The following is a 53,855-nucleotide window of genomic DNA, read 5'->3' as shown; positions in this document are numbered from 1 at the left end:
ATAGAGCGTTGCCCTCCGAAGGCAAAGGTCACACGTTCGAATCGTGTCGGGTGCGCCAATTTCTTCTTATAAAATCAATGACTTACAGGCGACCCCCTCGACCGCGGCCGGTCTGGGAAATGGGAACGGCGAGCGAACAGAATCATATTCTGTGACTCGAAGTCCCGGATTATCCCCGGCTAATGTTCCACCCTTGTTCACGGAAAATGGCGAACGCCGTTCGCCTCCGAAGAGCTAGGAGCGCGACATGTCGCCCAGAAACAACCGTTCAGGCCTCCGCGACCCTGTCACTTTCTTCGAAAGCCTGCGCCCCGCCAGGCAGGCCTGCATCGATCAGCTGCGCAATCTGCGCCCATCAGGCCCCGACTATCACATGATGGCCGTGGTCATTTCGGCGGTGGATGCCGCCGCCGAGTACTTCACAAAGCAGCGCGGTTTCTACACGGTCGGCAGAAATTCAGACATGATCGCCCGCAACCTTACACCGACCATCGGCAGTTAAGGCCACATGAACGCCAGCAATAACCCCAAGCCAGATCGACGGCCTGGTGAGGAAGTTTCCGGTGCTGGTAAAGCGCCCGCCGGTATCCAGACGCGCGCCCAAGAGGCGTATTACGCCGAGTTGTTCGTGGACGCGATGGGAGATCCCGTTCACTCGCCGGGTGGATGGTGGCGACTGCAGCTTTGGAAAGGCCCCTGATCGATGTGCAATCTCTACGCCATGACCAAGAGCCAGGCGGCGATCATTGCGATCACCCGGGCCATGCTCGACAAGACCGGAAACCTGCCGATGATGCCCGGCATCTTTCCCGACCATGCGGCGCCGATCGTGCGGACCTCGGCCGAGGGCGAGCGCGAGTTGGCCACGGCGCGCTGGGGCATGCCGTCGTCCAAGCAAGCGATCTACCAGGCCGCCACCAAGCGCGCCGACAAGCTGCGCGCCAAGGGCGGCGAGGTCGACTTCGCCCAGATCCTGAAAATGGAGCCCGACAAGGGCACGACCAACGTCCGCCGCACCGAGAGCCGGCACTGGGAGCCATGGCTGGGCGTCGCCAACCGCTGCCTGGTCCCCTTCACCTCGTTCAGCGAGCCCGACCAGGTCGGCGGCACGTTGAAGCCCATCTGGTTCGCGTTCGACGAGACGCGGCCGCTAGCGTTTTTCGCCGGTGTCTGGACACCTCACGCGTGCGTGCGGATGAAAAGCAAGGGGTGGGAGGAGATCGAGGCGTTCGGATTTCTGACCACCACGGCCAACGCCGAGGTGGCGAAGTTTCATGACAAGGCGATGCCGGTCATCCTCACCGACGCGAGAGAAATGGACGTGTGGATGCGGGCGCCTTGGGCGGAGGCCCGGGCGCTGCAGCGACCCTTGCCCGACGGCGCGCTTCAGGTCGTGGCCAGGGGTGAAAAAAAGGACGGAATATCCATCTCGCCCGACGACCTGTTCGCTCGTAGCGAGAATGGAAAGGGCTAGGGGACGGTGGGCATCCCGAGCAACCGCTCACGCGTAGCGACCCGGTCAGCGATATCAACCGCTGGAATAGGCGTGGAACCCGCACGGCCTCCGAGGAGGTCTTAAGTGCTGCGGGCTATCAGCGGTATTGAACCCGTCCAGCTATACCGGCTGAATGCCGTGCTGCGCCGAGCCGAGGCCGGGACTCGAACCCGGGGCCCTCAAGCTATTGCCTGCCGCTCTACCTACTGAGCTAACCCGGAACGACGCGGTACAAACACCCTACCACACACCCCGAGCGGGGGAACTACTGCTCCCCCCTGTCCTGTCAAGCCATCGTTGGGGGCTTGCCGGGGCGATTATCTGAGGTAGATTCGAGAGCATGGAAACTCCGCACTTGGTGAGCTTGGGGGGCTTTTGTCAGGTGGCGTTTCAGCTGAAGCGCATAGGCCTCAAGGCGTGCAGCCCTTACGACAAGCTCATCACTCCGTGGGGTGCACTGATCAAGTCCCTGAAGGACAAAGCATACGCCCACGGCGTCTACGCGAGGCCGTGGAAGGGCTCGGTCCGTAGCGGCGATATCCTCTATCACCACGACTTCCCGAGCAAGGATGGGGTCTACTCCACAACCCTTATTCACCGCATCATATGCCAGGCCAAGATCGCGCGCCGCACTCGCATGATGGACGGACTGACCGGCGAAGTGATCTTCTTCCGGCTCGGCGCTACGCGACGGGCTCCGTTCACTTACGTCTACACCGAGGACGACGGCGCGCCGACGGTTGAAGATTTCGACGAGCTGTCAGCAGTCTTGGACCAGCGCTTTCCGCAGCTGCGGTGGCGTCTGGTGTACGCCTACTATGCGCACCTTTCGCCCGCCCCAGCGCAGCTGCGGGACCGGCGGATTTCAGTCCACGCGCTACGCCGCCCGCGATTGCGCGACCCGTCACAATGGCAGGGCGACAACGGCCAATGGGACGAGATATTTGACCTTGCCCTTGGCAGGCCCTCCCGCGCCTTTGCCGCCTAACCGAGTTCTGACGACAGGTAGAGATCGCCGCCGCTGAGCGTCACTGTCGCATGAGGAGGACCGTTGTGGCCGAGATAAAGAAACGCGACAGCGCGATCGAGTGGCTCCGCGTGGCAAGTGCGGCAGGCATCGTTTGGTATCATGCCAACGTCACCGGCTCGTATTGGGGGTATGCAGGCCTCATCGTGTTCCTAATCATGTCGATGATGTTCGACGCCGGGCAGAACATCCATCGTCAGACGATCATTGGCTTCGTCCTGGTCGCGGGGGTCTTGTCGTTGCCTTTGTCGCTCCGTCAGAAGGCTCCCGAAGCTAGAGCGATTTTCGGTGCAATGCTGGGCGTTTACCTAGTGCATCCTTTGGTGCTTGCGATCCTGCGCCCCCTCACGGAGCGGATCGAGTTTGCCGGAGTGATCCTCGCCTTTGCGATATAGACAGCGGGCGTCCTGATCGCCCAGTGGATCCCGCCCTGGCCATTGTCGTTGGTGTTGGGTACGCCGATGCCCGCCGGTCAAGGCCGAACGCTTTTCTGTACTAGCCTTGCCGCATGACCACCACGCCACTGCTCTAAACCGGTCAGTCCTCGGGCATTTAAACTCAAGATATACGGCCCCGCTGGAACGACGCAGCCCCATCAGGATGGCCGATCCGGCGGGGCAATGGAATCCAGCCTAGAACGCAAAAAGCCCGCCGCATCCCGGAGGACACGGCGGGCTCATGATGTCGCTCCAGCCTCTCGGCGAGCGTTCAGGGCGCGGGTTCCGGCGCCCTGGTGGTCTTGGTCCAAAGTGCGGCCTGGGCGACGTACCAGTCGCGCCAGGCGGTCACCTCCGCAACGGCAGTGTGGAAGGCGGCGGCGTTCGATACATCGTTCCGTGCAAGTTCAGAGAGGACCAGACCGGAATCGGCGTCGACAGATCCACCGGCGCCGGCGGGAACGGGATCGACACCAGCGCCGGCCGCATTGCGCAGGCGGACATAGCCAGCAGGGATGATGCAGCGGCGATCAGCTTGAGAGGTGACATAGGTCGGTACCTTCTGCTGCAGTTGGTAGGTAAGAGCGACGTTGCGGTTCAGGGCCGCGTTCAGGGCCTGCTGGGCTTGCGAGCTGATGGCGGCGCTGGCCTTGGCCACCCTTGCCGCCTCTCGGGTCGCCACGGCCACGCGCTTGACCTCTGCGGCCTTTTCACGATCGACGCCTGACGACACTCCGCCCTGATAGACCAGAGCGCCGATGATCATCAGACCCGAGGCGAAGAACAGCGCGTGGCCGAGCGGGGTTTTCAGGAAGCGCCAGACGGCGACGAGGGTGGCGATCATGACCAGGACCCCTTGAGCATGGCGGCCGACAGGCGGGTGGCACGCTCACCGACCTGATCGTTCCACCTGCCCTCATGCAGCAGATCGTTGGCAGCGGCGGCATAGGCTCCGGCCTGAATGTGAGCGAGGGTCGCCGGCCACTTGAGCAGGCCCGGAACGCCGAGGTTGAAGGCGAGGTTCAGGATAACGTCGGCGCGGACGGAATCAAGGCGCGCGACCCACGGCAGGGCCGCGATCAGATCGTGCCAATGGGTTTCGATATCGGCCGACAGAACCGCCTCGGCCTTGGCCAGGGTCCACACCTCGCCCGGTTGCACGTCATGGGCGTGGCCGTAACCGTTGGTCCATGGCTTGCCGGTGAAGGCCTGCCAATTCGGAACCGATCGGTATTGCTCCGCCTTCAGACCGCGCCGCCTGCATTCTTTGGCCAAAGGGCTCAGCGGGTCCGGGTAGGCGACGAGGCGCAGGCCTTCGTCCAGCTTCAGGCGACCCACGCCGGCGGGGGTCATGGCTTCGCCTCATCGCTCGGCGGCTTTCCGCTTTCGACGGGCGGCGGAGGCGAGGCGCTGCGCGACCACCACTTACCCCCCGCATCGGTAGGCGCCTGACCCAGGATCGCGCCGACAGCCGCCGTCACGGTGGCGACCTGCAGGCCTGCGAAACCGATGAAATAGGTCTGCCAGTCGCCCGGAGTGTGGCAGAGCGGCGCAACCTTGATGGTCGAGAACACCGCGACCCATTGACCAACGAAGAAGACGGCAAAGCCCATGATCCGCCCGGGCGCGAAGCTTTCGCCGTCCGGGCCGGTCAGGAAGCTTTTGAGGATGGAGCCAAGGCCCCCGAAGAACGCCATCATGACGGCTCCTGCGCGTTTGGTTTGCGGCGGCGCGGGCGGCGCTGCGCGGGCTGATCTGCGGTCAGTGTGGTGGTCCTGCCACCCTCCATGACGATGAAGGGGCGGGCGGTGCGGCGGGGCGGCATGGCGATGCCCGATCGTGCAAGGTGTTGCTCCAAGCTCTCGATCATCTGGTGGAGCTGAGCGTTCTCGCCCCTGCATTCCACGTTCTCACGCTCCAGGGCCTCAACCCTGATCATCAACTCATTCACACGCTGCTGCAGCCCGTCCCGGTCCCACTGAAGCCGCTGCATGAAGGCGTCAGCCTGGGCGTTGAGCGCGATCTGAAAGGCCGCCTGCGCCGTCGTCATGTCGGCCGGCGCCTTGGTCTTACTGGTCAGCCAGGTGAAGAGCCCCGTAGCCGCGCCGCCAAGACATACGGACGCGACCGCGACAATGCCTGTGGTTAGATCCACTGCACACTCCTACCCTCCCGGCCACACGGGCCTGGTCGCCGTGAATTGATGTTGGGAATTGCCGTTCGCTCGCCGATCAGTCAGAGATTTTATCAATGATTTCGGGAGCGCCTTATGGCTGAAAAACGAAGCGATATGAGCGCTGAATACTACTCGCACAAGAGGACGACGCTGTTGTGTTCGAGCGTATTATTTGTATTGGCCTTACCGGGGGTCAGCATAGACAATTTTAAGTACGCGGATTTTATGCTCAAGGGCTTAAAGCCTGGGTTCGTCCTGCTGGCGCTGTCTGGTGTAGCTGTCTATTACTTCTGCAACTTCATGATCCTTTGGATGCATGAGGCGATAGCATATCTGCGTGAAGAACGGACTGGCCAGCGCGATCTAGTCGAAAAAATTCAAAACGAAGTTGCACAACTAAAAGCGTTCGCCCAGGAGCTTGTTGAGAGAGCGGCTAAGGCCTCCGATGCTGTCGATTGGGCACGCTCCGCGATGACCTCCACCTCGCAAGACCAGCAAGTATCTGCCGATGACATTAGGTGGAGTATGTCGTTCGAGCCCACTGAAGAAGAGAAGCAAAGTTCGTTTGGAGGATTGATGCTAGTGATAGGCTCTGCCACCAAGCGGGCACCGGCGGCTGCTGCGGCGATAGCTGACTACAAAGATCTCCTCATGGAGAATGCCAAGGATGGAGCCATGAGGTTATTCGCTCTCATCTACGCCAAAAGATACCGCCCGGCAGTCAATCGGATTTTGGGATCCGAGGAACTCGTGATGCTCGGACAAGAAGCCGGCGATAACTTCACCAAAGCCAATATCGCACTCGAAGCCGCGACGCGGGAAATCGCCAAGTTTCGCAATGATATTGCGTTTGGGAACTGGATTACGCGGCTTCGGATATTCGCGATCGATCTCGCCGCTCCGGTTACATTGTTCGTCGTAGCAATGGCGCACGCGCTGGGCGCGCGCTGGCCCGTCTGGTGGGATCTACCCCACCAACTCGCAGCCGCCGGTATCCTTCGCTAGTAGCCATCGACCGTCCGGCCCCCCTGGACAACCGTGGAGCCGATGACGGGCGTGTTGCGCAGATGCAGCTTGGCCGAGCCCTGGACAACGGCGCCATAGCCCGTTGCGCCCGCGACGATCGAACCGGTGTCGATCCAGGCCTCGGCGGTGTCCTCGACCTTAAATTCTGTCGGCTGATTGCCGCCGTTCGCGCCGCCGACGCCGTCGGTATTCATCCGGTCGCCCAGGCTGCCGGTCGCGTCTGGACAGGCCATGTAGGTCTTGGTCGCGCCGATGAAATGCGCCGTCACGCCCCGCGTGCCGCGTCCACGCCCGCAAAGCCAGATGGACTTAAGGTTCTGGTCGTGGGCCGTCGCCCAGTTGGTGGAGACGTTCGCGCCCAGCGCGCCGGTGTTGTAGGCGACGGGGTTGATGAACAGGGCGGAATAGTTGGCGTTCAACACGTTGTGCAGGTTGAAAGCGTCGGGCGCGGCGGCCCCGGCGTAGCAGTTGGCGCAGAAGACCAGGCCGTTGACACCCTCGACCGCGAAAGCTCCCACGGAAGCGCCGGACGAGCCTGCGTAACCCGCGTACATGAAGGACGTGTTCTCGGCCCCCACGACCACGCGAGCGCCGCCAGCGCCGCCCGTGAAGTTGACCCGGAAGCCAGCGGCATCGCCGCCCTCGATCACCCAGCAGTCGGCCGAGGTGTCGGCGAACAGGCCGACGTTGATCTGGGTCGGGCCGTCCACGTAGAGGTTCTTGATCGGAACCAGGATGCGCGTGTTGGTGAAGGTCTGCGTCAGGCCGTCCTTGCGATTGACGTAGACCGAACCGCTGACCTGGGCCCAAGAGTCCGACCGCGCATCGACAGCCGCCGCCGTGGCGAGCTTCGTCAGCTCGACGTCATTGCCCCAGCGGTCCTGCTCCCAGAGGTTCTCGGCCCGAGCCACAGTGGAGGCCAGGACAGCGACGAAGCTGTTGCTGCCTGAGGCCGACCAGGTCAGCGCCGGCTGTCGTGCGGTCGCGTAACTGCACCCCAGACCGCCATAGCTTACATAGGCGACGTTGATCCCGGTGACGGTCGTGACCGTGACTCCTTTGAATATTATGGGACGACGTGGCCGTCGGGCCTGGTTGCCGGTAGGGAGCTGCGCCGGCGGGCTATACGCCCGACAGCGGCCGCTATTGGCCGGCGATGATCCGGAGCTGACGGATGATCGAGTTGGCGATCATGTTGCCCTCGGTGATGTTGCCGACGGCGTTGAGGTGCTGACCGTCTGAACCGAGGTTGACGTCATTATTGCCCGTCCCCACCGGAGCCGTCTGACGGCCAATCCCGGTGTTCCAGGCTTCGCCCGCCGGGGAGCTGTCGATATAGGCCCATTTGCCGGGGCGCGGCATGGCCGCCACCGCCGCCAGATATCCGTTTCGCACGGCGGTGTAGCGAGCCGCCGGAGTCTGGACGACGGCCGTGAATTGCGGCGGCGCGACGATGATGATGGCGTTCGGCTGCTTGGCCGCGAGCGCGGTCAGAAAGGTCGTAGCCGCCGTCGTTACCGCCGCGTCCGACGAGGGCGCATCGTTGATGCTCCCCCACACGAAGATGAGGTCGACGAGGCCGATGGTAGCCTGGTCGAAATCGCCGTTGTTGAGGCGCTGGATGAAAGAGCGCTGGGTCGGGGTGCCGACGGCGACATAGCCGGTGCCGCCGACGCCGTTGATCAGGGCGCCGGGCGAGCCTAGGCGCTCGACGATGATGTCGGAAACGCCGGTTTTCAGGTTGCCGCTGGTGTTTCCACGCGTCCAGCTGTCGCCGATCAGCAGAAGCTTGGGATTCTCAGCGCGATCGGCCTTCCACAGGGTGTCCGTGACGCGGAAATTATAGCCGCGCACCAAGACCGCATCGCCGAAATAGGTCTCGACGATCCGTGGCGCGCGAGAGCCGAAGTCGACCTTGATATAGCTGTTGGTCCCGTTGAGCGTGGTGTCGACGCTCATGGTCTGACGGACGCCGGTGTTGAGGTCCGTCCAGATCAGAAAAAAGCCGCCGCCGCCGCCCGTTCCGTAGGCGGCGACGTCGAAGTCCTGGCCATCGAAACCGATGATGTGGCCATAGCCCTGGGAGCCGGCGCGCGCGGTGTCACTCGATCCTTGGTTACTGACGTGGTTGCCCGTGTAGGCGCTGAAGCGCGTCACGAAGGCGTTCGTGCCGAATGCTGTAAGCACGCTGGTGTTGTTCGCGAAGTGGGTGTGGCTTGTCGCGCTGTTGCCGTTGATGGTCGAGACGGCGCCCGCCGTCCCCACCGTGACGGTCGGCTGCACGGCCGCGACGGTAGGAATCCGGCCGTTGTTCGCCGCCCGCAGGATGCGCTGGGCGATCTGGGCGGCGTCCGCCTTCATGGTGGCTGACAGGTCGGTCTTGGCCTGAACCGCTAGGCCACGGGCGACCGGATCGACTTGAGCAAGGGCCGGCTGCGCGCAGAGCAACAGCACGCCCAGGGCGGCGAGAACCGCCGCCTTGATGCGAGCGGCAATCATTGGGCGAACCGATAGTTGACCGTGCCCGAGGTGTACAAGGTGCAGATCAGGCGATAGGTCACGCCGGTCTGCGTCTCATACAGGCTCTCGTTGGCCACGGTCGTAAAGCTGAAGAGCTGGGCGCCGGTCGCGGTGATCGGCAAATAGGTCGTGCCGCCGTCGATCGACCGGGCCAGGTAAACCGTGGCGTTGAGGGCCGAGCCGGGCGCCGTTCCGCCCGTGGCATAGACCGTCAGGTTGAACGGCCGGCCGGCGGCGGGCGTGAACACCGCGCCGTTGCCGGTGGCGGTGAACGCACCGGTGACGGGGGCCACGCCGCTGACATCCAGGTCCGGCTTGGCCGATTGGGCGCACAGCTTTTGCAGGATTTCGAACTGCGCATTGGCCAGCGTGCCCGCGACGTTGGGTGTGGTCGAGGTAGTGCAGTCGACCGCCATGGCCGGGGCGGCGAAGGCCAGGCCCGCCATCATGGCGAGCGCCAGCATCCCGCGCTTGAGCAGGTGCGTCATAAGGTGTTCTCCAGTGGCGTCGTTTACGACTAGGCGGCGGGGGTCAGCATCTTGCCGATCTGGTCGGCGACATTGCGCAGGTCGGATAGGGTCTTGGGCAGCCCGCCGGGATAGAGGCCCGCGCCGGCGTCGATCAGATCGACCACGTCGGAGAGCTTGAGAGCGATCTCGCCCTCGGTTTCGATCTGGGCGCCACGGATCGTCGCCAACGCGTCATTGATTTGAGCTTGTGTCGTCATGAGGAGTCTCCGTTTCAAGAAAATAGGTGTTGAGCGCAGAGGAAGCCTGGCGTCACCCAGAACCGCCCGAAGTGTTGACCGCGTAACCGCCATTAAGTTCAGTGATGTCGAGAAGCCGTTCGCCGACAGAGGCGGTCGCGTTTACCTGGATCAGGTCGAGACGATAGATGTGAGAGCCGGCTGTTGGGGTATGACGGTAGCTGACGCGCGTCCATTTACTGATAGTATTGAAGACCTTGGCAAACCGCTTGATCAACACGCCGTCGTAATAAATTCCGGCATCAATAAACGTGGTCGACTGGGAATTCCCTTGAAGTTGGACCTCAATCAACAACTCGCCGCCACTGAACGTTTGATCGAGCGCAACCATTGTTGTATTCGCCGAGGCCAGATTGTGGGTCGTTTCCGTGGGGCTGAGATCACCACCTGGACAAGCCCTGTACCGCCGGCTCACCTGCACCGCGCCGGGTGCGAGCTTGAGCGGACCCACAGTGAGGTTCTCGATCTGCGCTCCGCCGATCACGGCGTTAGAGATCCGCGCCACACCGCCTTCAACGGTAATCACCGGGCCGCTGACGCCGCCAAGCTGAATGGTCTTGGCGCGCAGGTTAAGCAGGCTCAGATCCGACGCCGCGACCATCTCGATGTAGGCTTCTGACGACCCGGCCGCCGCCGTGAATTTTGCATAGGCGACGAGTTTACCGGACAGGTCGGAGAGGACCGTGGCTTGACTGGTGATGGAGGCCGTGTGCCCCCCTACCGTCGCCGTGAGGCTGGTGATCGACGAGGCCAGCGCTGCATCATCCGTGGCTCGCGTGGCCGCTTCCGATGAGATCGCGCCCGTGTTGCCGCTCACCGTCGAGGTCAGCGAGGTGATGCTTGCCGCCAATGCAGCGTCGACGCCGACCAGGGTGGTAAAGTTGCTACTAATCGCAGCGGTGTTGCTGCCCACCGTTGCCGTTAGGTTGGTGATCAGAACACCTAAGGCGGCGTCATTTGTCGCCCTGGTTGCGCTCTCTGCTGAAATCGCCGCGGTGTTTGTCCCAACAGTCGCCGTCAGGCTCGTGATGCTCGCCGCCAGCGCGGCGTCCCCGCTGGCTTGGGTGACCAGGTTCGCGCTGATGTTCGCCGTGTTTGTCCCTACGGTCGCCGTCAGTGTGGTCAGCGAGGCCGAAAGGGCGGTGTCATCTGCCGCCCGGGTGACTTCTTCGGTCGCAATCCGCGCGGTGGCCGTTACAAGCCGATCGCCAAGACCGGTGGCGGTGGCGTCGTCGGTATAGCTGGCGCTGGGATTGGTCGAGACCTTGAACGTCCGGTAGACCACCTCCTTGTAGCCAGCCCCGCCCACATTAGAGACGTCAAATTGCACCCGCGCCTTCGCGGTCCCGGCGGGCGCTGTCTGAAGCGTAGTGCGGAAATCTTGCCAGCCCAGCGCCGTCCCGCTGCCCAGCCCGTTGTTCCACGGTATGTCAAAACAGATGTTGCCCTTGAACAGGCCAGCCGCGTCGTAGCACTTGATGAAGGCTTCGATGTAGCCGGAGCCAAACGCTCCCCCCCCTAACAATCGTCGCCCCGCCAGGGATACAGGCGTGGCACCATCCAGCGGAAAGAAGTCACTGACCCCGGAGGCCGTCGTGACGACGGTGTTCGGAAAGTACAGATCCGCCCCGAATCCCTCTCCGGCCCCGGTAAGATCCATGCGCCGGAAACCGCCGGCCAGGGTCCAACCTTCGGCTAGCAACGCACTGGCGCCAGCAATGGCAAGGGTTGGATTTGGCAGGATATTAGGCGCGAATCGGGCCGTCGCTTCCAGCAGGTTAGTCCGTGCAGCGATGGCCGTATCGGCGCTGCTCAGGGTGGCGATCGAGGAGTCGGCCAAAGCCTTGTTCGCGCCGACTGTGCTGGTCAGCGATGTGAGGCTGGCCGCCAGACTGATGTCGGCATTGGTCAGGACGAGGATGGACGCGTCAGCGCTGCTCTTGTTCGTTCCGACCGTTGAGGTGAGGCTTGCCAGGCTCGCGGTCAGCGCGCCTTCCGTGCCCGTCGCTCGGGTGATCTCGGCGGCGATGTTGGCCAGCGCCGCCGTTGCGTCAGCCTGCGCGCTAGCGACGGCTCCACTAACACCCGCCGAGGCATCGGCGACGATCTCGCCATAGGCGCGACCGCTCAGGGTTCCAGCGTCCACGCCGCCAACGGTCACCTCGCCGAGGCCGGTGTTGCCGCCGGGGTTCTCGACCCCCTTGGCGGTGATGTAGCGCAGGCGGACCTGGTAGCGTGCGCCGGGCTTGACCCCGGTGACCACTATGGTTTTCGAGGACGCGGGGAACGACTGCGATTGCCATGCGCCATAGACGCCGGCCGAGATCACCTCGCGGTAATCCACGACCACCGTCACGGCGTCATACAACTCGGCCTCGCCCTGGATGACGATGCCCGGCAGGGCGCCGTCAGGGCCTGCCGTCTGGCCCCCGACGATAGCCCAGGCTCCGCTCGCCGGCGGCGGAACGATGTTGCCATCCAGCCCGGTCAGTGCCGGCGTGTCGGGCGCCGTCGCGGTCTGGCCCAGGGCGAAGGCGTGTTTGCCGTCGGTTTCGGTCCGGCAGATGAAGGTCACCGTCATGGTGGCCGGGTCGCGCTTGCGCTGGAGGATCAGCAGCTTGCGCGCGTTCAGGCCCCACTCCGGCTCGTCGGCGGTAAAGCAATCGCCGGGGCGCAGCCACATGGTCCACGGTTTGGCCGGGATGACGATCGGCGTCAGTTCGCGGCTGTCTTCGATCCGGTAGCGGGCGAGTTGCGCCACCTGCACCGGGCTTTGCACCAGGGGCAAAGGCATCTCGATCGACCGCGAGCCTTTGTCCGGCGCCAGATAGGCCCCCACCTGCACCGGCTCGTCGAACGGCACGACAGACCAGTTCAGCGTCTCCTCGGTGTAGGAGGGCCAGATGGTGTTGATCCGGTCTTCGATCGCCGTGGTGGCCGCGACGCTGACATCGCCGATGACGTCGGCCTTGCGGATCGTCGCCAGGCTGATCTTCGGCGCATTGATCATGCAGCCGATCTTGTGGCCCAGCAGAATCGGCTCCCCGCCCCCGGCCTCCAGGAACGCCTTCAGAACCTCCCACTTGTCATCGGTGCTGCTGACCTGGCCGCCCAGGGTCCAGCCATTGGCCTGGGCGATGTTGGCGGCGTCGACGAAATTGGCTACCTCGACCATCGACAGCGGCGCGCCCAGGCCATGGCTCTTGACCAGCGGCAGGTCGCTCCGCGCCGGGTCACCCGTCCAGCGGCCCAGGCACCACATAAGCCCATGCAGGTATGGGTTGGCGCTCCATTCCCAAGTGGCCTGGGCGGCCAAGTGGGCGGCCTTGCTCGACGGGTCGGCATAGCGATGCGAACCAGAGCCGCCCGGATATGTGCTGTCTTTGCGCGGGTCATAGACCTTGACCCAGCGCGCCACCATCTTGGGTCCCGGAACGCCGGCCGAGTACTTGGCCGTATCCCATTCCAGAGCCCACAGGCTGGCGGCGAAGCCGGGCAATTCCTGGGAGGCGCCCCACTCGCTGGGCATGCCGCCATGGTTGGCCGGAGTGTCCTTGGAGCCGGTCGCGCTCCAGTGCAGATAGGGCGCAGTGGTGGCCCCGAGCTGCGTCTTCAGCCACATGCGGTTCTGGTAGTAGCCGGTCGCGCCCTCGCCGCTGTCGGCGGTGAACGAGGTGGCCACGTCATTGACCAGATAGCTCTCGATCGCGTCGATCGGGCCGGCGCCGGTGTAGACCGTGACGAAATTCTTGAACTTGTTGCTGCCACCGGCCGAGCGCTGAAACACCTGGTTGCCAGCGATGGCGCAGCGGCCGACCGCGTAGGGGATGCCCGCGCGCGCATCGGCCTTCCACGATGTCTCCTGGCCGGTGGACGTGATCTTTTGCTTGGGCGTAAGGCTGTTTGCAACCAGAGCGGCGTCCGCTGAAAAGGCCGCCTGGATGAGCGCGGGGTTGCCGGTCAACACCGCCGCCGCCGTTAAGACGGACGCAGCCAGAACCTTTTTGCTTAGGATGGGGACGACGAATTTTGCCCACTTCCGCAGGGCCTTCGACATCAGACAGCCCTCCACGCGAGAGCAAACTCGGTCGGCTTCAACAGTTCGCAGCAGGCGCTGTCTTCATGAAAGCCGAGGTAGCGCCCATCTCCGACATAGATCACCGGAGCTGAAAGCAACTCGGAGCTTCCCAGGGTGAGAATATCGCCCACCAAAGCCGAGGCTGGCGAGATGCGCAGGAGGCCAAGGGCGTCCAGATAGGCTTCAAGGCTGTCGCAGTTGCGTTGCTTCAGCCATTTGAGCGCGCCGGGATAGGTGGAATAGGCGCCGATCTTCGGAACCTCGACTTTGCGACCAAGCTTGCGCAGATGCAGACCAAGCATGCGCCCGCAATCGACGGTCGATAGCTTATAGGTCTTGCCCAGGAACCGATCGAGCGTGGCCTGTGTCGCAGTAACGCGCAGCACGTAGTCAGGGACGCTCATCGCAAGTTCACCGGCAGGCGCGTGCTGATCGTCGGCACGTAGACAATCGGCGAGCGCGGCGCGTCCGAACCCCAGGCGTCGGTCTGTTCGACGCTGGTGATGAACTGCAAACCGCGTTTGCCGGGGAAGGCCGATTGTAGCCAGCCGTCGTTCAAGCGCGCGCCCTCGTCGGGCTCCAGGAACTTCATCAGCGCCGAGTTGGTGGTCATCGACAGCACGCGGCTGTTCTTGCCCACCCCCTGGGTCGGCACGCTGGTGTCGCCGTCGTACCAGAGATCCACGTCGATCACGGCGCCGGTCGCGCGGTCGACGCTGCCGACCCAGATACGGATTCGCGAGCGCTGCGCCGCCGGCGCAGCCAGAGCCGCCATGGCCGCATTGGTCTTCGGCAACAAGTTTAGGGAAGCGGCAGGGGCTTCGGTGGCGATACCGTCGGTGATCTCGGTAATGCCGCCCATCACACCGAACACGGCGTCGCGCCCGGTGAAGGTGGCCGTCGCGCCATCGACGGTGAACGACACGAAGCCGGCCCCGTCCAGATTGCGCACCGGCCCGCTGGGCAGGTCGATCTGAATGGCGCAGAACATCACGACCGACGACCGTTGAAGGTCGGCGGTGAAGGCCGATGACAAGGTCATAGGGGGCTACTCGGTTTCTCGAACGGTGAAGGAAAGGCCGACGTGGGTGGCGACGTCGATCGACCACGGCAGGCCGTCGCTCTGAACGAAGCCTTCGAGCATCGGCTGCGCCAGCTCGACCACGGCGTTGTCGGTCGGCGAGACGCGGAGCATGGGCTCGATAGACAGCGTGACCGCGCCGCCGCCGTTGGCCACCGCGTCAGTGGTGATCTGGTGGACGTAGCGCCGCCCGGCCACGACGACCGAGAAGAACCATCCCTCTTTCACGGCCTTGGCGGGAGGCAGGCCGTCGATCGCCAGCACCGTGCCGGCCTGGCCAGCACCATTGACGCGAGGCGCGCCCTCGGCGCCGATCGTAACGCCGGCTTGTGGAAACGGCATCAGCAGCGACGATTTCTTGGCCTGGGTCAGGCGCGAGATAAACACCCGCGCCACTTCGGCTTCCATGGGCGGCATCTGCACCGCAATTTCGTATCGGTCCCCGAGGCGGCCCACATACTGGCTTGGTCCACCCAGGCCAGGCTCCAGCACCGCGCCGAAGTCGAGCAGGGCCGGATTCGCCGAGGCCCAGCTGGGCGTGTCGGGAAGGGTCACGGCCATCAACGGCGACCCGAGCCAAGGGTGGTGCGTCGACGCGTGGCCATGTTGGTCTCCGCCAAGGTGGCCCCGCCCTCGGCGGCGGCCAGGCTGTATTGCTCGACCATCGGCTGGGCAGCGCTCTGCACCGCCACGTCGAAATAGCGCGAGGGGGTCACCGACAGCGCGACCTTCGCCTGGCCCGAACCCAGGCCGCTCAGGGCGTGAGCGGGCGTGATCTGCGAGCCGCGAGGCACGTTCAGCAGTTCGGCGCCGCGCTCACCCACCAAGGTGAGCCCGCCCCGCCAGTTGGTGGTGCCGTTGGCGTTCTGACCGACGCCGAACACCGTCGCGGCGGCCGAGGCGATGGACGAAAGCCAACCGCCCTTGCCGCTGCTGCCGGCGTTGGCCAGGACGTTCCCCAGGGCCTTGCCGACACCCTCGACGAAGCTCTGTTCAAACTGCGACGCCAGCCACTGCATCAGGCCCTTGCCGCCGCCGTGGATGGCCGCGTAGAGGCCGCCGCCAATGGCATATTGGAAGCCCTCGGCGAGCTGGGTTTTCGCCCGTGTCAGCGCGTCGAGATGGCCCGCCAGGCCGCCGTCGGATACCGACTCCGTGACGCCCGCCTTGATCTCCTTCAGGGGAACCACGTCCTCGACACTAACCGTCTTGATCGGATCGAGGTTGCTCACCCAATCGGCCGTGCCCCACATCTCCTCGGGGCTTGGGCCAGCTACGCGGCCGTCGGCTTTGGCGCGGGCGGCAGCCAAATCGGAAGCCGACGGCGCGGAAGCGCTCTTCGCCGATCCACTGCCGCCGCCACCACCATAGTCACCCACTGCGCCGGCGGGCGCAGCCGCCGCCCTCTCCGCAGTCTTCCGGCGCATGGCGGCGCGGTTGTTGTTGCGCATCGCCTCTTCAAGCTGAGAAATTTCGCCGCGCAGATAGTCAGCCATCCCGCTGTCGCCAGCGCCGTGAATGACCTGCTGTCGAAGCTTTTCGCGCTTCTCGCTGATCTGCTTTTCCAGGGTCGCCGTGGACCGGTCGCCCAGCTTGTTGAAGCGGTCGATCAAATGATCGAGCCACTTAATGCCATCGACAGCGGCTTCCTTCATGGCCACCAGCGCGGGCGTGAAGCTGGCGCCAAGGCCGCGCCCCGCCGCCCTGGCCTGTTCGTCGGCAACCCGAAGGCGCTCGTTCATATCAGCAAGCCGCCCGATGACGCCGTTGCTCAATACAAAGCCAAGACCCTCGGCCCTGTTCATCAAGCCTTGGATTCCCGCCGCGCCTTCCTTCATCATCGGCAGCAAGGCCTCGATGCCGAATTTCTTCGCGAACTGCAGCTGCTCGGTCACAGTGCCTAGCTTGCTGATCTTATCAGCCAGGACCGGCAGCGCATCCTCGGCCGATCGGAAGCTTTGAATCTGCGCCTGTGTGATACCCAAGGCCTCCATAGCCTTGCGAAGCTTTCCGTCACCAACCCTCGTTTGCAGAGCGCCGATCGCCGCCGACAAGCCCAGTAAAGCGTCTCCAGCCGCCTCCAAGGGAACGTCGGAGGCCTCGGCGGCGTAGTTGAACTTCTGCAGATACTCGGCCGACACGCCCAGCTTGTAGGACTGAGCGGCGATGTCATCGGCATACTGAGCCGCCTCGGCCGCCAGCTTCATACCGGTGCTGAATGCCGCCACGGCCGCCGTGCCGATCGCGGCGCCCGAGGCCACCGCCGCGAACTTGGCGGAAAACCCGCCCAGGGCGTTTTGCAGGCCCGACGCGGCCTTCCGGCCCTTCTCGGCGCCCGCCTCAAACTGAGCGGTATCCATGCCCAGAACGACGCGCAGGGCGCCGATCACTGCGCTCATTCCCATGGGAACTCCTTAGATCAGGGCTGGGCTTGGATGGCCGCCGTCCAGGCCATGGCGTGAGAGATCTGCTCAGCCATCGTCTGGACCTTGGGGCCGCCGCCGCTGGACTTGGACATCAGGTCCGCCAGCTCGGGCACGGGTTTGATGTAGGGGATGACCGCCGTATGCCAGGCTTGCCAGGCGCGGCCGTCGTGCTCGCGGTCGCGACGCCGGCCGATGGCCGTGAACACGATTTCCAGGCGACGCGGAGTCTGGCGCCAGAAGCTGTCCGGATCGAGGTCCGCCTCGACCCATTGGGCGAAGAGGGTGTCCCAATCCCAGCCTAGGCCGTCTTCCGCGCCGCCTTCGGAGGGCGGGCGGGGTCAGCCGTGGGAAAGGCGATCAGCAGCGCCTGGGCTAGCTTGGAACCAGCAGCCGACAGACCGAAGTGATCCAGCAGCAGGCCGGCGTCGGCCTGGGTCAGGTCCGGGTGGTTGTCGCGCAGGAAGGCGCAGAACCCGGCGCGGATGGTGGTGATGTTAGCCTGTCCGCCCGACATCAGCAGCGCCACCTGTTCGGCGTCGGGCACCAGGGCTTCCAACTCGCACAGCGCGTTGACCGAGGCGCACAGCCGCCAGGTCTGGCCATCGGCCTCGAACGTCAGCACGCCGTTGGCGGGCGTGCTGACGCGGGCCGGTCGTTTGACCGCGTCCATGCTAGGCGATCACATTGGCGGTAGCGGCGCTGGTCGCGCTCGCCGCGCCGGCCGCGTTGGTGGCGGTGACAGCCACGGTGATCGCCGCGCCGACATCGCCGCCCACCGGGATGTAGGTTTCGTTTGTGGCGCCGGCAATGTTCGCGCCCGCCTTCTTCCATTGGAAGGTGAAGACGGCCGGGCCGCTCCAGACGCCCACCAGGGCGCGCAGGGTCTGGCCGACCTGGGCCGCGCCGCTGACGGCCGGCAGGACCGAGTTGGCCACCACGGCGGCCGGAACGGTGAGATAGGCGCCGGTCGCCTTGAACGTGACCTCGGCGGTCATCTTGTCTTCGGTCGGGGCGGTCGGCGCGTAGCCGGTCAGGATGCCCTCGAACGTCCAGGACACGCCGTTGGGCCAGGTGATCCGGCAACTGACTTTCTTGCGGGCGGTCCGCACGGCCTGAATCTTGGCGTCGCCCACGCCGCCGGGCACGAAGTTGATGTTGAACTTGCAATCGCCGGGGTCATTGAGCCCGATGATATATTCCTTGGTCGCGTTGGGGCTCTTGTTGTGGGTGGCGTCGACGATCGCGATGCTGTCGGACGGCGGACTGAGGTTGGTGACCTCCGCCACCTCGACATAGCCGCCCGAGGTCGGAATGTCGTCGATGGCGAACGTGGTGTTGTAGCCGATCATCGCGGCGGTGGCGGCCATGGTGGTTCTCCGGTTCTGAGGGGGTTAGGCCGCGTTGGCCCAGACGATGAAGTCGGTCGATACGCCGTGGATTTTCTCGGGCGCATCGTTGGTGAAGGTGTCGTGGGCGTTCTGCTGAAACACGCCATGGATGGCCCAGCCGCCGACGGCGCGACGCCAGCCCGACAGCCGGGCGTTCGCGGCGCGCGCCACGGCCTTGGCCTGGGCATAGGTCGCGCCATAGGCGTCGAGCTGGATGCGGGCCTGGGTCAGCCCCGTCGGCCCGCTGTTGGAATAGTCCGGCAGGTCGCTGACCAGGTTGAAGACCAGGGCGGGCAACAGCGCGCCCTGGGTGCGAACGCCCGGGGTCAGCCGATCGCCGATCAGCGCGACCAGGGAGGGGCTCGCCAGCAGATAGGCGATGAGGGTTTCTTCCATCGCCTATCCCTTGAGCTTGGCGGCGTCGCGCGCGGCCTTGCGGGCGATGCGGGTGACGGCCTTTTCTATCTGTGCGGCGAGCGCGACACGCACACGCTCCAGCAGGTCGCGCCACCCGGCGTCCCAGGTCTGTCGTAGCGTCGGGCGCGGGGCCTGGTGAGCGTTGCCGAATTCGTCCTGCGTGGCCTGGGCCAAGGCGCCGGGACCCATGTAGGCCTCGACGTAGGACTTCCCCTCGGCGTTGCGATTGAGCGCCGCCTGGCGTCGTGACAGTTTGGTCCCGGCCATGGCGCTGTCGCGCAGCGTGCCGCTCAGCACCGCGCCGACCGACTCCAGCCGGGTGGCATAGTCTTGAGCCATGGGCTTAAGCGCTTCGACAGCCGCGCGACGCATCGCGTTCTTGGCGGTCGCCTTGGGCAGTTCGCCCAGGGCGTTGTCGAGATCGCGAAACCCTTCCGCCTCGACCTTGAACGACACCTTCACGCCGCCCGCTCCGCCCGCGCCGTGGCGCTGATCTCCAGCCCCTCGCGCCGACCGATTTCCTTGACGGCGACGATGTCGAAGGAACGGTTGTCAAAGTTCAGGCGGTCGGCGGGGCTCAGGCTGGCAACCAGGCCAGACCAGCGAATTTGGAAGCGCGCGGTGATCGTCGCGGCGGTTTCATTGGCCCGAAACCTCTCACCGTCCTTGACGGGCTCGTAGCTGGCCCAGACCGTCGTCAAATCGGGCCAGGTCTCGACGTCAGCGTTAAAGGGGTCTTTGGTCAGTACGCGAGGCTGAAGCGTGATGCGTCGATCCAGATCACCGGCTTTCACGTCAAACCCTCCAGTTTTTGAACGGCTTGAGTAGGCGGCCAGCAGCCGATGACATGGTTAGGTCCAGCACCGGCTCGCGGTTGGAATAGGCTTCGCCAATCAGCAGCAGAACCGCGCCGACGATTGCGGGTGGCGTCGCCTCATAGCCGGCGACCCATTGGACGCGAACGGCGTTCGCCTCCTCCCTGTACCTTGGCCACACGACGTCGCTGTCTGGCGTCAGACAGTCCCCTACCAAGCGATAGTTCGCGTCGGGCCAAGTCTGATCAACTCCGGCTTGGTCCAGATACTTGACGCTCACGATCGACCGCGCTGGTCCAAGCGGCAGCGCTAACGAAGGGTTCGCCGGGAACGCAGGGCCGCGCCACTCCAGCGTTTGACTTCCTATGGCGCGGCCTAACCAACCTTCAGGCCCGTCGATGTGATCGGTGGTGGAGGCAATGTAGGCCTGGACTAGGACGTCTTCGTCGCCGCCATCAATCCGCAGGTGCTGTTTGGCGAGCGCGAGACTGACCAGCGGCGCCGGCGGCGTGATGACGACGACGGACACGGTTAGCCCTCGCCTTGTTCGGCCAGCGCCTTCTCGACGGCTTCGGCACCCGTCAAAGTTGGGTCGTTGAAGTCGATGCGGTTGCTGCCGCCCGGCAAGCCCTTGCGAGGCTCATCGTCGACAGCGGGGTGCTTGGTGTCGATCCGATCCGCGATGGTCGGCTCGATCAGTGCACCGGAGGCCGCCGTGTCCGTGGCGGGCTTCAGGGCGTCGGCCGTCGACACGGGGGCCGTGGTGCGATTGGTCATGGCTGCTTCCTTTTTTGATCCCGGCTTGCCGGGACGGACGAATATCCGTCCGGGAAAGCCGGGCCAGCGCGAGGCTGGCCCGGTTCCGATTAGGCCGAGACCTTGAGAGCGCGCATGGACTGCACGTTCTTCACGCCGCCACCGACGCGCTTGGTGACGTAGAACATCACGTACGGCTTGTTGGTGTAGGGGTCGCGCAGCACGCGGATGCCGATCCGGTCGATGACCAGATAGGTCTCCTTCATGTCGCCGTAGAGCGCGGCGACGGCGGCGGCGGCCACGTTGGGCATGTCGGGCGTATCGACGATCGCCTCGCCCAACAGGGTCGCCGGTTGGCCGGCCTGGAAGGACGGTTGCCACAGGTAGTTGCCTTGACCGTCCTTGAGCAGGCGAGCCTTCGAAGCCGTCTGCCGGTTCATGTAGAATTTGGCGTTCGCGGCGAACGCGGCCGGCAGATCATAGATGATGGTCTGCAGACCATCGCCGGTGAGCGCGGCGGCGGCGCCCGAGTTGGTGACCTCGATCGCGCCCCAGGGGTGCTTGGCCGCGTTGGCCGCTCCGGTGACGTAGGTCAGGATGCCGAACGGCTTGTTGACGCCGTCGCCCGACAGGAAAGCGATACCTTCCTGGCGCGCGAACTCCGTCTCGATTTCGTTCTGCAGCCAGGTCTCGATGTCGACTTCGCTGTCGTCCAGCAGTTGCTGCGAAGCGGCGGCGTTCGAGTAGATCTCGCCCGGCACGAAATCTAGGGCCGACAGCTGAGGCGTGCTGGTGGCCGGCCGCGCGGCGGTTTCACCGACCCAGCCCGAACCCACGGCGCGGTCGTTGAACAGCTTCTTGAAACCAGCCTTCGAGATCACCTGCACCGTCGCGTTGTCACGGATCGGCGAGATCAGTTTCAGCTTATCGGTGATGGTGCGGTCCCATTCGATCGGCGCCGTATAGCCGCCGTCCGGATCGCTGCCCCGCGTCATGGCGGCGCTGATGTCGCCACGGCGGACGTGGGCGTTGAACGACTCCGCGTATTCGATCTGCTCGGGCGTACGCAGGTCGCTGCCGGCGCCGGCACGCTGGGCGGCCATCTTGATGTTCAGGTCGTCGATAGCCTTCTGGAAATCGGCGACGGAGGCGTCGATCTTCTGGACCTTTTCGTCCAGCACGGCGTCGGCCTTGCCCTTCAACTTCTCGTCGTTGGCCGCCTTGAAAGCGTCGAACGCGGCCTGAAGCTGGCCGATCATGGCCTTGGGGTCGTTGACATCGGCGCGGACGCGCTGAGCGATGATCGCGCGCGGGAAGGCGTGCGCCATCACGCCGGCCCCGATGGCCGGTTTGGCATTGCGGATTTGCATTTGATTTGCCCTTTAGGCTTGGAGGGAAGCAATGAGCCCGGCGAGGCCGGACCAGTCGTCGTCGCCAGCGCCGGGCGTGGCGGTGTCCCCATCGGTGGGGTTCAAGACAGCGCCAGGCGTGCCTTTGATCTTGTTGATGCGCGCTCGCGCCTCGCTGCGGGTCGCGCCAGCGCAGACCAGTTGAAGCTCCAGGGCGCGCAGTTCGTTGACTTCCCGGTCTCGCGATTGGGTGCCCGAATCCAGCTTCATGCTATCGGCGCTCAGCAGTGCATCGGCGAAGCCGCGTTCGATGGCCAGCGAGCCCGACATGAACGTTTCGGCATCCATCCACTTGCTGACATCGGCGGTCTTCTGCTCCGAGCGCAGCGCGTAGACATCGGCCATGGCCTTGTCGAACGGCTCCAGGAAGTCAGCCGTCTCGCGCATGTCATGGCGGTTGCCCATCGCCAGGACCCAGCAATTATGGATCATGAGGAAGGAAGCGGCGCCGATTTCGACGCTATCGCCCGCCATCGCGATGACGGATGCCGCTGAGGCGGCCATGCCCATGACCTTGATTGTGATCAACTGAGGGTGTTCCCGCAGCACGTTGTAGATTGCGATGCCCTCGAACATATCGCCGCCAGGCGAATTCATCTGGACCTCGACAGGCCGGTCGCCGATGGCGCGCAGCTGGGCGGCGACCTTCTTGGCTGTCACGCCGCCACCCGACCAGAAATCCTGACCGATCACGTCGAACATGGTGATGACGTTGTCGCCCCCCGCGACGGCCCGAATTCCGGCCGCGTCCTGAGCCCATTTGTCGAACACTTGTGGCTTAGTGAACGCTTGGACGTCGTGCCTCGCCGGCACAGGCATCGCGCCAGGGCGAGCCTTGGCGCGGGGCTTCGTCAGCATGCCGCGCGGCGCGATCGGAAACGCGGTCGGAAGCGCCGGGCGGGATTGAGCGGGCCGGGCGACAGGAGCCGGCTTAGGGCTTGGCTGGGTCAATCGGACCTCCATCACTGGCGGGCTTGGCGGCGATCCCCATGCCCAGTTCGTTGCTCATGGGGTTGTCGTCGGCGGTGAGGTCCGAGAGGTCGCGGACTTCGTTCTGCTGCATCCAGGCCCGGCCACCGCCAGCGCCCAAGGCCTTGCTGAAGAATTCCGACTGATCCTTCATCGAGCCGCGCAGCAGAGCGGCCGGATTGAACTTCACGGCCAGTTCGTCCTTCTCGCCGTCAACTAACAGTGACCGCTCGGCTGCCTGCTGCCAGGCCTCGAACCATGGGCCTAGCGCGTAGCGAACGAAGAACTGGCCCAGGACGTCGATGCCCGATCCCCAGCTGGTCTCGTCAACCATCAAGAGCGGGCGGGGAACACCTGTCACACGGGCGATTTCCTCGACCTGCATCTTGCGATTCTCGATGTGCTGGGAGTCTCGCGCAGAACTGCCACCTGAAAGGAATTCCATCCCCTCTTCCAGGATCAGATTCTTACCCGCGTTATCGACGCCTTCCTTTTCAGCCAGGCTGCCCTTGAGGCGATCATACGCAGGGGCCGAAATCGAGCCGGGATGGCGCAGAATGTTGCCGACGAAGGCGCCGTTCTGATAGAGGCGGCCAAGTGCTCGCTCAGCGGCGAGAGCCGTACCGATGGCTTCTGCCGCTTGCTCGACAAGGCTGATACCGTTGATGCCGTCCAAGGAAAGACCACGAAGGTGGAAGATTTCCTCGGGCGCATAGATCACGCCGCCGCCCTTGGGCGGCTGGTAATGATAGCGCAGCGACCAGTCATCGTTTTGGGTGACGGTCATCCACAGCGGGTTGAGCGGCACGAGGCGCTTGATGACGTCCTTGCGCAGTCGGACGTCGCGCGAGCGAATGATGAGCGCGTAGGCATTCTTGTGCAGCAAGGCCATTAGCTGCATGTGCGATCGGAAATCGAAGGCGGTTTGCCAGTTGTTCGGCTCTCGGTGCAGGACCCGATAAAGCGGGTGGTCGGTGGCCTTGGCCTTGTCGGCCTCCCGGATTAGTTGGAAAGGCAACATCCCGATGCTGTTCGAGATGAGGCTCACTGCCCGAAACATTGTGGGATTGCGCAAGGCAGTTCGCGTGTTCACGGCCACGCCCGACGACGTCAAGCCGCCTTCGCGCATGAATGCGATAAGGCGAGGATCATCCAGCGTCATGCCGGCCCAGCCTACTGTTCCGCCACCCGAGGCGCGAACGGCGTTCGCCGCCCCAGGCTCGGGCGCGCTCAGCACTAGTGGGTGGTAGCCAGACACGGCCATCCGTCCTCCTCAGACCAGCAACAGGCCGCGCTCTTCGTAGACAGAGGGGGCAGTGGTTTCGTTCGCGAAGGCCAAGCCAACGACCATGACGTCGGCGACGATGCCGTCGATTTTCTCGCTGGATTTCTTCTTGGCCGGCATGAAGTTGAGGTTTTCGTCGAACCTCACGACGGCATTGCCTGCCATCCATCGCTGAACTGGATGACCGCCGTGGTCGAGCTGCCCCGAGTAGACCAGACGCTCGAAGTGCTTGCTGGGCTCGCCTAGCGTCTGGACGCCCTGGCGCATCTTGATTAGCAGGGCCGGGTCTACGCCGCCTGGGTCCTGCAAATCGCTGATCAGCTTGGTCGCATTCCACGGATCATACCCGAGGCCAAGAACCTCGAACATTTCTAGGCCTTCAAGCACAGCCCGCAGCACATAGTTCTGATCGACGAAGTCGCCCGGAGTCGTCTCCATTGCGCCCTCGGCGACATACTTGTCATAGTCGACACGGTCGTTTTTCACCCGTTCGGCCATGGTGTCCGCAGGAACCCAGAACCGCGACACGAGCCGCCATTTCGGGTCCTCTTCGGTCGGCTCGAAAAGCCACACCAACGCTGTGACATCCTTAGTCGAAGAGATGTCGAAGGCGCCCCAGCAGCGGCGGCCCCTTAGCCGTTCAGCGTCCGTCTTCCACGACAGCGCGTCGTCCGTACAGGCGTCCCACTTGTTTAGGTTCAGCCACCGGACATGAGCGTCGATCCACTGGTTGAGGTGGAAGCACCGGAAGTAGGCTTCCTGGCGCGGGTTATCGACCGCCAGGGCCGCCTCGCGGCGCAGGTACTGCAGGGTGGGCGAGAGGCCCAGCGAAGGATTGGCCAGACGCCAGACCTTCTCGTCGCGGAAGTCGGCATTGGCCGGCGCGGCGAAGATCACGACCAAGGTGGCCGGGTCGGATATCCGGCCTTCCAGGATGGCCCGGCTTTCCTCCCAGACCTGCATGCCGACCTTGTTGGACTTCTTGCCGGTCGTGGACGCGTACAACTCGATCGGCTGGAGTCGGCCGCCAGTGCCCTGGCGAAGGTGGTTGCTGATCTCCAGCGACTTCCATTCGTGGATTTCGTCGCCGACGATGACGGTCGGGCCTTTGCCGTGCTTGCCGTCCTCGGCGCCGCTCAGCAGGTTGATCGCGGCGCGCAGCTCCTTGAACCAGATCGACTTCTTGTACGAGATCGCCTGCGACTTCAGGTCGTCGCTGTTGGCGATCATCGTTTTCATCTTGTCGAAAACGATGCGGGCCTGGCCCTCGTCGCGGGCAAAGACGTAGCCCTCGCCACCGACCAGACCATCTAGGGTGAAGAACAGCAGGGTGAGCGCGGCCAGGAACTCGGTCTTCCCGTTCTTGCGCGGAACCCACAGCACCAGGCGGCGGAAGATGCGGACGTGCTCGACGGTCGGCTTGTGGGTCCGAGGGTCTAGAACCTCGGTAGGAGCCATCCATCCGACCAGCAGGCGGACGATGATTTCCTGCCACGGCAGCAGCTTGAACTCGATGCCGGCGAACCGGTCGGTGGTCAGCGTGGCCCAGGTCGCCCATTCGGCAACGATGCCATCCGCCAGCTGGTGGTCGAACCACGCGCCGGGCACGGCCGCCGCGCGATGCCAGGCCAGAACCGCCCACTGATAGGTCTCGTCGTCCTCGATCGCGCGCAGCCATTCCGGCAGCGGATGCAGGCCCTCGGGATGCGCGGTCGCCATGGCGGCGGCCGAGGCCTCGCCACGCGGCACGGCCATGTCAGTTCGGCAGGCTGGCGGGCGGCGTGGATCGCAGGCGAGCGGCAGAGCCGACCACGGTCGGGGCGGTCTCGACGGGCGCGCGGTCGCGAACGGCGTTCGCGCGCACACCGTCCTGGCCATCGAACAGGCCGGGGTTCGTCTGCACCGCGACGGCCTGATCTTTGAACAGCGCGTAGAGGTCGTGAGGCGTCAGGCCGAATTCTTCGGACAGCCGCATGACGTTGTCGAAGGCCCGCTCGCGACGGTCAACTACCGGCCGCTTGCGCTCCATGTAGCCGCCGGCCACGGTCTTGACCCGCTGGGTATAGCCGTGCTCGGCGATATCGACCTCGGCGCCCAGCCACTCGGCCATGTAGACGCACAGCTGCACGAAGATCAGCCGGCTCTCCTTCGGCAGGCGGTGCGTCTTATGCAGCTCGGGCGCCAGTTCGCGCCACACGACCAGGGCCGGGGCGAACATCGGATCGGACAGAACCGGCGGGCTCATGACGTCCGACGACGGCGCCGACGACAGCAGCTCAGCGATGCGCTCCGCCTCGACGGCGCGAGCCTTCATCTTGCCGGTGCGCTTGCCGGGGTTTCCCTTGGCGGCCTGCAGCTCGGGAGGATCAGGACGACGACCCATCGGACCCTCCCTAAAAAAACATCTGGCGAAAAATAACGCGGCGAAAACTTTGTCTTTACCCCGCCGGTCTTCTCCGATGAGGCGGCCAACTTTAGACCCCCCCCCCACCCCTTGGGGTCGGTCAGAGGTCGAGGCCGAGGCGGCGGCCCATGGTGACCAGGGCGTCCAGGCCGAGGCGTTCGAGGGATTGCTTGCGGCCTGAGTGGCACTCAACGCAGAGCGAGACCCAGCGGCTGGTGTTCCAGAACACGGCGCTGTCGCCGTCGTGCGGTATCCAGTGGTCAACGACGCGGGCGGCGACGATGACGCCGTCATGCTCGTGCCATCGGCAGAGCGGTGAGCGGTCGAGGTGGGTCTGGCGGGCCTTGCCCCATCGGGCGTTGTAGCCGCGAGACGAGGCCGAGCCGCGACGGGCGTCGGCCTGCTGGTTGCGCTCGGCGAGCGGTCGCGCGTTGCCGGGTCGGAAGGTGGCGGGGCGCTTGGCCATCGTCGCTCCCGATGTGCAGAGCCCGCCGCGGCGTGAACCGGGCGGGCTTGCGGTGTCAGATTGTGAGGAGGCCTAGAACGGCTACCGCACTCCTGCTCACTTCAAGAGGAGCGGAGTGACGACTTGTCGGGACCAGCGGCCCAGAAGCTCTACGAATATCACCGCCCGATTCTCGTCAAGCAATTCCTCGAACACCACGTCAATGTCGCAGGTCGTGCCGACGAGGCGCAGCGCTTGGCCTTGCTTCCAATTGGCCTTGACCGAGGCGCGTGTGGCGATGCGGATGAAGCCCGCCTCCTCACGGTCAGCGATCGATTGCACCTGACGATCGGGCACCGACACCGGCTTGTCGCCGATCATCATGACCGAGCGGACACCGACCGTGGAACTGATCGACCGCCACTGGTCGAGGGTCGGCTCGAAGCGCACGAACAGGATGCCGGGCAGGAAGGCCCGGATGATGCGGCGCTTAGGCCGCCGAGGGGTGGCCGGGTCTTCGCTCAAGGCCATGGGCAGATAGACCTCGAAGCCCTGCTGCACCAGGTTCCGTTTGGCCTCGCGCTCGCCATGCGGCTTGGCCTGCACCACGCGCCAGCGCCGCGCCGGGGTCACTTCCTGCGCGCTCGACACCACCACTTCCGTCTTCAACATCGCGCCCATCAGCCTTGCCCTTCCACTCGCACGCCCAAAGTCTTCAACACGTCGCCCGCCTCGGATCGCAGCTTCTTGCCGCGCTCCTTGAACCGGGGATCGATCACCCTCGTCGCCTCGTCCCAGCCACACGGATCTAGCCAGCTGACCACCCAGCCCTCGCCTTTGGCGGCCATCACGGCGGCACGGACCTTGGCGCAGGCGAACGCCGTTCGCGCCCTCGCCAAGCCCTTGGCGGCGCTGGCCTTACCGACGAAGGTTTCCCAGCGCCCGGAGCTGATCAGGTTGTGCGGGGCCATGGCGTCACCGCTCGCGCCCCAAGCCTTGGGCGTGGCGAGATAGGCGGCCCAGGCCGGGGCGATGGCGGCCAGATCGACGCCGCGTTTTACCTCGCTCCGGATGGCGGCCTCGATCTCGCGAACACTGGTGCGGACCAACAGCCCGGTCGGGCAGGCCGCCAGCACCGCCTTCGCCTCGCCTTCAGGCGATCGCGCGCCCACAGGGTGAGCGTTAGCGAACCCTGTCCTCGTATGGCTCTCATTGGGGGTGCAAACAGTTGCACCCATACGGGTGCAAACCGCGTCATCGGCTTCGCCGCTATGGGTGCAAACAGTTGCACCCATAGAACGGGCCTTTTTGGCAGGGCGAGCCGCGACTTCTGCTCGCTCCCGGCGCCCATCCTTGCGGCGAGCAAGCACCTTCGCCACGACGTCGTAATCGACCATCAACTCATAGATCGGCACGTCGCGCGTCCCGCGTCGGTACGTGCGCTCGGTCAAACGTAGATACACCGCTGGCGCAGGCTTTCCGGCCGCCTCACGGGCCTTCCGCTCTTGATCGGTCTCAACCCCGCGCAAGGCCAGCAGACGGGTCTGCACCGTCCGCTCGCTGCACTTCACGCGCTTGGCCAGGTCAGGCACGGTCATCCAGGCGCAATCGTCGTCATCGGAGATCGCGGCCAGCTTGGCCAGGATCGAGCCCGACGTTGGGTCTAGCCGCTTGGGCGCGTCCGGTATCGGCCACTCCTCGTCGGCCCAGATACAGGCGGCGTCGCTCATGCCGCCACCCGCTTGGGCTGCTGCTCGATGGCCATGCGGCGTTCGATGTCGAGCACGAAGCGTGCCTCGCGCTCGATCAGGATGGCGCTGAAGCCATCGCGATAGGCCGCCGCGCCGGTCGTGCCCGAACCGGCGAACGGATCGAGCACCACGCCGCCGGGCGGGATGATCATGCGGCAGAACCACTGCATAAGTTTGATGGGCTTGACGGTCGGGTGCTTCGATCCGCAGCGGTCAGCCTTGGTCGCCTTGGCGCAGTAGAAGAACCGGGCCGCCGAGCCCGAATCGCCCCGCGCCGTGTGAGGGGCCGGCGGGGCCATGTCGCCATAGGCGTGCTTGCTCGGCTTGGCCCGCCCGGTGGCCTTCAGGTCGCCGCGCTGACCACCGGCTTGAGGGAACGCGGCCACCACTTGGGCCGAACCGTCGTGCACGACATTGGCCGGCCATCGGCCTAGGCTTGTCATCGCCCCGGATGACGTTGACCCGGTCGGTTTCCCCGACATGGAGTTTGCGAGCGTGACCGTCTCCGCGCGCACCATTAGAGCGCGCGGGCCACTGCCTACCCGGCACCGGTCGATGTTCAGCGCCCCCACGCCATAGCGAGCGATGTTCTCCGCCACCGACCCGATCAACGGCTTGCGGGCCAGCACCCACGGCTCGCAGGCGGGCTTAAGGCCCGTCCCCCACTTTTCGCCGTCGATGTCGTGGTTGTGCGACTTGGGAAAGCCGGTGCCGTACAGCCAGGTGAGCATATCCCGGATCTCGAATCCGGCGTCCTCAATGGCCACCGCCAGGCGGTGATAGGTCCGCGTACCGGCGGCGACGATGATATGCCCGCCGGGCTTGAGCACGCGCCACACCTCGGCCCAGAACGCCGGGTCATGGGCCGTCTCGCCCGTGTCCCAGCCCTGGCCCATGAAGCCCGCCGAAGCGCGCCGATAGACGCCGCTCGCGCCGCCGCTAGTGGCGGGCGCGGCGTTGGGCGAGCCGAAACGCTTGTTGATCGACACCAGGGCATAGGGGGCGTCGCTGACACAGCCGTCTATCGACTCGTCAGCCAGCCCTTGAAGCACGACGCGACTGTCTCCGTGGAGAATGGTGATCACGCCGAGGCCCCAGCCAAGGCCATGCGCCGGGCATGGGCCGCGACGCCGGCCTTGCGGGCGCGGTCGAGGGCCTGGGCGTCGGGCCGGGGCGGCGGGGCGGTGCTGAGAAGGCGCTCCCATCGGGTGATGCCGGCCGCGTGCCCACTGGGCAGGCGCGTGACCCGGCCGGCGGCCACGGCCTCGGCGATCAGGTCGGCATCCGATATCACCTGCCCCGCCCGCTCCTCGCGCCTCTCCCGCCTTGACTGCCGGCCGAGGCCCTGGGCGGCCGAGCGCTCGGCCTGGCGCACGCCGGCCGGTCTCAGCGCGGCCAGCCCCAGCTGATGCGCCTTGCGCGACACGTCATGAGGCCGGGCGCCGACGGCCCGAGCGATGGTGCTCGCGCTGGCCAACTCGTCGACGTAAAGGCGCCGCAACACGGCCAGGCGCTCGGCAGTCCAGATAAACTGGCCCAGTTCGGCGCGCGCCAGCAAACCCTTGGCGGCCATGTCGCGCGTCTTGTCGGTCGATCGCCGCGCCTGCTGTTCAGGCGTCAACCGCGCCCAGAGACCCAAGCGGGTGACCTTGCGGGAGATCGTGCGGCGTTCGACCTTCCAGGCCGCCGCGATCTCGACCGACGTCATGTCGTCTTCGACATAGGCCTTGATCAAGGCCGCGTCCTGTTGCGGCGTGAAACGGGGGCTGTAAGCCCTCATGCCGACACCCGCGCGCTCAGCTTGGCGCGCAGCTGCGCGGCCTCGCGCTCCACCGCCTCGGCCCGCTCAGCCAGGGCCAGGCCTTCGTCGGCCAGAAACCGCGCCCGCGACTCCAGCGCCTTCAGCGCGTCCCAGATTTCGCCGTCGGTTTCACAGGCGTCGGGGCCATAGGCGCGGTCGCGCTCCTCGGCCACCCAGGCGCGCGGCACACTGAGGCGTTCGGCCAGGGCCTTGTCGCTGCCGGCCTTGGCATAGCAGCCGCGATCGACCAGATACTCGCCGTCCAACGCTTCCATGATCTTGCGCCGATCCTCGCGGGTTGGCTGGCGCGGAGGATCGGCGGCAACCGGTGCTGGCTTAACGACCGCCAACGGGGAGCGGCCGGCGACCGGCGGGATGTTGGGCGGCATGACGGCCTCTTCGGATGGAGGATTGGAAACGGCGGACTTGGGCGCGGCCGGCTTAACCCCGGCGATCCGGCAGAAAGCGGCGCGCTTCTGGGCTGGCGAAAGAGCGGGCTTGGGCGCGCCAACGGCGGCGTCAGCCCTGGGCTTGGGGCCATTGCAGCGCGGGCACAGGTGGCCGGCGGGCCGGGCGGCTATGTGCCAGCCCTTGCCGCGAAACTTGGACGCCATCACGCTGGCGGGCGTCGGCCGATGGGCCGGGTCATGCACCGCGCAGGTGTGCGGGCACTTGCCGCAGGCGGCGATCTGCACGCGCTGATGTCGGCCGGAACCGGCGTCCCAGACCGTGGTGATCTTGAAATGATCGTCGCCCCCGCGCATGGCTCAGGCGTCTCCGCCCGAGCGATGTCGCCAGGCGCGCGCGCCGTCGGCCTGCTGATCATCGATCAACCGTTCCAGCGACTCGATGCTGCCTTGCACGCCAATGGCGATGGCGACCCGGCGGCGCGGAATGCTCGCGTCCAGCAGGGCGTTGAACTGGATCACGAAGGCGTCGGCCATGGCCTGGGCCGTGGCGCCGTCCACCGGAAAGCCGGCCCGGCGCAAGGTGGCCAGGGTGTGGCGCAGGTCCAGCGGCACGGGCGAGCGTTCGCCGTCGCGCACGATGATCTGGGTCAGGCTCACGGCCAGCGCGCCCAAGAACTCGCGCCAGCGATTGCGGCCGTCGGCGGCCTCGCGTGCCGACACCCCACCCCACTTGCGGCTGGGCGTGTAGCTGGGCGAGGCGCGCTCAATCACGGCCGCCTCCCGACCGGATCGCCGGGCCATAGTTCGTCACGCGCGGCCAGCTCAGGCGCAGGGCCTCGGCGCGCTCCAGGCGGTCGGGGCGCGGATCGCCCATAAGGAATGCGGTCAGCACCCGACGGGGCGGCCGACGGTCATTGTCGTTTCGGCGCATCGAAAAGGCGACGCCGCCGCCCTCGAAATTGGGCAGGGTTCCGCCACTCATTGGCCACCCGCCGGCGTCTGGATAATCGCCTCGAGCAGGCGATACAGCTCGGCGGCGGCGTCGATCGCCTCGCGCACCTGGGGTAGGGCGGCCGTGGCCTCGGCCACCGTGATCGTGCCATCGGCCAGAGCCTCGAAGACACTGGCCATGGCCTCGCCGACCTCGCGGCCAAACCGCCCGGCCTGGGCGCCCACGCAGCCGCCGCCTTCGCCTAGCGGCGGCAGGAACACCCCGCCAGCCAACAGGGCCAGGTCCTCGGCCATGGCCGTCACCCGCCCGGCCATGGCGCGGGTCAGCAACCGCGCCTCATCGTAGAACAGCCGGGTTTCGTGGCTGGGCTCGGCGTCGGGTCCCGCCGCCTCGTACAGACGCTTGGACGTGCGGCCCGGCAGCACATCGGCCACGGCCTTGACGCCGCCGGCTTGGGCAAAGGCCGTCGACAGCACGTCCTCCAGCGAGCCGGGGCGCCGGGGTTTGTAACCGATACTGGCGCGGCTCATCGGCGGGCCTCCGGAATTGAGCGTTGAGGATTCCGGGTGACGCCATCACCTGGCGCGGCCACGTTGCCGTCGCCCTTGACGGGGCCGGGAGACAGGCGATGCGATGGCGCGGCGAAACACGTGACGACGGCGGCCCGACGGTGATGCTCAGGCCGGCGTTGGCCGTCGGCGGCGTCTGGTTCGAGGACGGGGAGGGCGACCTGCATCAGGCGGCCTCTTGGCAAATCGCGCGACAGCTCGGGCGCGGCACACCCACCGGCCATTGTGTCGTCGGCGGCCAGTTCACCGAAAACCACAACATGATGGAATCGTACTTGCGGGCCGTGAACGACGCTCCGCCTTCGATCCGCTCAAAGAAGCGCCAATCTCCCGCCGCGAGGCGCGAGATTGTCACAGGCTTCATTTTGCGCGCCGTTGCGAATGCTGCGGCGCAGGCGAACATGTGATGCTTGAGATCAATCTCCATGGGTCGGAAGATAGTCGGGGATTTCCGACGCAGTCAATCGGGAACTTCCGGCTCGCGGCTTTTCAGGTTCGGTCGGATAATTCCGATATGCCCGACACCGCCCGACAACCCGATCCCGCCGAGCAACTACGCGAGCGCATACGCGACGAGTTGGCGCACGCAGGCCTCCAACCCGTTCCGATAGCGGTCAGCTTGGGCAAGGCTCGCGATTTCTTGACGGACTTCCTTAACGGCAGGAAGAAGAAACTCGACGCTGATTTTCTTGGCGAATTAGCTCAGCGCCTTGGATATGCGAGCACCGACCACTTTAAGCGAGGCCAACGGGAGGGTGCGGAAAATCCTGCTGCTGCCGACCTCGCCGCTCTTAAAGAGGCGAACGTCGTTCGCCTCGGTTCCGCAACTCCGTACACACCCATGACCGCGCCTGTCGTACCGCCGATGCGGGATGTCACCCGGCGCATTCCTGTAGTTGGGGATGTTGAGGCAGGAGTTTGGCGGGAAACGGTGGCGAGAGATGCGCACGACATTGACGACTACTTAGCGCTCGACGTCCAGGGTTACGAGCAAGCAGACCTCAAGGCCTACAGGGTAAGCGGGCCCTCAATGAATCGGGTGTACGTCCAAGGGCGCTTCGTGGTTGTTGCGCACCCCGCTCAAGCCGGTCTTCGCAGCGGCGATCATGTCGTTATAGAGCGCTGGCGCGGCAGCATGACTGAGGTCACCCTCAAGGAATTTGTGCAAGAGCAAGACGGCAGAATAGCGCTTTGGCCCCGCAGCGATCATCCTGATTTCCAAGAGCCATTCCACCTCAAAGCCCAAGATGAGGCCGACCAGGACGGATTAACGATCATCGGTGTGGTCGTGGCTGATTACGGCCGCCGAGATCGTCCTACGATCGCGTACAATCCAGCGGGGCGTTAATGAGGCTTCCCATCCTTGTGGCTGTCGCGGCCACACTTGGTCTTTGCGGATGCAGCCATAACCCACTTGCCCAAGTGCGTGGCTCAAGAGATGGCCTTATCGAAGCGATGGGCGACCGCGCAGCGCTTCTTGCCGGGCTGCACCTCAAACCAACAGCGGTGTACGGTCGAGTAGACGGCAGCGATACTACGTCAGTCACGCTGAGCTGGGTTCAGCCGCTGCCGTCTCAAATCCCCGCAATGATGTTGCTTGACGGAGCCTACCCGCAGATTGGTGATCGGGCCGGAGCAACCGCCTTGGTTAAATGGTGCGAGAGCGCTGAAGGTTACGAAACCCCAGTGCTCTGCATGCGCGCAGAGCAAACCATCGCGCAAGCCCCGCTCGCCCCCTAACATTACGCCGAATCGTTTGGTCGGAAAATAGTCGGGAAATTCCGCAACTCGGCTTGACGGTCGGAAATCCCCGACTTAGGTTCGCTTCGTCACCACGACGGAGCCGACCATGCGCCCCCACCCTAAGCATCCCCCCAAGGCGAACGGCGTTCGCTTCCTCCCCCTCGACGCCGGCTGGGTTCTGGTGGTGGTCGGCCTCGCCGTGGTGACAGTCGCTCAACGGGTCTTTGGTCTGTGAGCGTTCAAGCCTCGCTCTTCGCGCAGCCAGCGGCGCGGGACCGTAAGCCGCTGATGGCCCCGCACGCCACCGCCGACGACATGGCGCGCAAACGCTCTGTTGCGCTGCACCTGGTGCCGCCCCACGCCGCGAGAGAAGGCTGGGCCAACCGCCCCAATTCAACCCCCGCCGAGGCCATCGCCGCCTTCCTGCCGCACATCGGCCGGTGGGCGCGGTCGCTGCAGGCGGTGCAGGGGCCGAGCCTCGAAGACATCGAGCTGCGCCTCACCGCAGAAGCGGCCGAGAAAGGCCCGCTGCATTTGCTGGCCATCCTCGACGGCCTGACCCTGGACGAGGCCCGCAAGGCTCTTGCCGTCGCCCGCGAGCGCGGCCTGTGAGCCGCCGCCCGCGCGGTCGCCTGCTCTCGCCACGCGGCGAGTCGGTCGTCGTCCTTGTTGGCGCCTGGGTCGTGACCCTGGCTGTCGCCCTTCTCGTCTTCCACCACTGAAAGGACAACCCGACCCATGGAAATCTTCACCGACATCCTTCGCCAGATCCGTAAAGGCCGGGTGGTCGAGGAATTGACCGAGCAACTGGCGGAAGTCACAGCCGCTGTCAGAGCCACCGGCAAGGCCGGCGAAATCACCTTGAAGCTCAAGGTCAAGCCGATGAAGGGCGACAGCTATCAGGTCGCTTTGGCCGCCGGGGTCACCAGCAAGTCGCCACGCGACGACCTGCCCGAGGGCATCTTCTTCCTGACCGAGGACGGCGGCCTGGTCCGCAGCGATCCGAACCAGAAGGAAATGTTTGTTCCGGTCGACGCCCTCGGCGACGCCCGAGAGGGCAACGTGGCCTACACGCCGCCGGTTCGCGGCGCCGGCTAAGCCGTCCGCCGCCCCGCCCATCCTTCCTCTCCGAAAGAAAGATCGACCGTGAAAGAGCAACCCAACATCGATACCGAGGCCGGCCAGATCGCCGCCCTCGCCATGGCCGCCTACGGCGCCAAGCCGGTCTCAATCGAGACCGGCAGCGACCGCGAGTTTCTGCTGATCCCCGACGGCTACACCGCCCAGGACGTCAGCGAGCCCAACCGCGTGCCGAAGGTTCTGCCAGATCATATCCAGCAGGCCGTCACCTTGCAGACGCTCGACTCGCTCAGCGAGTACGTCCAGCGCTTCAAGACCGACGACACCCTGATGGTAGCCAATATCGCCACCAACACGATTATCGCCGTCATCGACTATCACTCGGCGGCGACCGAGGCGCACGATCCGACCAGCCAGCCAAACCATGGCGCGCACCGGGCCACCCTCACCCTGCCCTATTCGGTAGAGTGGCAAGCCTGGACGAAGATCGACGGCAAGCTGATGCCGCAGCTCGAATTCGCCCGCTACCTGGAAGAGAACGCCGCCGACATCATCGCCCCGCTGGCAGCCGACCTGTTGGAAGCCTGCCGCGACATCCAGGCCAACCGCAAGGTCAACTTCGTCAAAGCCGTCCGCACCTCGTCGGACAACGAAAACTTTGAATATACCGACGAGACCACGGCGACCTCCCGCCGTGGCGGCCTGGAATTGCCGACGCAATTCGTGCTCGGCATCCCGGTCTATTTCGGTGACAGCAACACCGAACTTCGCGCTTTCCTGCGCTGGCGTCTGGACGAGGGTCAGCTGCTGCTGGGCATCGCCCTGCACCGCGCCGAGCATGTGCGTCAGGCGGTCTTCAAGTCGCACGTCGGCACGGTCACCGACCGCACCGGCCGCCTGGCCGTGTTCGGTCTGCTGCCCTCGTAAGACTACCCCGTTCCTGGTGGCCGCGCCCGGCAGGCATGGGGCCGCCGGGCGCAACGCCCTCACAATTTCAGGATACCGAGTCGATGAACGCCCTGACTCCGCTTGCCGTCTCCGCCGAAAGCCTGCTGCGCGCCATCCAGGCCGGCGGCTTCACCAGCAACAGCGACCTGGCGGCCAAGGCGGGCCGCATGGCCGGCAACATTTCGCGCGATCTCGGCTCGCTGGAGAAGGAAGGCCTGATCACCCGTGATCCGCTGGCGCTGACCCCGGCCGCCTTGGCCGCCCTGGAGGCCCTGGACCGCGCCAATGGCGTGACCTCGGTCGCCGTCGATGCGAACGCCGTTCGTCCGCCCGAGGGTCACGCCCACCTTTTCCACCGTCAAATCCGCATCGGTGGCTTCAACCCCCGCAAGAAATTCGACAAGGCCGCGCTGGAAGAGCTGTCGGCCGACATCGCCGAGCGCGGCCTGAAGACCAACCTGGAAGTCCGCGAGGCCGACGCCGAGCCCGACGCCGAGGGCCTGGCCATCCACCAGCTGGTGGCCGGCGAGCGCCGCTGGCGCGCCATCGGCCTGGCCATCGAGCGCGGCGACCTCGACCGCGACTTCCCCATCCTCGTCAAGGTCGAGGCAATTGACGACGCCGCCCACGAGATCGGCGCCCTGCTGGAAAACCTGCAGCGCGAAGACCTGACGCCGCTCGAAGAGGCCGAGGCCTTCGAGCGCATCATGAAGCGCAACGGCTGGAACACCGCCCAGATGGCCGAGAAGGCCAAGCGCAAGTCGCGCGAATTCGTCCAGCAGCGGCTGCGGCTGTTGAAGCTGACCGATGTCGAAAAGCGCCAGATGGAAGACGGCCAGTTGACCGTTCACGACGCCCTCAAGCGCATCGCGGCCCGCCCGAAGCCCCTGGAGCTGACGACCGCGGAGGCTCTGATGCTGGGCGAGATCGTCGTGTATCTCGGCAGCGCCAACAACGAGAACACCACGCCCAGCTGGTGGCAGGCCGCCGACTGCGCGGCCGCCATTGAGGCCGACCCCCTGGCCGCCGCCCTCGTCGGCCGTGGGCTGCTGGCCATCGAAGGCCCGACCGCTTGGCATTTCCATCATCAGGTGAAGTTGGCCAGCCATGACGCTTGGTCACAGATCAAGGTCTACATGCCGGGCGTGTTCGGGCCCGAGGGGCGTGACACGGCCCTGCTGGCCATACAGGCCTCAGCCGTTGGCGCTGACCTCGCTGAACAGGCCAACACCGAAGAGCGCTACCTGACCCCCTGGCTGAACGGCCCATTCGAGCTAACACCCGAGGGCCAAGCCTTCGTCGATGCCAAGGCCGAGAAGGAAGCCGCCGACGCCGCCGTGGCGGCCGAGTACCAGGAAAAGCAGGCGATCGAATACGCCGAACGCAAGGCCAAGCAGCACGCCGCCGGCGCCGAGGGCCAAGCCTTCCTCGCGGCCGTCCGCAACTTCGAATTCCGGGCCAACGTCGCTATCGCCGACGGCCTAGCCTTCGACTTCTCCGGCCACCTGCGCGAAGCCCTGGAGGCCTTCGGCTTCAAGGGGCCGTTCAAGGTTGCGCTGGATGGCGACGCCCTCGTCCTCAATGACGTCGAGGGCAAGCTGCTGGCCTGGGCTCCCGGCCCCGGCTTCGAGGCCCTGCGCCGCATCCAGGCCCTCGCCCTCAATCACGCCCTCGGCGCCCCGCTCTTCACCGGCCCCGACCTCAAGGCCCCCACCGACGAAGTCGAGGCCACGCCCGACGACCTGGACGACGGCGAAGGCCTCGAAGACCAGGACGACGATGACTACGCCGAGGCCGACGACCAAGGCGAAGGCGAAGGCGACGAGTCCTGATGCCGCGTCCCGCTTCCAGCCCCTGGGCGCCCAGCGCCCAGGCAATCGCCCATCACGGCCCGTTCGTGGCCCACGCCATCGCCCATTTCAGGAGACCCCGCATCCCCGCCGACACCCGCTTCGCCTTGATCCGCAAGCCCCTCGAACCGCTCGAAAAGCCGGTGGCCTTCGAGACCCTGGCCCAGCTGGTCGCCGCCATCCATCGCGAGCGCGGCGACGCCGGCCTGCAGATGTTCGACGCCGAAATCCACGTCTTTGGCGAGGACGAACCCCGCCAGGGCGTCTCGCTGTTCGCCACCGAGGAAGGCGACAGCGCCCGCTACCTGGGCTGGGTCTATCTCGAAGGCCGGGGCGTCCACGCCCTGCGCCGCGCCCTCGACGTCGCCCGGCCCGACGTGCCGGTCATCGGCATGGCGGCCTGATCATGGCCGCCGCCGTCAAGCTCAAGGATCTACCCGAATCCGACGCGCTGGCGGCCATCGCCGCGTGGCTGGAGCAGTGCGAAGACCACCTCGCGCTGAGCCGCGCAATGGAGCTTCCAGCGCCGCCGTTCAACCTCGGCGAGGCGTGGCCGATGGTCTTGGCCATCGCCCGGCCGGAACGCCTCTACCTGCACCACATGAATATCCGGCAGCGCGAGCTGCACCCAGAGACCTTGGAGCTTGTCGCCAGCTTCGCCCGCGCCTTGGCCCTCAAGCTCCGCGCGGCCGAAGTGAAGCACGGCCTGGGCCTGGAGTGGAAGACGGACGATTGGGAAGCCGAGTGCCGCGCCGCCCTGACCAAGCACGTCGCCAAGGGCGATCCGCTCGACGTCGCCGCCTACGCCGCGTTCTGCTGGGCGCGGGGCTGGACGACGGCGCCGCCGGCCGAGGCGCTGGAACGCACGGATGAGGCCGCGTGATGCTGGAGTTCATCACCCCCCAAGTCGCCACGGCCTGCCTCGCCTTCGGCGCCGGAGCGGTGTCGGTCGTCGTGGCGATCGTCGCCCGCGAACTGGTCGACGCCAAGGCCGCCGCCGCCCAACATCGGGTCCATTCGGGCAAGGCGGCCGACAAGATCGCGGCAATCGTCAAGGGCGTCTGGCTGGCTGGCTATGACCGAGGACGGTTCAGCGTGGCGAGCAAGGCCGGGACCTATGCCGACGTGGTGCCGAAGGCGACGTGCGACGTCCTGCTCATCGCTGCCCTGCCGATGCGGAAGGGTGCGAGATGACCAAGGCCGATTACGTTCGCGGCCAGGGCCAGAACCGCGACCATCATTGCCACTGGACCGGCTGCACCAAGCAGGTCCCGCCGGCCATGTGGGGCTGCAAGCCGCACTGGTTCCGCCTGCCGCCGAACCTGCGTCGCCGCATTTGGCGCTGCTATGTGCCTGGCCAGGAAATCACCGGCCGACCCAGCGCCGACTATGTCGCGGCCGCCCGCGAGGCCCAGGCCTGGATTGCGGCGCAGCCGGCCGAGGCGGCGGCAGGCCTGTTTGATGGCTCGAGCCTCGCCAGCGCGAGGCTCGAACAGATGTCGACATCTGAATTCCGCCGTCTCCACCTCAACCTAACGCCCTGGCCGAGCGAGGACGAGGCCGGCCCGTGGACGCATGCCGACGGTAGAGACGACTGACATGCCGATCCGCCGCGAAAACCGCGCCCGCTACCCGGCCGACTGGAAGGCGATAAGCCTGGAAGTCCGCCAGCGTGCAGGCAGGCGCTGCGAGGGCTCGCCGGCCTATCCCGACTGCCGCGAGATCAATGGCGAGGAGCACACCGACACCGGATCGAAGGTGGTGCTCACCGTCGCCCACCTCGACCACACGCCCGAGAACGTCGGCGTGCCCGGCGACCGCCCCAACCTCAAGGCCTGGTGCCAGCGTTGCCACCTGACCTATGACGCCCCGCACCACGCCCGCACCGCCGCCGAGACGCGGCGCAGGGCGGCGGCCGGGCCGACACGCGATCTGTTCGAGATCCAGGATACCGACCCCGTCAAACCCGACTATCGGCCGGGCGATGAGGTCGTGCTGTTCGACGCGGTGGCCGCATGATCAGCCCCAGGGCCCATGAACACAGGCTCGACGCCCCTAGCGGTCGCATCGGTCAAAGTAACGTTCACGTGCATCAGATTGCCAAGCTCTTCCTGCGCCGCACCGCCGACAATGAACCCGCTGTCGCGGGCGTCTATCCAATGCGCTTCAATCGCATGCATAGTGTCTCGAACGACCCGCGCCATTTCGCTGAGCCGAGCTGCCAGCGACAGGCTCGATTGGTCCGCCAGATCATGGACCGGAAATCGATCCAGCGCGTCAACAGCCCCGCTCAACACACTGGAGGTGCGCATAGCATTTTCTGCAGCATATCCACCTGCGATCAGATTTGCGGCGGCGCGTCTGACCGCGAGCGCAGAGGAGTTGAGAAGGCGCTGGGCCGCCGCGTTAAGACTCGCGGCGCGCTCTCGCTCCTGCCGCTGCGCCGCCCAGATCGGCAGATTCGCAGTGAAATAGGTGACGCCCAGGGCGATCATCGCGCCCAGGAACTGCGCCCAGCCGCTCAGATGCCCGTTGTTCTTGAGCACTGCGTTGATAGCTTCGAAAAACTGCATGGCCACACCCCCGTCCCAGCCTTGCGCAACAGGCCGCACATGGTCAAGCCAGCGGCGGCGCGGCCATGACCGACCTTGGCCCCATCACCGAAGCCCGCTTCGCCGAGGTCTTCGCCAAGGGCGCGCTGGCGACAAGTTCGGACGCCGCCTCGCTGCTGGGGCTTGACGTCCGCACCCTTCGGTCTCTCAGTGACGCCCTTGTCATCCGGGCGGCGCTGGTCGGCTCGACGCGGCGCTATCGCGAGGCCGACCTCCGCCACTACCTGACTGAAGGACCCTCGGGCCAATGTCTGTCTACAAGCCCGCGAAAAGCCGTTTCTATGCCTACGACTTCCAGTTCAAAGGTCGTCGCTTTCACGGCTCTACCGGGGTGGAAACCCTCCGCAAAGCCGAGGCCTTCGAGCGGAAAGAGCGCGAGAGGGTCGCGCTCGGCCTCCCGGAAACCCGCGATGGCCTGACGCTCGACGTCGCCGCCGGCCGATGGTGGTCCGAGGTCGGCCAGCACCTGGCTTCATCGCGCGTCATCTATCATCGCCTGAAGATCATGGTGCGGCTGCTCAAGCCGCAGACCCTGCTCACCGACATCACGACGCAGACCATTGCCGCCGCCATCGAGCGGCGCCGGGGCGAGACCTATGCGCGCGGCTTCGACGTTCCCGCCCAGGGCGTTCAAGGGGGCCAGAAGGCCAAGCGCTATACCCTGTCGAACGACACCGTGAACAGCGACATCATCAAGCGCATCCGCCCCATTCTGAACCGCGCCGCCTCACCGGTCTGGGGCAGCATGAAGGGCCTGCACACGATCGACTGGAAGGCGCTGGCCCTGCCCGAGGCCGTCACCGACATCCGCCACTTCGCCGACCCCTACCAACAGGCCTGGGTCGATGCGTGCGGCCCCACCGAGGGCTTCGCGCTGGAGCTGCTACTGGCCTATGGCTGGCGGTTCGGCGAGCTGTTCTTTCACCCCGACGCCTACCTGCCCGACACCCCGCTGGGCGCATCCGTGGCCATCAACAAGCGCAAGGGCGGCAAGCCCATGCTGGTGCCGCTCCGCCCGATCGACGCCCGCCAGATCGCCGCCCGCGTCGGCATTGCCCAGGCCGCCGACCTCGACAGCATCTGGATCGAGCACGACGAGAAGGGCGAGCTGGTCACGGTCTCCTATGGCGCCCTGCAGAGCCGCCTGCGCAAGGCGGCCGAGCGCGCCGGGGTCGATCACCGCCGCCTCATCCACAGCGTCCGCCACCACGTCGCCACCGACTTCCTGATGCGCACCGGCGACCTGGCCCAGACCAAGGACCTGCTGGGCCACGCCGATATCAAGTCGACGCTCCTCTACGCCCACGCCCTCAACAGCGGCCTGCGCGAGGCCATAAACTCCCGGAATAGTCCCGGAGCCCCGGAAGCCCAATCCGAGTTTTCCCCGCCAAAACAACCGCGTAAGAAGGCCTAACGCCGCCCTCCGAAGGCAAAGGTCACACGTTCGAATCGTGTCGGGTGCGCCAACTTCCAAAACATCGCTGAAAACGTTGAGGATTCACCGTCTGGGGAACCGTCTCTCGACGTTTGCTACACACCCTTGCTACACAATCCTGACCACGATCCTGGCCTAAGTGTCCGAGAACGTTCAGCTAAACACTTGCGGGGCTGCTACACAAACGCGCTACACATTCGAACGCATTTCGTATGCCGGGGCGGTCGTTACTACTACCGGCGCCGTGTCCCCGGATCGTTGCGGGCGATTGACGGCAAGAGGGAAATCTGGCGTTCGTTAGAGACGGACAGCCCCACGGTCGCCCTGCGCCGTTCGTATCAGATCGCGGCTTCAATCGAGCGGGACTTCGAACTGGCCCGCGTCCGGTCAGGATTGCCAGTCGATCAAACGATCACTGGTGGGCGGGTTGAGCCAGTCGCAGCACTCCGGGTTCCGGCCTTGGCCTCGCGTTGATAGCTGCGATCGCTGAGCTCCATGGCGCCGAACTCAGGCTGTCGGACAACAGTCCCGGCTTGGTGGTGGAGGTTCACTTCGCGAACGCCGGAAAACCTTGAGGTCGATAGTCGGCAACCTTGCTGTAAGGCCGCCGTGCGTAGCCCTGCTTCGCGCCACCTAGCCGGCGTGTCAGCTTCTCGCGTGCTTGCTTCCAATCGATCGCGGCGGCTGAAAAAACCGCGACCCAGGGAAAGGCCAACGGTGGTCAAGACGCCGAGGAGCGCCCTGCAATCATCGCTTGTTCTCGCCGCCACCGCCGGAATTTTCTACAAATCCGCCAAGTCAGGCCGATGGTCATAGAACTCAACCTGCATCCGCATCGGGCCGGCAGGCGTCACGAAGTGAGGTTGCTCCGGAAGGACGAGGCCCAACCGCTCGGGCGTCAGGCGCTGCTCGTCTGGTGGATCGAGGATCGTGAAGACAACCTCGCCCTCAAGGACCCGGATCACGCCCCAGACGCCGACCTTAGTGCGGTGATCGCGGCGCAATGCAGCCGGCAGACTGGTTTCATCAAATACGGACGTGGTGCGGTAGGGCTGCGAGACCTGTGCGGGTTCCATGTCACGCAGTCAGTCGGATGTCGTGGGCATGGGGCGGATAAGGCGCCGCGGCGTGGTCGATGGGTAGGCCGGCAAGCGTGCTGGCGAACCCGTGATTGACGTCACGATGATGAGCTTCGTCCGCGCGAACGACAAGCACGACATCTCGTAGGGTCGCGGTGTCGGGCAGCTTCCAATAGTGCTTGGCGATGGCGGGGGCCTCGACGTTGGGCGAACGGCCCTCGTCGATCTCCTTCAGATAGAGGGTGTAGCTGATCACCGCCTCTTCCTCGAAATATCCGACGACGCGGTGGGCGGTGCGGCTGGAGACCAGGTAGAGCAGGAAGAAGGCGATATAGAAGATCCACTGGACGAGGATGATCACCAGGCGCTCGAAGAGGTTGGGCTGGGCGATCTGCACGAAGGTCATCAGGTGCATGCGCTCGTTCTCAGCCTCCTCCATGAGGGTGCGGATCCAGCCGTCGTCGTCCTTCATGCGGCGCAGGGCGGTCAGGTGGTTGATCGTCGCCCCGACCATACCGGGGACAGCCGCGACCGTTTCCAGCACGATGGCGCGGTGCCCGTAGCGCTTGGCGAAGAAGGTGTCGGCGGCGAAGCGCAGCAGCTTGGTGAAACCCAGGGCGAACCGATCCGAAAAGCCGACCGGCTTGTGATGAACCACGGGCTCCGCGACCGCCTCCTCGGCCAGGGCTCGTGGGTCGGGTGCGAGAATCTTGTTGACCACGATGTACCCCTTTTGGGCTTGGGCCGCAGCGGGAGCACTGCGCGGCTGACAGAAAAAACAATGCAGGCCAGCTTCCCGACGCCCTGGGTTGGGAACGTGTGTCAGGGCCGCCTGTTCCGTAAGCTGGGGAGTTCCGGCGTCGCTCGGGAACCCCACCTGCCGGCGTTCAGAATGGGGTCTTCATGGCTGATGAAATTCCCGGCGCCTCAGACCGCGCGAGGCTACGCGAGAAGGCGCTCTCGAGGTGGGATAACGAAGGCGGCGCGAGCCGCCAGGGACCACAAGAAGGCTCACCCGCGGAGGAAGCGGGCCCCGACCGCGAGCCTCAAATAACCAACACCGAACTGGTGCAGCTTCGGGTTCGCGTGATCGCGCTTGAGAACCTGATGATCGCCTTGCTGGCCGAAGGCTCTGACAGGCAGGCGGAGGTTGTCCGCGATATGGCAGCCTACATCTCGCCGAGGCCAGGTTTCACACATCACCCCCTAACGATCCACGCCGCCGCCCACATGATCGACCTCGTCCAGCGAGCTGCTCATTTCAGCTCTCGGGCAGATCCCGATGGCTAAGCAATTCAATGTCGGTGATCGCGTCAGCTGGAACTCCGAGGCCGGCCGCGTCAGCGGGACGATCATCCGCGTCCATACTCGGGACGTCGACTACAAGGGCCATACCCATCACGCGAGCCCTGCGATCCCGCAGTACGAGATCAAGAGCAGCAAGACCGATCACATCGCCATGCACCTGGGCGCAGCGCTCAGCCGGCTGACATGAGCAACAAGCCCACGACCCCGGAGCCGCTGGAGGCGGCCATTACCCAGGCCGACGATCGCCTGCTGGCGGATCACTGGATGCCGCCGCAGGCCGGCATCGTCCCGAGGGTGCGCGTCGGCCGGCGCTGGATCAGCGTGCTCTGGGCGCTCCCCATCGGGACTGCCGCGCTCATGGTGTTGATCGCCGTCGCCCAAGCCGCGCCACCGGTGGATTCCGGCTTTCCCTGGTGGCTGCAGGTTCAGCACTTCCTGAACATGTTCTTCATGCTGTTCATCATCCGGGCCGGCCTGCAGATCCTGGCCGACCATCCGCGGCTCTACTGGCGGCGCGATTGCACGCCGGGGACGGACTGGTTTCGTTTCCAGCGCCCCGTGCCGAAGGGTCGGGTTTGGACTGCCAAGGATGACTCCGTCACGCTTCCGACATGGCTGGGCATTCCCGGTCTGCGCCATACCTTGGGCCTGGCTCGCTGGTGGCACTTCTCGGTCAACCTGCTGTGGGTGATCAGCGGCGTCCTGTTCTACGGGCTGCTGTTCGCCACCGACCAATGGCGGCGGCTGGTGCCGCTGACCTGGGAGGTATTTCCGGCCGCGCTCTCCACCGCCATCCAGTACGCCTCGCTGAACTTCCCGGTGGACCACAGCTGGACGCGCTACAACGGCCTGCAACAGCTCAGCTATTTCGTCACCGTGTTCGTCGCCGCGCCGGTGTCGATCGTCACTGGCCTGATGCAAAGCCCGGCGATCGCCAACTCCCTGGGCTGGATCGGCAGGCTGCTCAATCGCCAGGCGATGCGGTCGATACACTTCCTCTCGTTCGCCTGGTTCGTGACCTTCATCGCGATGCACGGCGTCATGGTGTTCATCACCGGGCTGCGGCAGAACACCAACCACATGTTCGCCGGCGTCGAGAACGACTCTTGGGCGGGCCTGCCGCTGTTCCTGCTGGCAATGGCTGTCTTGACGGCGGCCTGGCTCTTGGCCTCGCCGTTCACGAGACGGCACGCACGGCTGGTGCAGCGCACCGGAAGGTTCATGATCGGCTGGCTGAAGACCTTGGCCACGCGGATGGACCCAAAGACGCAATTCGAAGAGAGCGACATATCGCCGTTCTTCTGGCCAAACGGCACGATGCCGAACTCGCAGGCCTACGACGCCCTGGCCGCGAACGCCTTCGCCGACTACCGGCTGCGGGTCAACGGCCTGATCGAAGCGCCGCAAGAGCTATCGTTGGCCGACCTACAGGCCATGGCGAAGCAGGCGCAGATCACAGACCACTTCTGCATCCAGGGCTGGTCTGGCGTCGCCAAATGGGGCGGCGTGCCCATGCGCGATATCCTCGACCTCGTCCGCCCCCTGCCTCAGGCCCGCTATGTCGTCTTCTATTCGCTCGCGGATGGAGCTGATGGCGGGCGCTACTATGACGTCCACGATCTCGCGAACATGCGTCACGACCTCACCCTCCTGGCCTACGAGATGAACGGCGAGCCGCTCAACATCCTCCATGGCGCGCCGCTCAGGCTGCGGTGTGAAAACCAGCTTGGTTACAAGATGGTCAAGTGGATCGCGGCCATAGGGTTCGTCGAGTCCTTCGCCCACCTGGGCGCCGGGCAAGGTGGCTACAACGAAGACCATGAATTCTACGGCTGAGCTCTCTCCCAAGGCTGCGGCGCCCAAGCGTCACTCGACGACGGGCATCCGCAGCGCTGGAGCACCGTCATGACGGCCACGGTTCCCAATACGCAGCGACCCTTCTTCACGATTGGTCATTCCACCCGGTCTGTCGAAGAGGTCGCCGATCTCCTTCAAGCGGTCGGAGCCGACATGATCGTCGATGTGCGTAAGATGCCGCGGTCTCGCACCAATCCCCAGTTCAACAGCGAGGCCCTTCCCGCCGCGCTCGCCGAACGGCAGATCGGCTATCGCCACATAGCGACCTTGGGTGGATTGCGCGGACGCCAGGCTAGCCGCGAGACCTCACCGAACACCTTCTGGCGGAACAAGAGTTTCCGGAACTACGCCGACTACGCGCTGACGCCGCCTTTCAAAGAAGGGCTCGCCGAATTGATCGCCCAAGGCCGCGAGCGCACCTGCGCGATCATGTGCGCGGAAGTCCTCTGGTGGCGATGCCACCGGCGGATCATCGCCGACTACCTGCTCGCGGACGGTGCGACCGTCTTTCACATCCTGGGTCTCCACGACGTAAAGCCGGCCGGCCTTACGTCCGGTGTCGAACCGATTCCCCAAGGCCTACTTTATCGAGAGCGGCTCCGCGCCGACCCTGACGAGCCGGCTTAAGCGCCAAGCGTGGATGCTGATTTCCAGTCAACCGCGATCGGCGCCTAATATTAGAGGCTGACCCGAAATGAAGTTGTTTGATTTCAGGCCCTTGTGATTCTGTTGGAGATGCGAACCAACAACGGAATTCGACATGTGGACCGAAACCACCCGGAGCAAGCATGCCCGAAAGGGCCTACGGTATTCAAGCGATCTAACGGACCAGGAATGGGCGGTTCTGGAGAAGCTGTTCCCGGCGCTGTCTAGGTGTTTGGTCCCGGGCTTTGATGGATCGGATTGATCTTGAATCTTGCAGGCTCTTTTGTCCACATTTTGCAGATGAAGTCGTAGGGGGTCAGGCCCTTGAGCTTCTTAAGGCGCCGACCATAATTTTAGGCGTCGATGAACACGGCGAGGTGAGCCTCGAGCTGCTGGTGGCTGTCGTAGTGGCAGCGCTTGACGGTAGCGTCCTTGATGGTCCGGTGCATCCGTTCGACCTGGCCGTTGGTCCAGGGATGCTTCACTTTGGTAAGCCGATGCTCGATGCCGTTCTCTCGGCAGCGCATGTCGAACATGTGCGTCATGTAGCGAGCGGTTGGGCCGTCGGCGTAGCGCGGCGGGAAGGCGAACTGGATACCGTTGTCCGTCAGGACGGTGTGGATCTTGTAGGGGAACGCCTCGACCACTCTTTCCAGGAACGCGGACGCCGAAGTCCGCCCGGTTTTCTTGACCAGTTGCACGACGGTGAATTTGCTTGTGCGATCAATGGCGACATAGAGATAGAGCTTGCCTTCGGCGGTCTGGACCTCGGCGATATCGATGTGGAGATAACCGATCGGATAGACCTTGAACCGCTTCTTGGCGGGCTTGTCGCCCTCGACCTCCGGCAGTCGCGAGATGCCGTGACGGGCCAGGCAGCGATGCAGTGACGACCGTGTCAGCTGCGGGATCGTCGGTTGCAGTGCATAGAGGCAATCGTCCAGCGGCAGCAGTGTATGCCGGCGAAAGGCGACGATGACCGCCTCATCCTCCACCGATAGCACCGTCGATCTTGGCTCCCTGGGGCCCGTCGGGAGATCGCTCACAGAGGTCCGGCTTTTCCACTTCGCGACCGTCTTCTGGTTGATCCCGTGCCGCCCGGCCAGAGCCCTCAGGCTCTCTTGACTATGCTGTATCGCTCGACGGACCGCCTCAGTCGTGCGGGCGCTTCCGTGCAGTATCTGGCCCATAGTGCTTCCTTCCACTCGGCGGAAAAGATTGCACCATCAAAGCCCGGGACCAAACACCTAGACTCCGCGTAGATTTACCGAACCCCATCGCGAGAACCTCTACGATGAAATCCGAGCATCCGGATGGAAATACGCCTGCTTCATCTTGGACAAATGGTGTCACGAGCGCCACGCCGAGTGGGCGGCGGGTGTTGGTCACTGGAGGTGCCGGATTTCTGGGCTCGCATCTCTGTGAAAAGTTGCTAGTGGAGAGAACGCGACGTTTGAGTCCCCCTGGAAATCGCTCGATCCCTTTCCCGAGAAGGATTTGGGCGGGTTCCAAGCGACTGAATCTCACCACTAGCTCGCGGCGACGAGGTGCTATGCGTTGAAAATTACTACACGGGGAGGCGTGTGCGACCGCGTTGGCGAGTGTCTGACGAGACGATGTCTTTTGCTGCATGAAGCCGCAATCTGATGCAGCCAAGCGCATCATTGCGCTAACTATCAAAAACCGATATCTTCCGCTGCATCGCTTATGCGCAATGATGCATTGGATTACATCGTGAGCTACCAGGCAGAAGCCTTCGCCCAGAGCCTCCGCGAGGCGCGCCTGCAGAAAGGCTGGTCCCAGAGGGACCTCAGCGGGAAAGCTGGTATCCCACAGGCCCATATCTCGCGGATCGAAAGCGGGGCGGTCGACGTGAAGGTCTCCACCTTGGTGGAACTCGCGCGGCTGCTGGACCTCGAACTTGTTCTCGCGCCGCGCGCCTCCCTTCCGGCGGTCAAGGCTTTGATCCGAGAGGCTGAGGCGAGCCATGATCTGCGCTCTGCGCGCGGCTTGGCAAATTCTCTTCAGCCCGTGCTACGTCGCCTCCGGATCGAACACCCCAGGAGCAGCACGACTGAGCGCCTGGCCACCCTGATCCTCGACGTGATCGCCATTGCGCCTCTGTTTCAGACGCCTGGCGCCTTGGGGCAGTTGGAAGATGCTGTCGCAGGCATCCGACGCGCTGCCGACAGTGCCGGCGATGATCTGAAGGGTCTCGATGCAGCCATCAATGGCCTAGCCAAGATCCGCAGCGGGCTTGTCCATGTCAGAACGCCAGCGCAGACCCCCGCCTACAGTCTCGACGAGGAGGATTAGGCGATGGCCGCTGATATCCTCGACATCTTTCTAGGCGACCGCAAGGTGGGCGCGATAACCGGGCTGGGCGGCGACAGGAGCGTCTTCACCTTCGATGACGCCTACGCGGACGACCCAGGGCGCCCAACCCTGAGCCTGTCCTTTAAGGACGCCATGGGCGATCTGATCCGGGATCAAAAGCGCACGCAGACGCGGCTTTTACCCTTCTTCTCGAACCTTCTGCCGGAAGGACCTCTGCGCGATTACCTAGCCGAGAGGGCCGGGGTAAACGTGGTCCGGGAATTCTATCTCCTGTGGGCGCTTGGGCGCGACTTGCCCGGCGCCATCGTCGCCCGCGGACCAGATGGAGAAGAGCCGGCGCCGGAACCGCAGGATGATGCTCTCTCCACGCCTGGGGAGGCTACAGAGGCCCCCCTGCGGTTCTCTCTGGCCGGCGTTCAGCTCAAATTCTCCGCGCTCGAAAAGGCAAAGGGAGGCTTGACCGTTCCGGCCACCGGCGTTGGCGGCTCCTGGATCGTAAAACTGCCATCGACCCGCTTTCCCCGCGTCTCCGAGAATGAATTTTCCATGATGACCATGGCCCGGTCCGTGGGCATCGATGTGCCCGACATTCAGCTTCTCGATCTGGACCAGATCGCCGGCCTACCGGAGGGGATTGGCCGGCTGGAGGGCGCGGCCTACGCGATCCGCCGTTTCGATCGAACAGCCGATGGCGAGCGCATCCATATGGAGGATTTCGCTCAGGTCTTCGGCGTGTACCCCGACCACAAGTACAAGCACGCGACCTATCGGGCGATCGCCAAGGTGTTGTGGCTGGAGACGGGGGAGGCGGGGATCACCGAGTTCATCCGCCGCTTGGTGTTCAACGCCCTGATCGGCAACGCCGACATGCACCTCAAAAACTGGTCGCTCCTCTACGCAGACGGCGTCACGCCCTCCTTGTCGCCCGCCTACGACTTCGTCTCCACCTTGGCCTACATCCCGGATGATAAAGCGGCCCTCAAGTTTAGCCGCACAGCCCGCTGGGACGGCTTCAACGAGGACGAACTCTCCTACCTCGCGGCCAAAGCCGGTCTTCCCGAAAGGCTGGTCGTCAGTATCGCCCGCGAGACTGTAGCGCGTTTTCGGGAAGCCTGGGCCAAGGAGCGCGGTCATCTTCCTCTCCATTCGGAAATCGCGGGCGTCATCGACCGCCAACTTGAGATCGTCCCTCTTGCAGGTGATCGAAAGGAGTAGCGTGCGGATCATTTCAAACCGAGGAACCGATCGCGCAATCGATCAGATCAAGAGCGTCGCCGCGACGGCTGACGCCAGCGCGATCAGTTCCAGCGTTTCGATCTTCGGCCTCTCGGCGCTGCAAGGCGCGTTGACGCGCGACCTACCCCTGCGGCTGCTGCTGTCCGCCGAAACCGTACTGTCTGAAAGCCTGATAGGCGGCGCGTCTGATCGCTTCTTACGGAACGGACTCATCGCCCGTCGACTCGCCGCCGACGCCTCGGCTGTGCAGCGGCGTGGAAGAAGGACCCCCTTAGCGGGCCGACCGCCGCTTCGTTCGCGTGCTGGCGGCGGTGCTGATCGATGGCCTGGATGTGGTCGATGACGCCGTCCGCGAGGCCCTGGACGCCGGCGCCGCCAGCGACGAGGTCATCCTCAACATCCTGGCCCGGCGGCGCGAGCCGCCAGCGCCCCAGCCGATCAACACCTGCGAGGCGCTGGTCCTGCGCCATCCGCCCATCGCCGACTGCGCCCGCTACGACCTGCTGCGAGGTCCCCGTGCAGCGGCATGAGATGATCCAAGCCTTCGCCCAATTGGGCCTGAAGGGCATGGCCGGGGCCTTCGATGAGACCGTCACCACAGGCCTTCAGCGCAACCGCACGGCCATGGAGATCCTGGCCGACCTGCTCAAGGCCGAGACCAACCATCGCCAGGCCGCCTCCATCCGCTATCGCCTGACCGCCGCCAAGCTGCCGAAGCCCGGCGCGGCAAGGCCGGCGCCCTGGCGGCCCAGCTCTCGCGCCTCGATCTCGTGGTGCTCGACGAGCTGGGCTACCTGCCGTTCGCCCAGTCCGGCGGGCAGCGCCTGTTCCATCTGGTCAGCAAGCTCTACGAGCGCACCTCGGTGATCATCACCACCAACCTGACCTTCGGAGCGTGGCCCGCCGTCTTCGGCGACGCCAAGATGACCACGGCGCTGCTCGACCGCCTGACCCACCACTGCGACATCGTCGAGACCGGCAACGACAGCTGGCGACTCAGAAACCGCGCCTAACCGGCACGCCCCGCTTCATCCACAACCTGTTCAACCTCCCCCCAGACCCCCTCCCGGGCAGCTGATCAATCAGTGGCTCACCCCGCGGCGATGCTCTGCGCTGGCTGAGAGCTACGCGCATCGCCGCTCGGAAGCCGAATAGGGGGTCCCGATTGCGCGCCGTTTGACGCCCAATAGTTCATATCATCAAAAAGTGCAATAAAAACAGCAAGTTATAATGTAGCGCATTGAACATTATCGGAAATGATGTCCGTCCTACGTGGCGATCTGCTCAGCCAGCATCGTTCCCGACATCCACGCCGCCTCGACCCGTGCGCCGATAAACCAGTCCCCGCATAGGCCAAGTCGACGGTCCGCGTCCCAAAGGGCGCCGGAGCCCTCAACGCCTGAGCGGGCATACCGCCATAGATGCGCACTGCAAGCGATCGGGGGCGGCAGCGTCTTTTCGAGCCGCGCAGAAAGAGCCGCCGACAACTCACCGGCAACCCAGTCGGCGTCCGCATTGAGATGCTGCCTTGACCAGTCCGGGCTGGCCTGAAGTACCCACGCCTCGGGTCCGGTCCGACCGGGCTTGGAACCGTTGCGCGCCGCCCAGCCGAGCGCGTCAGCCGCCCTCCCCCTGAGGCAGTTCACCGGCGTCGGCAAGGTGTCCCCAAACGCCAGCATCACGGTCCAGCACGGCGCAGTGGGCGTGGCCCGGGCAAGCGCCGCCAGGTCTGGCCTTGCCGGCCGAATGAGCTCTGCCGCCTGCTCGGCGGGCAGCGCCACGACCACGGCATCCGCCTCGAACGACCCGGTTTGCGTGACAAGGCGCCAGCCCTCGGCGAGTGGGGTCAGCGCCGTCACCTTGGCGCCCCATTGCACGTCAAAAGGTTTCGCCATTTCACGGATGGGCGCGTTCATCCCAGGAACACCGACCAAGGCGTCCGCGCCCGCTGCTAGCCAAGGCGCAACACATCCCGCAGCGATCATGTCGTCCACCAAGGTTCGAAAACCCGGATCTCGAACAGTGAAATACTGGGCTCCGTGATCGAATGTCGCCTCGCCTGCGCTGGTGGCGACCCGGCGGGTCGACATGCGACCACCAGGACCGCGGGCTTTGTCCAGCATAGTGAGGACGTGACCCCGCCCGGCCAGTCCCCTGGCGCACGCCAAGCCGGCCATACCGGCGCCCACAATCGTGATCCGCATACGTCCCCCTTCGCCGCCAATAGGGCGACCGGTGCTGTCAGTCCAACGGCAACTTGTCTCCGCCAGGGCGCAATGCCCCCAACCCGCGCCTGGCTCTAGCCCATGACCTGCCGCCATTCAGCCAAGGCGGCTGAGCGTCGTTCGCGGTAGAGGTCTCTGCTGATGAGGTGACGTTCCTGATTGAAGTGGTTGTGGATCGTGCCTAGCACGGCGGCGAATTTCTGGAGTGTCTTCATCCTCCGAAATCGCTCCATCGCCCGTTCTCGTCGTCGGAACGGCTGGTGTGAGTTCTCGGCCCTGTTGTTGAGCCAGCGGCCCACCTCTTGGCGATCGGCGTTGCCGATCACTTTCATGGCGGCGCCGTAGGACCGCAGGCCGTCCGTGACGACGGCTTGAGGCCGGCCGTGGCGCTTCATCGCCTTCTTGATGAGGCCTGAGCCGCGGCCTTGTCGCGGGTGGTGGTGACGTAGGATTCCAGCACCTCGCCCTCGTGATCGACGGCGCGCCAGAGGTAGCGCATCTCGCCGTTGATCTTCACGTAGACCTCGTCCAAGTGCCAACGCCAGTGAGTGTGCGCCCGCATGTTCTGGACCCGCTTGCGGCGGATCTCCGCGGCGAACATCGGGCCGAACCGGTTCCACCAAAGCCGCACCGTCTCATGGCAAATGTCGATGCCGCGCTCGTAGAGCAGGTCCTCCACGTTGCGGAGCGACAGGGGGTACTTCACGTACATCATCACCACTCGGCGGATCACCTCGGGTGATGAATCAAACCAGCGAAACGGGTCGTAAGTCTTTTTCGGACGGACCTTTTCGCCCGCCGAAGCCCTACCTCTTACTGGCCGGTGCATGTCAACTGACAGAGCCGCTTCGGCCCATGAAGTTGAGCAACACAAAGCCGAAAAACGCTGAGACGATGGAGACGTTGGGGCCAAAGCCGAGCTTCAACACGATGTAAGGATAAGAGGTGCCCATGATGCCGGCGACGATGATGGCAGCAATCAGGGCGCGTGCTGAGGATCACTTACCTACTATTTGTGGGCCTCGCCAAGTTGACGAGACCATGGGTGCTGTCGGTGTTGTGAGGCCAAAAGTATTTGGCCGCGCTCCGCCCCCCCC

The 53,855-nt window shown here is 65.0% G+C and carries 65 protein-coding genes, 1 tRNA gene and 6 pseudogenes (1 of these 72 running past the window's edge); 30 read left to right on the top strand and 42 right to left on the bottom strand.

The features are described 5' to 3' along the window. The 3 genes from ACP696_RS08900 to ACP696_RS08890 all read left to right on the top strand — a co-directional run. Positions 1–58: transfer RNA gene (locus tag ACP696_RS08900), tRNA-Arg, on the top strand; it begins 19 nt to the left of the window's first position. Between the two features lie 189 nt (positions 59–247). Beyond that, positions 248–502 (top strand): hypothetical protein, encoded by a 255-nt coding sequence (locus tag ACP696_RS08895; protein WP_426043720.1) that lies wholly within the window; start codon positions 248–250, stop codon positions 500–502. Positions 503–703: 201 nt separating this feature from the next. After that, entirely contained in the window at positions 704–1,474 is a 771-nt protein-coding gene (locus tag ACP696_RS08890) for an SOS response-associated peptidase (protein WP_426043719.1), read from the top strand. Positions 1,475–1,647: 173 nt separating this feature from the next. Here the strand turns inward: ACP696_RS08890 and ACP696_RS08885 are convergent. Beyond that, a pseudogene (locus tag ACP696_RS08885) lies at positions 1,648–1,708 on the bottom strand. A 127-nt stretch (positions 1,709–1,835) separates the two neighbouring features. Between ACP696_RS08885 and ACP696_RS08880 the strand changes: the two are divergent. Beyond that, the gene (locus ACP696_RS08880) at positions 1,836–2,483 is read left to right on the top strand and encodes a hypothetical protein (RefSeq protein ID WP_426043718.1); all 648 of its coding nucleotides are present in this window, start codon (positions 1,836–1,838) and stop codon (positions 2,481–2,483) included. A 65-nt stretch (positions 2,484–2,548) separates the two neighbouring features. Beyond that, positions 2,549–2,917, top strand: a complete 369-nt coding sequence (locus ACP696_RS08875) for a hypothetical protein (protein WP_426043717.1) — start codon at positions 2,549–2,551, stop codon at positions 2,915–2,917. A gap of 313 nt (positions 2,918–3,230) precedes the next feature. Here ACP696_RS08875 and ACP696_RS08870 read toward each other — a convergent pair whose 3' ends face one another. The 4 genes from ACP696_RS08870 to ACP696_RS08855 are packed head-to-tail and all read right to left on the bottom strand — an operon-like array spanning position 3,231 to position 5,114. Continuing rightward, positions 3,231–3,803: a hypothetical protein gene (locus ACP696_RS08870; RefSeq protein ID WP_426043716.1), complete on the bottom strand. Its 573-nt coding sequence runs from the start codon at positions 3,801–3,803 to the stop codon at positions 3,231–3,233. Further along, a complete protein-coding gene (locus ACP696_RS08865) occupies positions 3,800–4,312 on the bottom strand; it encodes a glycoside hydrolase family protein (protein ID WP_426043715.1) in 513 nt (170 codons plus the stop codon). The genes ACP696_RS08870 and ACP696_RS08865 overlap by 4 nt, the downstream gene beginning before the upstream one ends. After that, positions 4,309–4,659 carry a hypothetical protein gene (locus ACP696_RS08860; RefSeq protein WP_426043714.1) on the bottom strand — a complete coding sequence of 117 codons (351 nt, stop codon included), beginning with the start codon at positions 4,657–4,659 and terminating at the stop codon, positions 4,309–4,311. Before ACP696_RS08860 ends, ACP696_RS08865 begins: the two co-directional genes overlap by 4 nt. Then, positions 4,656–5,114 (bottom strand): hypothetical protein, encoded by a 459-nt coding sequence (locus ACP696_RS08855; RefSeq protein WP_426043713.1) that lies wholly within the window; start codon positions 5,112–5,114, stop codon positions 4,656–4,658. The genes ACP696_RS08860 and ACP696_RS08855 overlap by 4 nt, the downstream gene beginning before the upstream one ends. Before the next feature lie 114 nt (positions 5,115–5,228). On the opposite strand from ACP696_RS08855, the gene ACP696_RS08850 reads away from it, so the two are divergent. Then, complete coding sequence (locus ACP696_RS08850; protein ID WP_426043712.1) at positions 5,229–6,140, top strand: hypothetical protein; 912 nt, start codon at positions 5,229–5,231, stop codon at positions 6,138–6,140. Here the strand turns inward: ACP696_RS08850 and ACP696_RS08845 are convergent. From ACP696_RS08845 to ACP696_RS08695, 31 genes are all read right to left on the bottom strand, one after another. Next, complete coding sequence (locus ACP696_RS08845; protein ID WP_426043711.1) at positions 6,137–7,072, bottom strand: hypothetical protein; 936 nt, start codon at positions 7,070–7,072, stop codon at positions 6,137–6,139. The genes ACP696_RS08850 and ACP696_RS08845 overlap by 4 nt on opposite strands. A 232-nt stretch (positions 7,073–7,304) precedes the next feature. Beyond that, positions 7,305–8,660 carry a GDSL-type esterase/lipase family protein gene (locus tag ACP696_RS08840; RefSeq protein ID WP_426043710.1) on the bottom strand — a complete coding sequence of 452 codons (1,356 nt, stop codon included), beginning with the start codon at positions 8,658–8,660 and terminating at the stop codon, positions 7,305–7,307. Continuing rightward, complete coding sequence (locus ACP696_RS08835; protein WP_426043709.1) at positions 8,657–9,169, bottom strand: hypothetical protein; 513 nt, start codon at positions 9,167–9,169, stop codon at positions 8,657–8,659. The genes ACP696_RS08840 and ACP696_RS08835 overlap by 4 nt, the downstream gene beginning before the upstream one ends. A 29-nt stretch (positions 9,170–9,198) precedes the next feature. Beyond that, positions 9,199–9,408, bottom strand: coding sequence for a hypothetical protein (locus tag ACP696_RS08830; protein WP_426043708.1), 210 nt, complete (start codon positions 9,406–9,408; stop codon positions 9,199–9,201). 52 nt (positions 9,409–9,460) lie between these two features. Further along, complete coding sequence (locus ACP696_RS08825) at positions 9,461–13,504, bottom strand: hypothetical protein (protein WP_426043707.1); 4,044 nt, start codon at positions 13,502–13,504, stop codon at positions 9,461–9,463. Continuing rightward, on the bottom strand, positions 13,504–13,929 hold the full coding sequence (locus tag ACP696_RS08820) for a DUF6950 family protein (protein WP_426043706.1): 426 nt from the start codon (positions 13,927–13,929) through the stop codon (positions 13,504–13,506). The genes ACP696_RS08825 and ACP696_RS08820 overlap by 1 nt, the downstream gene beginning before the upstream one ends. Further along, positions 13,926–14,567, bottom strand: coding sequence for a hypothetical protein (locus tag ACP696_RS08815; RefSeq protein ID WP_426043705.1), 642 nt, complete (start codon positions 14,565–14,567; stop codon positions 13,926–13,928). Before ACP696_RS08815 ends, ACP696_RS08820 begins: the two co-directional genes overlap by 4 nt. A gap of 6 nt (positions 14,568–14,573) precedes the next feature. Beyond that, on the bottom strand, positions 14,574–15,167 hold the full coding sequence (locus ACP696_RS08810; protein ID WP_426043704.1) for a hypothetical protein: 594 nt from the start codon (positions 15,165–15,167) through the stop codon (positions 14,574–14,576). Next, positions 15,167–17,005 (bottom strand): hypothetical protein, encoded by a 1,839-nt coding sequence (locus ACP696_RS08805; RefSeq protein ID WP_426043703.1) that lies wholly within the window; start codon positions 17,003–17,005, stop codon positions 15,167–15,169. Before ACP696_RS08805 ends, ACP696_RS08810 begins: the two co-directional genes overlap by 1 nt. A 20-nt stretch (positions 17,006–17,025) precedes the next feature. After that, positions 17,026–17,238 (bottom strand): hypothetical protein, encoded by a 213-nt coding sequence (locus tag ACP696_RS08800; RefSeq protein WP_426043702.1) that lies wholly within the window; start codon positions 17,236–17,238, stop codon positions 17,026–17,028. A gap of 92 nt (positions 17,239–17,330) precedes the next feature. Next, positions 17,331–17,702 (bottom strand): hypothetical protein, encoded by a 372-nt coding sequence (locus ACP696_RS08795; RefSeq protein WP_426043701.1) that lies wholly within the window; start codon positions 17,700–17,702, stop codon positions 17,331–17,333. Position 17,703: 1 nt separating this feature from the next. Further along, on the bottom strand, positions 17,704–18,399 hold the full coding sequence (locus ACP696_RS08790) for a phage tail tube protein (RefSeq protein WP_426043700.1): 696 nt from the start codon (positions 18,397–18,399) through the stop codon (positions 17,704–17,706). A gap of 24 nt (positions 18,400–18,423) precedes the next feature. Beyond that, positions 18,424–18,816, bottom strand: a complete 393-nt coding sequence (gp17, locus tag ACP696_RS08785; RefSeq protein WP_426043699.1) for a tail completion protein gp17 — start codon at positions 18,814–18,816, stop codon at positions 18,424–18,426. A gap of 3 nt (positions 18,817–18,819) precedes the next feature. Further along, the gene (locus tag ACP696_RS08780) at positions 18,820–19,299 is read right to left on the bottom strand and encodes a hypothetical protein (protein ID WP_426043698.1); all 480 of its coding nucleotides are present in this window, start codon (positions 19,297–19,299) and stop codon (positions 18,820–18,822) included. Continuing rightward, positions 19,296–19,631, bottom strand: a complete 336-nt coding sequence (locus ACP696_RS08775) for a phage head closure protein (RefSeq protein ID WP_426043697.1) — start codon at positions 19,629–19,631, stop codon at positions 19,296–19,298. The genes ACP696_RS08780 and ACP696_RS08775 overlap by 4 nt, the downstream gene beginning before the upstream one ends. Before the next feature lies 1 nt (position 19,632). Further along, positions 19,633–20,181: a head-tail connector protein gene (locus tag ACP696_RS08770; protein ID WP_426043696.1), complete on the bottom strand. Its 549-nt coding sequence runs from the start codon at positions 20,179–20,181 to the stop codon at positions 19,633–19,635. A gap of 2 nt (positions 20,182–20,183) precedes the next feature. Continuing rightward, positions 20,184–20,429, bottom strand: a complete 246-nt coding sequence (locus tag ACP696_RS08765) for a hypothetical protein (protein WP_426043695.1) — start codon at positions 20,427–20,429, stop codon at positions 20,184–20,186. Positions 20,430–20,518: 89 nt separating this feature from the next. Then, a complete protein-coding gene (locus tag ACP696_RS08760) occupies positions 20,519–21,778 on the bottom strand; it encodes a phage major capsid protein (RefSeq protein WP_426043694.1) in 1,260 nt (419 codons plus the stop codon). Positions 21,779–21,790: 12 nt separating this feature from the next. Then, a complete protein-coding gene (locus ACP696_RS08755; RefSeq protein WP_426043693.1) occupies positions 21,791–22,768 on the bottom strand; it encodes a head maturation protease, ClpP-related in 978 nt (325 codons plus the stop codon). Next, a complete protein-coding gene (locus ACP696_RS08750) occupies positions 22,749–24,050 on the bottom strand; it encodes a phage portal protein (RefSeq protein ID WP_426043692.1) in 1,302 nt (433 codons plus the stop codon). Before ACP696_RS08750 ends, ACP696_RS08755 begins: the two co-directional genes overlap by 20 nt. A gap of 9 nt (positions 24,051–24,059) precedes the next feature. Further along, the gene (locus tag ACP696_RS08745; RefSeq protein WP_426043691.1) at positions 24,060–25,826 is read right to left on the bottom strand and encodes a terminase large subunit; all 1,767 of its coding nucleotides are present in this window, start codon (positions 25,824–25,826) and stop codon (positions 24,060–24,062) included. A gap of 1 nt (position 25,827) precedes the next feature. Continuing rightward, positions 25,828–26,454, bottom strand: coding sequence for a P27 family phage terminase small subunit (locus tag ACP696_RS08740; protein WP_426043690.1), 627 nt, complete (start codon positions 26,452–26,454; stop codon positions 25,828–25,830). Positions 26,455–26,575: 121 nt separating this feature from the next. Beyond that, positions 26,576–26,941, bottom strand: coding sequence for a hypothetical protein (locus ACP696_RS08735; RefSeq protein ID WP_426043689.1), 366 nt, complete (start codon positions 26,939–26,941; stop codon positions 26,576–26,578). Between the two features lie 96 nt (positions 26,942–27,037). Continuing rightward, a complete protein-coding gene (locus ACP696_RS08730; protein ID WP_426043688.1) occupies positions 27,038–27,601 on the bottom strand; it encodes a transcription termination/antitermination NusG family protein in 564 nt (187 codons plus the stop codon). Further along, positions 27,601–28,650: a hypothetical protein gene (locus ACP696_RS08725; RefSeq protein ID WP_426043687.1), complete on the bottom strand. Its 1,050-nt coding sequence runs from the start codon at positions 28,648–28,650 to the stop codon at positions 27,601–27,603. Before ACP696_RS08725 ends, ACP696_RS08730 begins: the two co-directional genes overlap by 1 nt. Then, positions 28,647–29,756: a DNA-methyltransferase gene (locus ACP696_RS08720; protein WP_426043686.1), complete on the bottom strand. Its 1,110-nt coding sequence runs from the start codon at positions 29,754–29,756 to the stop codon at positions 28,647–28,649. Before ACP696_RS08720 ends, ACP696_RS08725 begins: the two co-directional genes overlap by 4 nt. After that, positions 29,753–30,451, bottom strand: a complete 699-nt coding sequence (locus tag ACP696_RS08715) for a hypothetical protein (RefSeq protein WP_426043685.1) — start codon at positions 30,449–30,451, stop codon at positions 29,753–29,755. The genes ACP696_RS08720 and ACP696_RS08715 overlap by 4 nt, the downstream gene beginning before the upstream one ends. After that, complete coding sequence (locus tag ACP696_RS08710) at positions 30,448–31,236, bottom strand: hypothetical protein (RefSeq protein WP_426043684.1); 789 nt, start codon at positions 31,234–31,236, stop codon at positions 30,448–30,450. Before ACP696_RS08710 ends, ACP696_RS08715 begins: the two co-directional genes overlap by 4 nt. A 3-nt stretch (positions 31,237–31,239) precedes the next feature. After that, positions 31,240–31,653, bottom strand: a complete 414-nt coding sequence (locus tag ACP696_RS08705) for a hypothetical protein (RefSeq protein WP_426043683.1) — start codon at positions 31,651–31,653, stop codon at positions 31,240–31,242. After that, positions 31,646–31,864: a hypothetical protein gene (locus ACP696_RS08700; RefSeq protein WP_426043682.1), complete on the bottom strand. Its 219-nt coding sequence runs from the start codon at positions 31,862–31,864 to the stop codon at positions 31,646–31,648. The genes ACP696_RS08705 and ACP696_RS08700 overlap by 8 nt, the downstream gene beginning before the upstream one ends. Further along, positions 31,861–32,364 carry a hypothetical protein gene (locus ACP696_RS08695; protein ID WP_426043681.1) on the bottom strand — a complete coding sequence of 168 codons (504 nt, stop codon included), beginning with the start codon at positions 32,362–32,364 and terminating at the stop codon, positions 31,861–31,863. The genes ACP696_RS08700 and ACP696_RS08695 overlap by 4 nt, the downstream gene beginning before the upstream one ends. Before the next feature lie 98 nt (positions 32,365–32,462). Between ACP696_RS08695 and ACP696_RS08690 the strand changes: the two genes are divergently transcribed. The 12 genes from ACP696_RS08690 to ACP696_RS08635 all read left to right on the top strand — a co-directional run bounded on the left by ACP696_RS08690 (position 32,463) and on the right by ACP696_RS08635 (position 40,043). Further along, positions 32,463–32,810, top strand: coding sequence for a hypothetical protein (locus tag ACP696_RS08690; RefSeq protein WP_426043680.1), 348 nt, complete (start codon positions 32,463–32,465; stop codon positions 32,808–32,810). A gap of 107 nt (positions 32,811–32,917) precedes the next feature. After that, positions 32,918–33,751: a LexA family protein gene (locus ACP696_RS08685; protein WP_426043679.1), complete on the top strand. Its 834-nt coding sequence runs from the start codon at positions 32,918–32,920 to the stop codon at positions 33,749–33,751. Positions 33,752–34,252: 501 nt separating this feature from the next. Next, a complete protein-coding gene (locus ACP696_RS08680) occupies positions 34,253–34,381 on the top strand; it encodes a hypothetical protein (RefSeq protein ID WP_426043678.1) in 129 nt (42 codons plus the stop codon). A gap of 53 nt (positions 34,382–34,434) precedes the next feature. Beyond that, positions 34,435–34,758 carry a hypothetical protein gene (locus ACP696_RS08675; protein ID WP_426043677.1) on the top strand — a complete coding sequence of 108 codons (324 nt, stop codon included), beginning with the start codon at positions 34,435–34,437 and terminating at the stop codon, positions 34,756–34,758. 126 nt (positions 34,759–34,884) lie between these two features. Next, the gene (locus tag ACP696_RS08670) at positions 34,885–35,244 is read left to right on the top strand and encodes a hypothetical protein (RefSeq protein ID WP_426043676.1); all 360 of its coding nucleotides are present in this window, start codon (positions 34,885–34,887) and stop codon (positions 35,242–35,244) included. A 48-nt stretch (positions 35,245–35,292) separates the two neighbouring features. Further along, positions 35,293–36,153, top strand: a complete 861-nt coding sequence (locus ACP696_RS08665; RefSeq protein WP_426043675.1) for a DUF2303 family protein — start codon at positions 35,293–35,295, stop codon at positions 36,151–36,153. An 83-nt stretch (positions 36,154–36,236) separates the two neighbouring features. Continuing rightward, positions 36,237–38,006 (top strand): ParB/RepB/Spo0J family partition protein, encoded by a 1,770-nt coding sequence (locus tag ACP696_RS08660; protein WP_426043674.1) that lies wholly within the window; start codon positions 36,237–36,239, stop codon positions 38,004–38,006. After that, positions 38,006–38,428, top strand: coding sequence for a hypothetical protein (locus ACP696_RS08655; RefSeq protein WP_426043673.1), 423 nt, complete (start codon positions 38,006–38,008; stop codon positions 38,426–38,428). Before ACP696_RS08660 ends, ACP696_RS08655 begins: the two co-directional genes overlap by 1 nt. 2 nt (positions 38,429–38,430) lie before the next feature. After that, a complete protein-coding gene (locus ACP696_RS08650; protein ID WP_426043672.1) occupies positions 38,431–38,907 on the top strand; it encodes a hypothetical protein in 477 nt (158 codons plus the stop codon). After that, positions 38,907–39,218: a hypothetical protein gene (locus tag ACP696_RS08645; RefSeq protein WP_426043671.1), complete on the top strand. Its 312-nt coding sequence runs from the start codon at positions 38,907–38,909 to the stop codon at positions 39,216–39,218. The genes ACP696_RS08650 and ACP696_RS08645 overlap by 1 nt, the downstream gene beginning before the upstream one ends. Then, a complete protein-coding gene (locus tag ACP696_RS08640; RefSeq protein WP_426043670.1) occupies positions 39,215–39,622 on the top strand; it encodes a hypothetical protein in 408 nt (135 codons plus the stop codon). The genes ACP696_RS08645 and ACP696_RS08640 overlap by 4 nt, the downstream gene beginning before the upstream one ends. Position 39,623: 1 nt before the next feature. Then, positions 39,624–40,043 carry a hypothetical protein gene (locus ACP696_RS08635; RefSeq protein WP_426043669.1) on the top strand — a complete coding sequence of 140 codons (420 nt, stop codon included), beginning with the start codon at positions 39,624–39,626 and terminating at the stop codon, positions 40,041–40,043. Here ACP696_RS08635 and ACP696_RS08630 read toward each other — a convergent pair. Continuing rightward, positions 39,995–40,597, bottom strand: coding sequence for a hypothetical protein (locus tag ACP696_RS08630; RefSeq protein WP_426043668.1), 603 nt, complete (start codon positions 40,595–40,597; stop codon positions 39,995–39,997). The genes ACP696_RS08635 and ACP696_RS08630 overlap by 49 nt on opposite strands. A gap of 286 nt (positions 40,598–40,883) precedes the next feature. Between ACP696_RS08630 and ACP696_RS08625 the strand changes: the two genes are divergently transcribed. Beyond that, positions 40,884–42,050 carry a tyrosine-type recombinase/integrase gene (locus ACP696_RS08625; RefSeq protein WP_426043667.1) on the top strand — a complete coding sequence of 389 codons (1,167 nt, stop codon included), beginning with the start codon at positions 40,884–40,886 and terminating at the stop codon, positions 42,048–42,050. A gap of 126 nt (positions 42,051–42,176) precedes the next feature. Next, positions 42,177–42,545 (top strand): DUF6538 domain-containing protein, encoded by a 369-nt coding sequence (locus ACP696_RS08620; protein WP_426010043.1) that lies wholly within the window; start codon positions 42,177–42,179, stop codon positions 42,543–42,545. Positions 42,546–42,853: 308 nt separating this feature from the next. Here ACP696_RS08620 and ACP696_RS08615 read toward each other — a convergent pair whose 3' ends face one another. Further along, positions 42,854–43,147 (bottom strand): DUF1971 domain-containing protein, encoded by a 294-nt coding sequence (locus ACP696_RS08615; RefSeq protein ID WP_426010042.1) that lies wholly within the window; start codon positions 43,145–43,147, stop codon positions 42,854–42,856. A 1-nt stretch (position 43,148) separates the two neighbouring features. Further along, on the bottom strand, positions 43,149–43,871 hold the full coding sequence (locus ACP696_RS08610) for an alternative oxidase (RefSeq protein ID WP_426010040.1): 723 nt from the start codon (positions 43,869–43,871) through the stop codon (positions 43,149–43,151). A gap of 182 nt (positions 43,872–44,053) precedes the next feature. Between ACP696_RS08610 and ACP696_RS08605 the strand changes: the two genes are divergently transcribed. The 5 genes and pseudogenes from ACP696_RS08605 to ACP696_RS08585 all read left to right on the top strand — a co-directional run. Continuing rightward, positions 44,054–44,440: a hypothetical protein gene (locus ACP696_RS08605; RefSeq protein WP_426010038.1), complete on the top strand. Its 387-nt coding sequence runs from the start codon at positions 44,054–44,056 to the stop codon at positions 44,438–44,440. After that, complete coding sequence (locus ACP696_RS08600; protein WP_426010036.1) at positions 44,433–44,645, top strand: DUF2945 domain-containing protein; 213 nt, start codon at positions 44,433–44,435, stop codon at positions 44,643–44,645. The genes ACP696_RS08605 and ACP696_RS08600 overlap by 8 nt, the downstream gene beginning before the upstream one ends. After that, positions 44,642–46,294, top strand: a complete 1,653-nt coding sequence (locus ACP696_RS08595) for a molybdopterin-dependent oxidoreductase (RefSeq protein WP_426010035.1) — start codon at positions 44,642–44,644, stop codon at positions 46,292–46,294. The genes ACP696_RS08600 and ACP696_RS08595 overlap by 4 nt, the downstream gene beginning before the upstream one ends. 69 nt (positions 46,295–46,363) lie before the next feature. Beyond that, on the top strand, positions 46,364–46,942 hold the full coding sequence (locus ACP696_RS08590) for a DUF488 family protein (RefSeq protein ID WP_426010034.1): 579 nt from the start codon (positions 46,364–46,366) through the stop codon (positions 46,940–46,942). Between the two features lie 133 nt (positions 46,943–47,075). After that, positions 47,076–47,189 (top strand): annotated as a pseudogene (locus ACP696_RS08585) (IS5/IS1182 family transposase); the annotation flags it as partial. Here ACP696_RS08585 and ACP696_RS08580 read toward each other — a convergent pair. After that, positions 47,185–48,150, bottom strand: a pseudogene (locus ACP696_RS08580) (IS481 family transposase). The pseudogenes ACP696_RS08585 and ACP696_RS08580 overlap by 5 nt on opposite strands. A gap of 104 nt (positions 48,151–48,254) precedes the next feature. On the opposite strand from ACP696_RS08580, the gene ACP696_RS08575 reads away from it, so the two are divergent. The 5 genes and pseudogenes from ACP696_RS08575 (at position 48,255) to ACP696_RS08555 (ending at position 51,546) form a co-directional block, all read left to right on the top strand. After that, positions 48,255–48,521, top strand: a complete 267-nt coding sequence (locus ACP696_RS08575) for an NAD-dependent epimerase/dehydratase family protein (RefSeq protein WP_426010032.1) — start codon at positions 48,255–48,257, stop codon at positions 48,519–48,521. Positions 48,522–48,694: 173 nt separating this feature from the next. Continuing rightward, positions 48,695–49,276, top strand: coding sequence for a helix-turn-helix domain-containing protein (locus ACP696_RS08570; protein WP_426010031.1), 582 nt, complete (start codon positions 48,695–48,697; stop codon positions 49,274–49,276). 3 nt (positions 49,277–49,279) lie between these two features. Beyond that, complete coding sequence (locus ACP696_RS08565; protein ID WP_426010030.1) at positions 49,280–50,512, top strand: type II toxin-antitoxin system HipA family toxin; 1,233 nt, start codon at positions 49,280–49,282, stop codon at positions 50,510–50,512. 299 nt (positions 50,513–50,811) lie between these two features. Further along, positions 50,812–51,063, top strand: a pseudogene (locus ACP696_RS08560) (IS21 family transposase); the annotation flags it as partial. Continuing rightward, positions 51,050–51,546: pseudogene (locus tag ACP696_RS08555) on the top strand (ATP-binding protein). The pseudogenes ACP696_RS08560 and ACP696_RS08555, both read left to right, overlap by 14 nt. A 255-nt stretch (positions 51,547–51,801) precedes the next feature. Here ACP696_RS08555 and ACP696_RS08550 read toward each other — a convergent pair. Beyond that, positions 51,802–52,737 carry an NAD(P)/FAD-dependent oxidoreductase gene (locus ACP696_RS08550; protein WP_426010028.1) on the bottom strand — a complete coding sequence of 312 codons (936 nt, stop codon included), beginning with the start codon at positions 52,735–52,737 and terminating at the stop codon, positions 51,802–51,804. 95 nt (positions 52,738–52,832) lie between these two features. Further along, positions 52,833–53,473, bottom strand: a pseudogene (locus tag ACP696_RS08545) (IS6 family transposase). Positions 53,474–53,855: the final 382 nt, after the last annotated feature.

It is taken from the genome of Caulobacter sp. DWR3-1-2 (assembly GCF_049896225.1).
In the GTDB taxonomy this organism is placed as follows: domain Bacteria; phylum Pseudomonadota; class Alphaproteobacteria; order Caulobacterales; family Caulobacteraceae; genus Caulobacter.
Note: the sequence above shows the minus strand (reverse complement) of the source record. Positions and strands in the feature narration are given on the sequence as shown.

Coding starts and splice junctions, on each gene's coding strand:
- ACP696_RS08750 (WP_426043692.1), bottom strand. CDS start 24,050: ATGGCCGTGTCTGGCTACCACCCACTAGTGCTGAGCGCGCCCGAGCCT.
- ACP696_RS08820 (WP_426043706.1), bottom strand. CDS start 13,929: ATGAGCGTCCCTGACTACGTGCTGCGCGTTACTGCGACACAGGCCACG.
- ACP696_RS08655 (WP_426043673.1), top strand. CDS start 38,006: ATGCCGCGTCCCGCTTCCAGCCCCTGGGCGCCCAGCGCCCAGGCAATC.
- ACP696_RS08765 (WP_426043695.1), bottom strand. CDS start 20,429: ATGACCAATCGCACCACGGCCCCCGTGTCGACGGCCGACGCCCTGAAG.
- ACP696_RS08575 (WP_426010032.1), top strand. CDS start 48,255: ATGAAATCCGAGCATCCGGATGGAAATACGCCTGCTTCATCTTGGACA.
- ACP696_RS08635 (WP_426043669.1), top strand. CDS start 39,624: ATGCCGATCCGCCGCGAAAACCGCGCCCGCTACCCGGCCGACTGGAAG.
- ACP696_RS08730 (WP_426043688.1), bottom strand. CDS start 27,601: ATGGGCGCGATGTTGAAGACGGAAGTGGTGGTGTCGAGCGCGCAGGAA.
- ACP696_RS08685 (WP_426043679.1), top strand. CDS start 32,918: ATGCCCGACACCGCCCGACAACCCGATCCCGCCGAGCAACTACGCGAG.
- ACP696_RS08740 (WP_426043690.1), bottom strand. CDS start 26,454: ATGGGTCGTCGTCCTGATCCTCCCGAGCTGCAGGCCGCCAAGGGAAAC.
- ACP696_RS08650 (WP_426043672.1), top strand. CDS start 38,431: ATGGCCGCCGCCGTCAAGCTCAAGGATCTACCCGAATCCGACGCGCTG.
- ACP696_RS08680 (WP_426043678.1), top strand. CDS start 34,253: ATGCGCCCCCACCCTAAGCATCCCCCCAAGGCGAACGGCGTTCGCTTC.
- ACP696_RS08895 (WP_426043720.1), top strand. CDS start 248: ATGTCGCCCAGAAACAACCGTTCAGGCCTCCGCGACCCTGTCACTTTC.
- ACP696_RS08550 (WP_426010028.1), bottom strand. CDS start 52,737: ATGCGGATCACGATTGTGGGCGCCGGTATGGCCGGCTTGGCGTGCGCC.
- ACP696_RS08660 (WP_426043674.1), top strand. CDS start 36,237: ATGAACGCCCTGACTCCGCTTGCCGTCTCCGCCGAAAGCCTGCTGCGC.
- ACP696_RS08805 (WP_426043703.1), bottom strand. CDS start 17,005: ATGAGCGCAGTGATCGGCGCCCTGCGCGTCGTTCTGGGCATGGATACC.
- ACP696_RS08615 (WP_426010042.1), bottom strand. CDS start 43,147: ATGGAACCCGCACAGGTCTCGCAGCCCTACCGCACCACGTCCGTATTT.
- ACP696_RS08640 (WP_426043670.1), top strand. CDS start 39,215: ATGACCAAGGCCGATTACGTTCGCGGCCAGGGCCAGAACCGCGACCAT.
- ACP696_RS08725 (WP_426043687.1), bottom strand. CDS start 28,650: ATGAGCGACGCCGCCTGTATCTGGGCCGACGAGGAGTGGCCGATACCG.
- ACP696_RS08890 (WP_426043719.1), top strand. CDS start 704: ATGTGCAATCTCTACGCCATGACCAAGAGCCAGGCGGCGATCATTGCG.
- ACP696_RS08870 (WP_426043716.1), bottom strand. CDS start 3,803: ATGATCGCCACCCTCGTCGCCGTCTGGCGCTTCCTGAAAACCCCGCTC.
- ACP696_RS08830 (WP_426043708.1), bottom strand. CDS start 9,408: ATGACGACACAAGCTCAAATCAATGACGCGTTGGCGACGATCCGTGGC.
- ACP696_RS08690 (WP_426043680.1), top strand. CDS start 32,463: ATGCGATGGCGCGGCGAAACACGTGACGACGGCGGCCCGACGGTGATG.
- gp17 (WP_426043699.1), bottom strand. CDS start 18,816: ATGGAAGAAACCCTCATCGCCTATCTGCTGGCGAGCCCCTCCCTGGTC.
- ACP696_RS08695 (WP_426043681.1), bottom strand. CDS start 32,364: ATGAGCCGCGCCAGTATCGGTTACAAACCCCGGCGCCCCGGCTCGCTG.
- ACP696_RS08645 (WP_426043671.1), top strand. CDS start 38,907: ATGCTGGAGTTCATCACCCCCCAAGTCGCCACGGCCTGCCTCGCCTTC.
- ACP696_RS08815 (WP_426043705.1), bottom strand. CDS start 14,567: ATGACCTTGTCATCGGCCTTCACCGCCGACCTTCAACGGTCGTCGGTC.
- ACP696_RS08835 (WP_426043709.1), bottom strand. CDS start 9,169: ATGACGCACCTGCTCAAGCGCGGGATGCTGGCGCTCGCCATGATGGCG.
- ACP696_RS08590 (WP_426010034.1), top strand. CDS start 46,364: ATGACGGCCACGGTTCCCAATACGCAGCGACCCTTCTTCACGATTGGT.
- ACP696_RS08880 (WP_426043718.1), top strand. CDS start 1,836: ATGGAAACTCCGCACTTGGTGAGCTTGGGGGGCTTTTGTCAGGTGGCG.
- ACP696_RS08865 (WP_426043715.1), bottom strand. CDS start 4,312: ATGACCCCCGCCGGCGTGGGTCGCCTGAAGCTGGACGAAGGCCTGCGC.
- ACP696_RS08840 (WP_426043710.1), bottom strand. CDS start 8,660: ATGATTGCCGCTCGCATCAAGGCGGCGGTTCTCGCCGCCCTGGGCGTG.
- ACP696_RS08675 (WP_426043677.1), top strand. CDS start 34,435: ATGGCCCCGCACGCCACCGCCGACGACATGGCGCGCAAACGCTCTGTT.
- ACP696_RS08715 (WP_426043685.1), bottom strand. CDS start 30,451: ATGAGGGCTTACAGCCCCCGTTTCACGCCGCAACAGGACGCGGCCTTG.
- ACP696_RS08790 (WP_426043700.1), bottom strand. CDS start 18,399: ATGGCCGCCACCGCCGCGATGATCGGCTACAACACCACGTTCGCCATC.
- ACP696_RS08860 (WP_426043714.1), bottom strand. CDS start 4,659: ATGATGGCGTTCTTCGGGGGCCTTGGCTCCATCCTCAAAAGCTTCCTG.
- ACP696_RS08795 (WP_426043701.1), bottom strand. CDS start 17,702: ATGGACGCGGTCAAACGACCGGCCCGCGTCAGCACGCCCGCCAACGGC.
- ACP696_RS08760 (WP_426043694.1), bottom strand. CDS start 21,778: ATGCAAATCCGCAATGCCAAACCGGCCATCGGGGCCGGCGTGATGGCG.
- ACP696_RS08605 (WP_426010038.1), top strand. CDS start 44,054: ATGGCTGATGAAATTCCCGGCGCCTCAGACCGCGCGAGGCTACGCGAG.
- ACP696_RS08565 (WP_426010030.1), top strand. CDS start 49,280: ATGGCCGCTGATATCCTCGACATCTTTCTAGGCGACCGCAAGGTGGGC.
- ACP696_RS08670 (WP_426043676.1), top strand. CDS start 34,885: ATGGAAATCTTCACCGACATCCTTCGCCAGATCCGTAAAGGCCGGGTG.
- ACP696_RS08600 (WP_426010036.1), top strand. CDS start 44,433: ATGGCTAAGCAATTCAATGTCGGTGATCGCGTCAGCTGGAACTCCGAG.
- ACP696_RS08850 (WP_426043712.1), top strand. CDS start 5,229: ATGGCTGAAAAACGAAGCGATATGAGCGCTGAATACTACTCGCACAAG.
- ACP696_RS08700 (WP_426043682.1), bottom strand. CDS start 31,864: ATGAGTGGCGGAACCCTGCCCAATTTCGAGGGCGGCGGCGTCGCCTTT.
- ACP696_RS08745 (WP_426043691.1), bottom strand. CDS start 25,826: ATGGCCGTGCCGCGTGGCGAGGCCTCGGCCGCCGCCATGGCGACCGCG.
- ACP696_RS08625 (WP_426043667.1), top strand. CDS start 40,884: ATGTCTGTCTACAAGCCCGCGAAAAGCCGTTTCTATGCCTACGACTTC.
- ACP696_RS08810 (WP_426043704.1), bottom strand. CDS start 15,167: ATGGCCGTGACCCTTCCCGACACGCCCAGCTGGGCCTCGGCGAATCCG.
- ACP696_RS08630 (WP_426043668.1), bottom strand. CDS start 40,597: ATGCAGTTTTTCGAAGCTATCAACGCAGTGCTCAAGAACAACGGGCAT.
- ACP696_RS08735 (WP_426043689.1), bottom strand. CDS start 26,941: ATGGCCAAGCGCCCCGCCACCTTCCGACCCGGCAACGCGCGACCGCTC.
- ACP696_RS08710 (WP_426043684.1), bottom strand. CDS start 31,236: ATGCGCGGGGGCGACGATCATTTCAAGATCACCACGGTCTGGGACGCC.
- ACP696_RS08595 (WP_426010035.1), top strand. CDS start 44,642: ATGAGCAACAAGCCCACGACCCCGGAGCCGCTGGAGGCGGCCATTACC.
- ACP696_RS08825 (WP_426043707.1), bottom strand. CDS start 13,504: ATGTCGAAGGCCCTGCGGAAGTGGGCAAAATTCGTCGTCCCCATCCTA.